Origin of the sequence: Corynebacterium sp. LaCa78 (assembly GCF_046717505.1) — a bacterium.
Classification (GTDB): Bacteria; Actinomycetota; Actinomycetes; order Mycobacteriales; family Mycobacteriaceae; genus Corynebacterium.
Genome location: NZ_CP177112.1, coordinates 113,818 through 169,565, shown reverse-complemented (window position 1 = coordinate 169,565; position 55,748 = coordinate 113,818). Strand labels below are relative to the sequence as shown.

Sequence of the window (55,748 nt, the reverse complement as noted above, 5' to 3'; positions counted from 1 at the left end):
GTCAGCCGCCCGATGAGCCAGCCAATGGCAAGCGCGACGACGGAAGAATAGAGGAAGCTCAGCACGCCGCTGCCAAAGGAAATATCGCCGCCCTGGGTCACGGCGGCGAGCGCGAGGTGGAAGGCGACGATGGAGGCGGCATCGTTAAACAGCCCCTCTGTTTGCAGGGTGGTGATGATGCGGCGCGGGATGCCGGCGGGCTCGGCCACCGCATCCACGGCCACGGGGTCTGGCGGGGCGATGGCCGCGCCGATGAGGATGGCGGCGGCGATGCTAATTCCCGGCAGGAATGCGTAAGCGGTCGCGCCCACGGCGAGGGTGGTGGCGACGACGAGGAGCACGGACAGGCTCAGGATGGTCACCCACTGCCCGCGAATCACGCCCCAGGACGTGCGCCGCGCCAGCGCCCACAGCAGCGGCGGCAAGAAGATGGGAAGGATGAGCTCGGTGGGGATGTCGAATTGCGGCAGCCCCGGCACGAAAACGGCGCAGGCGGTAATAATCGTCAGCAGCGCGGGCCACGGCAGCCCGACCCTATCGCCGATCGCAACGACGAAGACGGTCAGCAGCATGAGCCCGATGAGAACCAGTAAAACTTCCATGGGCTCGATAGTATTACGCGCGCCAAATATACGGCTCGCGGCTCAATTCCTCTGGCCGGAATTGCGCCAAGAGCTCGGCGGCGGTTTCCGCCTCATAGCCCAAAGACTGCGCCAGCTGCTTGACGATGCCCCTCTGCTCCCCCATATCCCGCATCGTCACCGCGCCATCGCGCTTGGCCAGTCGCTTGCCCGCGGAATTCAGGACCAGCGGCACGTGCACGTAGGTCGGCGGTGTGGTCCCCAAAAGGGAAGCCAGGTAGGCCTGGCGCGGGGCGGAGGATAAGAGATCGTCGCCGCGGACGACTTGGTCGATGCCCTGGTAGGCATCATCCACAACCACCGCCAGGTTATAGGCCCAGCCACCATCCTGCCCGCCGCGGCGGAGGATGAAATCATCGACGTCGCCGGTGTAGTCGCCGTGCAGGGCGTCGTGGATGGTGAAGGTGGAGACATCGGCGCGCAGGCGCAGCGCCGGCTGGCGGTTATCGGCGGCGAGCTGGGCGCGTTTGGTGGCACGTTGGGCATCGGATAGCGCACGGCAGGTGCCCGGATACTGGCCGGGGATGGCGTGCGGGGCGCGGGAGGCTTCGCGGATATCCTTGCGCGAGCAGTAACACTCGTAGACCGGCAGCTTCTCGAGCGCCGCGGCGTAGGCGGCCTCGCGATCCTGCTGGTAGATGACCTCGCCGTCCCACTCCAGCCCCAGGGCTGCAAGGTCCGCGAGCTGTCGCTCGGCCGCCGCGCGGGAGGAGCGCTGCTTATCGATGTCCTCCACCCGCACCACAAACCTGCGCCCCGTCGAGCGCGCGTAGAGCCACGCGAGAAGCGCCGTGCGGAGGTTGCCAAAGTGCAGATCGCCGGAAGGGCTCGGGGCGTAGCGGCCCGCCCCGGTGGTCGCGGAATTCATATTCCCAGCATACGGTTTGGCACAATGGTGGGCATGGAAAAATCCCCCTCCTCTCAAGTGCGCTTTATCCCCGTTCATTCCACTCTGTATCCTTGGCTCGTCACGATCTTCGTCGTGACGTTTTTGATTTCTAATATCAACGCCACCAAGGGCGTCCAGCTTGGGCCGCTCGTGACCGACGGCGCCTTCTTCCTCTTCCCGCTGGCCTATATCGTCGGCGACGTTTTATCCGAGTGCTACGGCTTCAAGTCCACCCGGCGCGCCATCTACATCGGCTTTGCGATGGCCCTGCTCGCCGTCGTGTGTTTCTATATCGCCATCTGGCTGCCTGCGGCGGATTTCTATGAGGGCCAAGAGGCCTTCGCCGCCACGCTGGGCCTGGTGCCCCGCATCGTTTTGGCTTCCCTGGCCGGTTACTTGGTGGGCCAGCTGCTCAACGCGTGGACGCTGACTGCGATGAAGAAGCGCAGCGGCGAAAAGGGCCTTTTCTCCCGGCTGATCGCCTCCACCGTGGTGGGCGAGTTTGGCGATACCTTGCTGTTTTGCGCCATCGCCGCGCCCGTCATCGGCATCGACACCACGAGCGGATTCATCAACTACGTGGTGGTGGGCTTTGTGTGGAAGACACTGATTGAGGTCGTCCTCTTGCCCATTACCTCCGCGGTTATCAAGCTGGTGAAAAAGCGCGAGGATTACCGCGCCTTCGACGCCGCGTAGTAACGGCCCAGGAACTCATCGCGGTAGTCCTCGTAGTAGCCGCCATTGATGGCGGCGCGGATATTGTCCACTAACCGCACCATGAATTCCACGTTGTGGATGGTGCACAGCGTGCCGGCCAAAAATTCCTTCGCCTTGAGCAGGTGGTGCAGGTAGGCGCGCGAGTAATTCTCCGTGACGTAGCCGCCGAACTCCTCGTCTACACCCTTAAAGTCCCGCTTGAACCGCGCATTGGTGAGGTTCAGGCGGCCATCGAGCGTGTAGACGCCGCCGCGGCGGGCTAGGCGGGTTGGCGCGACGCAGTCGAAGGTATCGGCGCCGGCCTCGACCGCGGTAAAGATGTCATCTGGCTCGGAGATGCCGAGCAGGTGGCGCGGTTTATCGTCCGGCAGTTCATCGCAGACCCAGCCCACGATGGTGCCGAGGTTCTGCTTTTCCAGCGCACCGCCGATGCCGAAGCCGCCGAAACCGCGCTGGCCCTTCTCCCGCGCGGCGCGGTCCAGGTCCAAGAGGCCGCGGGTGGCCTGGCGGCGCAAGTCCTCGTATTGCGCGCCCTGCACCACGCCCCACAGCGATTGCTTCGGGCGGTGGTAGCGCTCGCGGGTAAGCCGGTCGTGTTCTTCCAGGCAGCGCTGCGCCCACCGGTGCGTGCGGGCGACGGATTCTTCCTGGTAAGTGCGCGAATCAATGAGCGTGGTCAGCTCGTCGAAGGCGAACATGATATCCGCGCCCAGCCCGTGCTGAATCTGCATGGACTTTTCGGGCGTAAAGCGGTGCTTGGAGCCATCGATAATCGAGCGGAAGTCCACGCCTTCCTCATCCACCTTGGCCATGCGCTCCCTTTTCGCGGCGCGAATATCCTTTTCGGTGAGATCCGCCAAGTCCATGGCGATGACCTTTTTAAAGCCCACGCCCAAAGACATCACCTGGAATCCGCCGGAATCGGTGTAGGTCGGCCCGTGCCAGTTCTCAAATTTCGCCACGCCGCCGGCCTCGTCCACGATGTCGTGGCCCGGCTGCAGGTAGAGGTGATAGGCATTGGACAAAATCGCCTGCGTTCCAGTCGCGCGAATCTGCTCCGGCGTCAGGGTCTTTACCGTGGCCTTGGTCGCCACCGGGATAAACGCCGGCGTGGCGATATCGCCGTGCGGAGTGTGGATAACACCACTGCGGCCATGCTTGCCGGGGCCTTCGGGCAGGCGCTTATCGATGTCGAAACTTAAGTCCTTCATTCCTTATCTTCCTCTTCCCTGGTCTTCTGGCCATCATCCGCGTGTTGTGCTTCCCATTCTTCCTCAAGCGCGGTGCCTTCGATGTCTACGGTAGGCAGGATCTTATCCAGCCACTTGGGCATCCACCACGTAGCGCGGCCCATGAGGAACATGGAGGCGGGGACGAGGGTCATGCGGACAAAGAAGGCATCGAAAAGCACGCCCGCCGCCAAGGCAAAGCCGAAGATCTGGATGAACGGCAGCGGCTGGTTGATAAAGGCCACGAAGACCGAAATCATGATGATCGCCGCGGCCGTCACCACGCGCGCGCCCTGGGTAAAGCCAGTGATGGTGGCCTCGTCGACGGCATTATAGGGCCCCGACGTGCCCTTCGGATGCCGCGCGATGTGCTCGCGCATGCGGGTGACCAGGAAGACCTGGTAGTCCATGGCCAGGCCGAAAGTCACGCCGATGAGGAAGATCGGCATGAACGACAGCAGCGGGCCGGGGCCCGGGACGAGGCCCCACAGGCCGTCTTGCCATACCAGCACCGTCAGGCCGAAGGCGCCGCCAACCGAAAGCAGGAAGCCCAGGCCCGCCACCAGTGGCACCAGGAGGGAGCGGAAGACAACGAGCAGTAGCACGATCGCCAGCCCCACAACGATGCTGAGGTACGGTGCCATGGCATCGCGGAGGCGCTCGGTGATGTCCAGCTGCACGGCGGTCAGGCCCGTCAGGCCGATCTCGGTGCCGGTGGTGCCTTCGATCTGCTTTGTGGCAGAGCGCAGGGCGTGCGCGACATTAATGGTTGCGGCTTCCGTTGGCGAGGTTTCCGGGGTCACCATAATTTGTGCCGCGCGCTGGTCTTCGCTGACCGAAACAATTTGCGCGTGCTTTACTCCGCCAAGCGTCTTCAGTTGATCCGCGGTGTAGAGGAAGGACGCCAGTGCCGCCTTGTCCTCGGCGCTGGTCGGCGCAGCGGCCTCTTCCTTGTCCTCGACCTCTGCGACGGGGGCGATATCCGGCTCAGCAGGTTGCTCGCTGGGCTGGTCAGCAGGGTGTTCTGCCAGTTGTTCGCCGGGCTGGTCCGCTGGCTGCTCACCTGGCTGGTCGGGGGCTTCGTTGGGCGCGGGCTCAGGCGCAGGGCCAGTTGCGTCGCCGGGCGAGTCAGCGGGCGAATCGGCGGGTGCTTCGCCGGAGCCTTCTTCGGCGTCGTCGTTTCCGTCCTGGGCCGCCACCAATGGGGCGAGAGCGGCGGAATTGGCGTTGATGGTGTGGGCATCGACAACCGCGAGGAATGGCCCGTTGACGCCGGGGCCGAAGCCCTCGGCCATCAGGTCGGCGGCCTTGCGCTGAGTGGTATCGGGATTCGAGGTGGTATCGGCAGGCAGCGCCAAATCCATGTGGAGCACGGGGGCGGTCATGGCGCCGAGGGAGAGGACGACGAGGGCCATCGCCAAGCCGGGCACCTTTTGTACCAGCCGTACCCAGCGATTGCCCATGGTCGGGCCGCGGCGCACCTTGCCCTTGCGGGAGGGGTTGCCGGCCACGCCGGGGATGCGGCCGGCAAATGCCTTGTCCCCCAGAAGCCCCAGCATCGCGGGGATGAGCGTGAGGGAGACGAGGACGGCGATGGCCACGGTTGCGGCGGCGGAAAGCCCCATGGCGGTGAGGAATTCGATGCGCGCAATGAGCAGGGCAAACAGCGCGGTAAAGACGGTGGTGCCGGCAAAGACCACGGACGAGCCCGCCGTTCCTGCCGCCATGCCGGCGGCTTCTGGGGCGGACATGCGGGCGCGCTCGGCTCGGTAGCGGGACAGGATAAACAGCGCATAGTCGATGCCCACCGCCAGGCCAATCATGATGGCCAGCACCGGCGTCATGTTGTTGAGCTCTATCCAGTGCGTGGTAATCAGCATGCCGCAAGCGCCCAGGCCAACCCCGATGACGGCCGAAATCAGCGGCATTCCAGAAGCGACCAGGGAGCCGAAGGTAAAGATGAGCACGAGGAAGGCCACGCCAAGGCCGATAACCTCGGAGGTGGAATTGACCCGAATCTCATCGCCAAACCCGGCGCCGCCGGCCTCAACGGTAAGCCCCTGCTGCCTGCCGATGTCCATCGCTTCCGTCACGATGTCCTTATCGTCCTGGTCCACGCTATAGGGCGATTCGGCGTCGAAGTCGAAGGTGGTATAGGCAATGGTCTCATCCTCATTGACCATCGCGAGGTTATCGGCATCGGCACGCGCGGACGATTCCGGCAGCCCCATCTCCGTGAACTGGTGGATAACCTCATCTTGTAGCCGCGGCGAGACCTCAAGCGGATTGCCAAAGCGCATGGTATCGCCCATCTCCAGGTTGTCCTCGAGGTGGGAAATGACCGCGTTGATGGCCTTTTCATTGGCGGGATCCGAGAGCTTTTGGCCTTCCGGGGCCTGGAAGACCAGGTTCACTGACGGCGAGTTGGCGGGATTGCCGCCTTCCGGGAAGAGGTCCATCGTCTTGTAGGTGGCATCGATGGATGGGGTGCCTTTGATAGCGAACTCGCTCGTCATCGGTTTCATCAACAAGGCGGTAGCGCCGCCGGCGGCAGCAAGCAGGACCACCCAGGTAACGATGACTTTCCATTTATTAAGGAAAGACCAACGTCCGAGCCGGTAGAGGAGTTTAGCCACGGGAAATGTACCTTCGCATTCGCGTAGTCGGACGGATTTAACTTCGCCCTAGTGTAGTTGCCGTGCCCCTTATTCCCTATTACTTAGCCACCGTGCGGCCCTTATTCACAGACGATGCCAAGGCGGCGGGCCAAAAAGAACCGTGGCCGCCCAATGCAGTCAAAGACTAGATCGGGTGGCCACGGCGGAGCGGCTTAGACGATGCAGCCGCGAGAGAGCGCGCGCTATTTAAACGAACTTCGACAAGCTCAGGCCGGGAAGAACGAGGTCAGAGAAGAAGGCGCTGATTTTCTTTACCCGCGCGATAATAGCAGCGATGGTCTCGCCTAGGTTGCCTGAGGAAGAACCGTGGAAAGAAGAGCCGTCGTCTGCAGCGTCGTCGCCCGAAGGCTTCTTTTCTGGGGTTACCTGGTCAGATGGTTTAGGGTTTTCGGAGGCGCCGTCGAATGCCACGGTGAGATCCGTGTTGGCATCGTCAAGCGGTTGCCCCACCGGGTACTTGCCCAAAAAGATGTCGGAGCCCGTCTGGGTCAGCGAGGTGGGGGCATCAGTTGTGGCGTGAGTCTTGCCGGTTTCCGGTACCAAGGGCTCAGTGAGCGTGAAGGTAGAGATTGCGGCGTCATCACCGGACATTTCAACCGGCTCGTTCTTCAGCGGGCCCGAGGCGCCCGTAAGCTTATAGTCCGCAGTGATAGTGGCGTTGTGGCCTTCTACCTCCACCTTGATATCTGAGAACGTGAGGTCGACGCCGTAGGAACCATTAGGCCCAAAGCCTGGATAGCCTTGAATCTGCACGGATCCCTGAGTGCCTATAGTGCCGTTTCCCTCTGCATCCACCGTGGTGTGGGCCGCATCGACGGGGAAGGTGAAGTCCTTTCCTACCTTCTCCGCACCTCCGGTGGTATTGACTACGCCTTTGGCGAGAGGGCTGGTGTCCACGTGGTGAATGAAGGATTCCTTGATGGGCCAGTTCAATTGGCCGGATTCCACGGCGGGGACAGTGGCTGGAGCCTCATCGGCAGAGGCTACTGGGGCGGTGACGGCGCCGAGCGCAACCGCGCCAATAGCGATGACGGATGTTGTTTTCATGAATTTCTCCTCTTGAGAGCAGTGGTAAAGCTTCGCCTTAGTGAATTAGGCGAGCCTTACCTTAATTAATAAATTGGAAAAAGTAAATCAGTGGCGTTTATCAAGCTCGGCGAATATCCCCGAGTTGAAGGCGAATGCGCGCTGCGCCTCCGAGAGCAAAGACTCGCGCTGTTCCTCGGTTAGCATGAGGCTGTCAAGGCGTTCGCGGTAGCCCTTGCGGTACGGCGGAATCTTGCCAATGGCGCTGAAGTCATAAAAGTTCAGCGCATCCGGTTCGATGTCATAGAGGGTGCCGAGGCGCGCGGCAATCACCTGGCCGCCGGAGACGTCACCGAGATACCGGACATAGTGATGGGCCACCACTTCTACCGCACTGCCGGATACTTCTTCTAGGCGGGCAACGTAGGATGCTGTGGCCGGCAGGATCCGGATCTTTTCGCGCCAGTCGCCGCCGACGAGCGCCGCCAAATCCGCCTCTAGAGCGAAGCGCCGCTCCAAGCGTGGATCGGCCACCGCACCGGCGATTGAAGTTTGCGCCACGCCGCGGACGGCGCGCTCCAAAGACTCATAGACAAACCACAATTGGCCACTCAGATCGGCAGCGGCCTCAGCGCTCAGCCGACCTGACATAAGTCGCTGCATAAACGCCGAGCCCTCCGCGTTCTCATGGGCGTGAGCGGTCTCCTCGCGCAATGCGACGGATAATGGTTTCTTGAGTGTCACAGTCACTGACTTCCTCCAAAGTAACGCTTACCTAACTTCTAAATATAAATTTAAGGTTAGGCAACCCTTATTTACAAGACTTGTGGGGAGAAATCAACCAAAAGGACTAACTCCCTACCCCACCGCCTGCGGTACGCACGGCGCGGCACCGTCCTTAAAAGGGTTTTGCGCGCGGCGTTGAGATGGCTGCCGGCACAGCGTGCTTAGCTGACCCCCTATTCCTGGATCAGCGGTGCTTTTATCGGTGGAGAAGGGCACGCACGCTATCAAGGGCGCCCGACTTTATAAACGCCTGCCCAAGGATGGCAAACATGCTGCCAATGGTTACCACGCCCAAGATGTAGTTCCACACCTTGGCAAAGCTAGAACCTGAGGGAGCGTCCTCCTCTGGTTGCTGGGTTCCCGGCTTCTTAGACTCCGAAGTCTCGGGGCTCTTTGGGGTCTCCGGCTTCTTCGGCGGTGCCGGGATCTGCGAGGTCGCTGGTGACTGCGGAGCTGGATTGCCCTTCGGTGGCTGACTCTGTGGCTTCTCTTCCTTTTCCGGCGCAGCTACCGGCGGCTGCGGAGCAGGTTCGTTCTGCGGAGTTTCTTCCTTCTTCTGGCCACAGCCCGGGGAAACCCTGAGGGTTAAGTGGGCATCATCAAGCTCAGGCTTGCTCTCTGAGCTATACATGCCCATGAAAAGTTGGTCTACGCCCTCGATTTTTCCATCTTTTGTTCCCTGCTGCTCCTTGTACCGCACATCGCTGGCGGAAAGGGTGAGTGTATCGCCCTCCTTGGTCCATTGCGCCGTGCCGTGGCCAAAGATCCCGTCCCCGGTGCGCTTATTGGCGTCGATGCGGTCGTCCTCGGTGTATTGAAACATATTCTTACCCTCTACGTGATAGACCTCGTAGCCGGAACCGAGCTGGGCTTCATTTCCGGAGGTCTTGATGAAAGGTGCCACTACCGTGGAATGTAGAGCGCCGTGGTGACCGGTGAACGTGATCGAAGAGTCTTTGCTCTCGATGTTGGACGACACCACATTGCCGTCCTCATCTACCGTTACCGTAGAGGTTGCAGGATCGACGTCGAAGCCGAAAGAGAAATCCTTCCCCTTAGGATCACCGGTTTGCGTCACTGGACCACTAGTGGACCAATCACCAGCAGCGAAACCGGATTTGAGGTAGGAACGCCACGAGTGCTTAATGCCCCAATTCAAGGAACCGGATTCGATGGTGCAGGTTTCTTCCGCAGAAGCGTGTGGCACGGTAAGGGCGGTCGCCGCGAGAGCGGTGACCAGTGCTTTTTTAAACATGGAAATCCTCCAATTTATGTGAAAAGAGTGGGTTGATGGTGGGCGTGGCACGCTGTGGATGTACCCGCAGTCCATCGACGGATATTGGCCAGCCATACACTTGAGACAATGTGGGACTGGTAAAGACCTCATCTACGCGCCCTTGGGCTGCTAATCCCCCGCACGACAGGCATACGACGCGATCGCAATATGCAGCTGCAGCGTTGAGGTCATGGAGCACCACGAGGACGGCAACACCGGCCTCGCGGGCGAGGGCTTTGACTGAACCCAGCAGTTGTTCTTGGTGCCGAATATCGAGCGCGGCCGTTGGCTCATCGAGCAAGATAACCGGGGTATTTTGGGCAAGCACGCGTGCGAAGGCCGCGCGGGCGCGCTCACCGCCAGACAACGTGCTGATGTCTCGGCCAGCTAGGTGCGCAACGCCGGCGGCATCGAGGGCGGCGTGAATAAAGTCATCGTCAAGGTCTGCATAGGCAGTTCCTTCCCACGGGCGGCGCCCCATCGCAACGACATCGCGGACGAGGAATTCAAACGACACCGAGACATCCTGGAGCATCACCGCACGCGTGCGGGCGAGCTCTCGCGCTGGTGCCTTGGGCGAAAGCCCACCCACGGTGATCTCACCGGAATAATCAATGTCTCCGGCCACGGCGGCAAGTACCGTGGATTTACCGGCACCGTTCGGACCGATAAGCCCGGTAACTTCGCCCGCTTGGGCAGCAAAGGACACTTGATCCACAAGGGTATGTTCCCCCACCCGGACGGTTAAGTCTTTGACGTTTATCATCAGTGCACTCCTTTGCGCATCATGCGGCGCAGCAAGATGAAAAACGTTGGACCGCCCACCAGAGCGGTAAAAATTCCGATGGGAAGATCCGCAAAAGGAATCATCGTGCGCGCTGCCACGTCGGCGAAACCAATAAGCACAGCGCCGCCCAGGGCGGAGGCGGGCAGTAGGATGCGGTTTTCTGGCCCGACGATGCTGCGCAGCAGGTGGGGAACGATGAGCCCCACAAAGCCAATGAGGCCGGCGAAGGAGACGGCCGCTGCAGTCAGCACTGCCGATGCCACGATCGCCACGATGCGCAGACGCGGCACGTTCACGCCGGTATGCGCGGCGGCGCGCTCGCCGAGCGCGAGGACGTCTAGCTGCTTGCCTAAGCGCAGGGCCACTGCGAGGCCTACCACCACGATGGGAAGTACCGCCCACACGTGTTTCCACTGCGAGCCGTTGAGGGAGCCCATCTGCCAGAAGACGATCGCTTCGCGGTTGGCGGTCGGCGCCAGGTACACCATGAAGGAGATGATGGCGTTGCATACCGCATTGATGGCGATGCCGGTGAGAATCAGGTGCACTACGGCCACGCGCCCGTTGTACCGCGCCAGCTGATAAATAATGAAAGTAACCAGTAACGCGGTCAGGAAGGCTGCCGCGGGAACAGTAAAGGTACCGAAGAACTCGATATTGAAGACAATGACCACGGCCGCACCAACGCCCGCACCAGAGGTAACGCCGATGATGGAAGGTTCTGCAAGGGGGTTGGCAAATACCGCCTGCATCAGCGTGCCGGCCACCCCCAAGGCCGCGCCCACCACGAGCCCTAAGACCAAGCGTGGCAGGCGGATGTCCCACACCACGCTTGCGGTCAAGGAATCCTGCGCGTGCCCGGCTGCCAAAATGGGGAAGAGATCAGACAGGGGTACGTAGTATTGCCCCAGCACGACGGAAATGAGCGCCGCGAGAACGGTGAGGATCCCCAGCAGTACGAATACCCAGGCGCGCTGAGTGCGGCGGCGCGCGAAGGTATCCGTCTCCTTACTCATTGTCTGGGTCATACACAGCCTTTGCTAGCTTCACCAGCGTCTGACCGGTCATGGGACCGAATGCCAGCGATTGACCGTCCGGAATGGTCACGATGCGCTTCTTCTGGCCGGCGGTGGTCTGAGCAACACCAGGCCTCTCCAGCAAGCCATCAATTCCGCCGGTGGATTCCAGGCCATTGGTCATCATGATGATCACCTCCGGGTTGATGCGCGCCAATGCCTCCGCGTTAGCGGGTTCTGCATGAGAAAGGTTGTTTTCTGCCGCCAGATCCACGCCGCCGATGCCTTCAATCAGGTCTTGTGCACCGGTGCCGTCACCCATGATGAAGAAGACGCCGCCGTTTCCGCGCGCATAGAGGAACGCCATCCGCATCGGATCATCGGGAACGAGTTCCTTGATGGCTTCCTTTGCCTCGTCGATTTCTTTGGTGGAACGATCCGCCAGCTCGCGTGCTTCGTCGGGCAAGCCGAGGGCATCGCCAAGCGCGGTGATGTCCTCGCCCACGGAATCAATGGTGCGCTCAGGTTCCATCACCACGGTGGTGACGCCCGCCGCGCGGATTTGATCGATGGCATCGCGCGGGCCAATGGAATGATCCACAATGACGAGCGTCGGCTGGAGCTCCAGCACCGCCTCCACGTTGATGTTGTGGCCGCCTTCGGTCACTACTGGGAGATCCGCCAAGTTGGGCTCGGTAGAAGAAATCGTGCGGCCGACGATATTATCCGCAAGCCCCAAGCCGCTCAGGGTCTTGGTATAGGTGCCATAGATATCCAACGCGAGGATGCGGGAAGTATCGGTGACGGTGACGTCATTACCATCGGCATCGGTAAGTTCCACCGGAAGCGCCGGCTCTGCTTTTTCAGTAACCGGCTCGATATCGTCAAAATCTTTGACGTCACTGACACCTTCAAAGGACCTGGGATCGGAGACATCTGCAGGATCCGGTAGCTGATCGGTATAGCTTCCCTGCACACCGCACGCGGTAAGGCTGAAGATGCACAGGAGTGGTACGAGGAAACGAAGAACGAGTTTCACGGCGATCCTTCTAAGAGTTGTTCATGACAAGGCGGCTGGTGGAACCGCCGGCAATGATCAATCCGACGATGAATAGCAGGAGATAGGTAGTCGGGTTATCCATGTTTCCGCTGGGAGAAGTCGCGGACTTGACCTTGAACTTGTTCGAGCCGTCCTCGTATCCCTGCGAGGAATCACCAGCATGCGCTGGGTCCCCGGCTGCGGCATGAGCTCCGCCCTTGGAAGCAGAGCCGCCCTTTCCGTTTCCGCCCGCGCCGGCGCCACCAGATCCAGAACCGGAGCTTGCTCCGCCGCCACCGGATACGGCGCCGCAATCAGCGCTTCCGCCCAAGGTGGCGTGGAAGCTCAATGGATCCAGCTGGGTGCCCGGTTCATAGAACTCAGCGAGGGCTTGGGAGCCGGTTTCAGAAAGCGATACCTCAGCTTCACCGGACACGGCGTCCGTGCCGACGTCGAGAGAAGTAAAGCTCAAGGTGCCAATAACAGCGTGCCCAAAGTCTTTCTTCTTTCCTTCCATATTGGAAGATCGCACGTCAGCGATAAGCTCGCCGGAATTGCCGTTGAAGGTGATTTCCAGGTTGGAGATGTTGAGGTCCAACTTGCCGTGGTGCCCGGTGAACTGCATGCTCCCGCCATACTGCACGGAGCCCGCGCCATCTTTTACGGCACCAGAGTTACCAGTGAATTGGAAACGGCCATTGTCATAGCCAACACCAGAGAGATCCCACCGGCCTTGGGCAATGGATCCGGTGATATAGGATTGGAAGGATTTCTTTAAGCCCCACTGAGCGGTGGCTTGCGTAACCCCAGTAGCCTCACAGACGGCATCGCCCCCGCCAGGTGCTCCCGCGCCCGAATTACCTGAGCCCGGGGCGCCGGAGTTCGCAGATTCGGAGTGCGCAGGACCAGTTCCCGCTGCTTTGCCAGCTCCTGAGGCGCCGCCGCCTCCGCCCGAACCAGAGTTGCTCGGTGATGAATTTCCCGCTGCAGAGTTAGTAGAAGCCGAGTTTCCTCCAGCGGAGTTCGACGTACCCGAAGCAGAACCATCCGAATTCGAGTTTGATCCACCCCGGTTGTTGAAAGACTCCAACTCATCCAGAAACGCCTGGGTATTGCCCATGAACGTAGTAATCCCGTTCATCGTGTCATTGGTTTCAGACAGGATGTCCATGGCTTCCTTGTTAAAGCCCGTGAAGGAACCTGTAATGGACGTCAATGGACGCTTCTCACCCGAACCGGAACCGGAGCCAGATCCGGATCCAGAGCATGATCCGTCGAGAGCAATGCTGCCGGAGGACGGATCTAAGGCTTCACCTGGCTGGTAGAAGCCGGTGAAAAGCTTGGCCCCGCCGGAAGTCAGAGTGGTAGATCCAGACAAATCAACCTTCCCGGCACCATCGTTGACGGGGTTGGCCAGATTAATGGTGGCGATTACCTCATCATTGCCTTGGATCTTTTTACCGCGGCTGAGGTCTTGGCGGTTCATCTCATAGGAGACGTAGTCCACGGAAATCTGCGCCTGCTTACCAGAGGCCTTGACCTTGAAGTCAGACATAGTCATATCCAAGATCCCATCGTGGCCAGTAAAATTCAGCGTTCCATTGAACGGAATCGTGATGTTTCCACCGGATGCATCGGGCTTTCCTGCAGTAAAGACAAACGCGCCTTCGCCCCGTTCATCGCCCGTGAAGCCAATGCCGTTGGCCCCCCAACCACCGTGGGCGATATTGCCTTTGACGTAGCTGCGGAATGACTGCTTGATGCCCCATTTCCATGTGCAGGATTCATCTGCGTGGGCAACCGGGGCAGAAGACAAAAGTGGGGCGAATGCTGCGACGAGGAAAGCCGCGACGATGATGCCGAACGCCGACTTCCACAGTTTTCCAATCATATTGAGAACCTTGTTTTCGTGCCTAAAAATGATATAGGCTAAGCTTGCCTTAGTGAAGTAAGTGTATCCTGACCTAACTTCTTTTGATTGTCAATAAACCACCCCCTATAAGAAACAAAAATGCACAACGATCCCCGCAAAGACATCTTCAACAGCATCTATCCAGATGTCGATCCCACACAGAACTTCCCACTCACGATCGGTGAACGCTTATCCTTAGCGCTTTCCGTCGGCGTATTCATGTTCGGCGGCGTAAGCGGCAGCCTGCTCATCGCCGGCATTGGCCTGACCTTTGTGGTCGCCTGTTCCTTCGCCCTATCTCAAAAGACCCCGCGCCGCATCCGTGCGGAGGCGCGCAGCCGGTTCCCCCGGGAACCGTGGGCCGAACGGCCCAGTCTCCTCGTCCCCGCAGTATGGGCAGTCATCGCAGTAATCGCGGCCCTGGCGTGGTGGTTCACCCCCGTGAAATACCTCGCGTGGAGCGCGGGCACCATAGCCGTCATCGCCGCCGTTGCGACGTGGTTCCTCCCCACCGTGCAGCGCCGCCGCGCCCGGGCTGAACGCACAAAGCAGGACGCTTAAGTCACCCCAACACTCCTTGCCAGAGAAAACAAAAATAGGCCCCGACCTGCATTAACAGTTCGGGGCCTTGCGCGGTGGCGGCGGGATTTGAACCCGCGGTTGGGGGTTACCCAACAATCGCTTTCGAGGCGATCACCTTCGGCCGCTCGGACACGCCACCGCTTTCCAGACTACGGGAGGACCCCCGATGCAACAAAATCGCTGCGCCGGCACTAAGCCAGCGCAGCGATTTCGCTATGAAGGGACTCTAAAATTAGTCCTTCTTCAGGCCACCGATGATGTCGTTGGCCTTGTCCTTGATGCTGTCAGCAGCGTCGGACAGCTTGTCCTTAGCCTCGGAAGCGACCTGGTCGGCCTTGCCCTCGTTGGCTACGTCTTCGTTACCGGTTGCCTCACCAACAGCTTCCTTTGCCTTGCCTGCGAGGTCGTCCTTCTTGTTTTCCAAATCGCCCATTTTCTCTCTCCTTAAATGAGTCGCTTACAGTGTGACAGCTACTATACCCACTTTTCGCGCAGTGTGGTGAAGAATTTTTCTAGCAACGCCACACAGTCCTCTTCAAGCACGCCGCCGCGGACCTGTGGGGTAAAGGGGGCGGTGGGGGCACGCAGGACATCGATAAGCGAGCCGCACGCACCCGTCTTTGGCTCAAACGCGCCAAATACCAGCGAACTTATCCGCGCGGCTTGCAGGGCGCCGGCGCACATGGCGCAGGGCTCCAAGGTGACCACGAGCTCGCAGCCGGTCAGGCGCCAGCCATCGCCGTGGACGCGCACCGCCTGGCGGATGGCCTCGACCTCGGCGTGGGCGGTGGGATCGCGCAATTGCTCGCGACGGTTGACGCCGGTAGCGAGCTCGCGGCCGGTGGCATCATAAAGCACCGCCCCAACCGGCACGTCGCCGGCGGGGGTCTGGCGCGCCACCGCGAGGGCGCGCTGCATGCGTTCCTGCGCGCGCTGCAGGGGCCTAGGCGTTATCAATGACGTCTTCTAGCTCATCCCCAAAGCCCAGGTCGCCGGCAATGCGCAGGAGCATATCGGAGGGCCAATCGTCCTCATCATCGATGATGTAGCCCACCTGATCCTCGGATAGGCCCAGGTCAGCGAAGATATCGAAGTCGCCCTCGCCGTAGGGCTCGGCCTCTTCCGGGTCCACGTCTGGAATCTCATAGTCATTGAGCTCCATGAAGTCCGCGGCAAAGTCATCGTCAACGCCGTAGGTGGCATCCGAAATTAGCAATTTCACCCCGCCGGGCACGGGCCGCACGGCAATGAAGTAGGCGTCCTCGACGCAGAGAAGGGCGAAAGCTGCGCCTTCAGCGCGCAGGGCGCGCACCGCGGTGATGGAGGTTTGCGGGTCCTCAAAGTCATCATCGAAGCTGCGCACGACCCATTGTCCCTCGTTGCGGGCGACGGTAACCGCGAAAGAGTAATTTTCGTTGCTCATACCTCGTGAGATTAGTCGTGTTGTGCCACAATTGTCACCGTGAGTTCTCAAGATGTTCAACGCCCCATCTGCATTATCGGCCTCGGCCTCATCGGTGGTTCCTTGCTACGCGATCTCGCGGGCTATAACCACGACGTATTTGGATACAACCACTCGACGTCCGCCGCCCGCACCGCAGTCAAACAGGGTTTTGACGTCAATGATGATTTGCCGGCGGTGCTTAACCGCGCCGAGGTTGAAGAGGCGCTCATTGTGATCGCCGTTCCCATGACCGCGGTGGGCAGCGTCTTGGATGCCATTCAGGAACACGCCCCTAGCTGCGGCATTACGGACGTGGTCTCTGTGAAGACCCCCGTGCGTCAGCAGGTCTGTGACCGCGGCATGGAGGATCGCTACGTGGGCGGGCACCCCATGGCGGGTACCTCGAAATCGGGGTGGGATCACTCCCAGGCGGGGCTTTTCCGCCGCGCCGCGTGGGGCATTACCTACGATTACGCCGCCGAGTATGAGGCGCGCGGGGAAAAGGTTCCTAAGAAATGGATTGAGACTTTTACGGACGTCGTGCGCATGACCCAGATGGTGCATGCAGAGGCCGTGCCCATCCGCGTGGCCAACCACGATGCGGCGGTCGCCCGCATTTCCCACCTGCCGCATATCTTTGCGGAGACCCTGGCCACGGTGGGCGATAATGGCGGCATTTTGGCGCAGTCCTTGGCCGCCGGTTCCTTCAAGGATGCGACCCGGGTGGCAAGCACCCGCCCGGATCTCGTGCGGCAGATGTGCGAGACCAATGCCCCGGCCTTGGTGGAGGCCTTGGATGAGGCGCTGGAGCTGCTTCACGATGCCCGGGAGAAGCTCGCCGCCCCCAAGCCTTCCATCGCTGAGCTTGCCGATGCCGGCTACCGCGCCCGCACCCGCATCGAAGCTAGGTCGGGCGCGCGCAAGGAATCGGTCTCCCCGGTCAAGATTTCCTCCCGCCCGGTGCTGCGCCTGCACCCCGGCGGCCCGAAGTGGGTGGCGCAGCTGCGCCAGACCGAATCCTTGGGCGGGCGCATCGAGATTTTTTAGCGGCGCGACGTGCGGGCGACACCGTTGCCAGCACCGCTAGCGAAGGTGCGCGCGGCCGCCGCGGCACCGATAAGGCCAATGGCCGCTACCGTGAAGTAGATCCACGGGCGGTCGCCGCTGGTCTGTGGCGTTGCCTGCGGAGTAGGCGTGGTCTCCGCGGTCAAGATGGCGTCCTTATCCTTGCCGCTGATTACGCCGTCTACCCAGTCCTTGGCGCCTGCGAGCGTGGTGATTGCCGCGCTTGGGGAGGGCAGATCCGGGTCCGCATTGGAGGTACCCGCGGTAGCAAGGCCCGCAAGCTTTCCGCCCACGAAGAACGGTCCGCCAGAATCGCCACCCTGCATGCCGGCATTACCGGTGGAGTGGACATCGAGGATTGGGCTGCTGATCATCGGGGCCATGCCGCCTTGGCTAGGCTGCATTACTTCCCCACCGTTGCCGTCAGGCTTGACAATCTGCGGCTGCTCGGCGCCCGGCTTGGTGGCACCTGGCGAGACCACCTTGGGCTTATCCGATCCCGAACCAGATCCTGGCATCTTGACGCCCGGCATGGCTTCCTCAGCGGGCACGGACTCGTAGCCTTCTGGGGCTTCCTTGTCGGCGCCTGGCTTCTGTGCGGAGTCATCGCTTGGCCCGCCGCCCAGGATTTCGGAGACCTTCATCTCTGCCATCGGCAGCTGGCCCTTGCGCGCCATGGAGGAGCTGCTGCTCCAGCCATACAGGGTGCCAAGGTCGCCGGTCTCTGGAATATCGGTGGAGATCTTGGCTGGTTTGATATCGGTGACGGGCTCGGTGAGGTGGAGGAGTCCGGCATCGGAAAGCGGGGATAGCGCCCACGAATCCGCGTCATAGACCTTGCCTCCCAGGCGGGCCTGGGTGCCTTCGTTATTGACAGACTGCAGGCAGTGGCGGGCGGTAAGCACCCACTGCTTATCCACCAGCGTGCCGGTGCAGTCGCCGAAGTTGCCTATGCGGCCCATCTTGAGCGCAGCGACGGTCTGGGACTCGGCGTTATCGGGGGCGGGTTCGCCGTGCTCAAGGGCGCTGGCGGGGGCCGCCAGCATCCCGATGATGCCAGCGGTGGTCAAGGCGGTAGCAAATTTACGCGACATGTTAGTCCTTCTTTCCAGCAGGAACGGCGAGTTTAACGGCGATGGAGACGGCCTTTTCAAGCGGGCCTTGGCCCAGGAATTTCCGCCAGATGGTGGCAAGCACGAGGAATAGGCCAATAAATGCCCACGCCCACGCGGTGTTGTGCAGTGAGATGTGGCTTTGCCAGTAATAAGCGGAAAGCACGTGCAAGACATAGACGGTCAGGGACATCGTGCCCATTGCGGCCAAGGGGTAGACGAGCTTGGGTACTGCGCTGCCGATGAGCAGACACAGGTGCAGCACCACGGCTGCCACTGCAACGGAGAGCAGGATTTCGCCCGCGACACCGGTGTGGCCGGTAAAGCGCAGCCAGCTGGGAATATCCGGCTCGAAGCGGAAGTAGGTGCCAACCGCGGCAATCACCGCGCTGACCGCGGTAACAATCCACTGCAGCACCGTCCGGAAGCTACCTGGGCGGATGTAGACCTCAAAGAGCAGCATGCCGGCGATGAAATACGCGATCCATGCCAGCAGCGGATAGACCTGCGGCAGGGTAAACGGCGCGTAGTGCACGGTTGAGGCGATGGCGGCGACGAAGAAGAGGGCCAGCTTCCACCACACGTTCAGCGGTGGCACCCAGGAGACCACCATCATGGTGATACCCATGGCAACGAGCACGACCTGAATCTGCCCGCCAACCGGCAGCAGCGCCAGTCCGATAAGCTTAATGATGGCGCCACGGGCAATCAGGCGCAGCAGCGTCTGTACGGAATAGTTCTTGCCGATGAGCATCATCGTCACGCCGGCGACAATGGCAAATAGGGCGGCCGGAAGGCCCGACAATATGACCTTGGTGCTCCATACCAACGAGGCCATGTGCAAAATAATCATGCCAATAATGGCAAGTGAACGAGCCAAATCCAGCCCAACGATGCGCGATGATGTACTCACCTAGCACTCTCCTTCACGATGTGATGGGACGCAGCGGTCTTCACTACGGCCCATGTTTTTAACGACTCTCTTTTTCTACAACGCGAGTCTGGTAGGTTGCTGTATCAACACTTTACATGCCCTGTACCTTATAAATGCCGTTATTGGCCTGGTCAATCCTGCAATCCCACTTTCCCGCAACCGCACACGATCGCACCCAATTTCGCGGCGGCAACACACTCCGGAGAGCCCACCGCAGCGCGCATCATTGCCAACTGCGCGCATTTAATTCACCCCAGAAACCCGCACCTACCTGCCATTTTGCTATAGATAGCCTATTGCCCTCTCCATACCTAAACCCTGATAATTTCTTTCCTGCCAGAACGCTTCCTGGCACCTATGAAAAGCGCTCAAACTGCCTGGCAAATGGTCACGAAGTTGGGTCACTCTTCGTTTCTCCTCCCTAAATCAGCCGAGGTTGCGTCCACTAGTGTGGTGTATCTGTAACCCGTGGTAGGGCCTGACCCCAGAAAGTGGAGACACCACGCTTTCGGACGCAACCTACAGGGAGAGGAGCTTGAGGTTTGGAAAATTAAGACCTCAAAAATCAGGCCCCCAATAAACAACCGAGCCAAAAACAACTAACCGGATTACTCTCGCTTACGGAAGTTATGGGCCCTGCGCCAGACTGCGTAAGTTCCCGCAAGAAAAATAACCGCAAAAACTCCGGCAACCTTAAAATAAAATAAGCCGTTTTCTAGCCTGCGGAAGATGTCTGACGATGAGGTAGAATCCGTCTCGGCCAAGGTCTTAGCAACATATATCGCATTCAACCCGCCGATAACATAACCGAGACAGAGCAACAGTGATACACAAATCGCAATCTTTAACAGAACCCCTAAGGATGAATTGCGTGACACTGTTCTCCTTTATATTCTCCCATTACAAATAGACGTGCACATTCGGCATTGCCCTTAACTTCAAAATTTGAAATCCTCCATCGTGCGCATGACCGAAGGAGCAATCGTTGTGAGTTTTACCTTTGCGCGTCACATGGATCCCGTTTTCGTCCCTGTTTTGGCAGTTTCCACCAAAGACGGTTTTGAGCCCTTCTTGTCCCCCTATACTGTTTCCGCTTGAGCCATTCCGGACGAGGCAGGAAGTAGCAGCCGAGAAGACAAAAGAGAAGCGGCAGTTTTTAATGTTTTGTTTATAACTTTCCTTTCCGTACGCGACGACTTACTTAAAGTAACATAAATTGACACTCTTGGTAACGATTGTCATCATCCCGATCCTGGCACCCATTACTGGTGTTAGCAGTTCGGGCCCGACCCCAGATGATGGACACTGCGAGACTCGGGCCTTTTGCCGTTTAACCCGCCTCTTGAGTTCAGAGGGTCGTTGCAACACTTTCCCTTAGGAGGGTGTTGTTGTGCCTGGAGTTGTTGGCCCGTTTCATTCGTTGTCTGAGTCGGATCGTCGTAGCTTGGTGGCCATGGTTGGCAGTGGACGTAGCGTTCGCTCGGCTGCTGGTGAGCTTGGTGTTAGCGGACATGAAAAACTGACCGGAGGCGGACATGAAAAAGTCCGCCTATGGCCATGAGAAACTGACCAGTGGCGGACACGACGGGGGTGGGGCGTGTTCGAAGGGTTGTCTTAGCCGGACGGGGTGTGTATGCGAACTATGCCCTATGGGTTAGCGCTTTGTTGTGGCGTCGATGTAGCGCTGGGATTCTCCTTCGGTTTGGATGACGATGGCGTGGTGCATTAGCCGGTCGATGGCGGCGTTGATCTGTGTGGGGCGTACCTGCGGCATGAGGTCGGCGAACCGTGACGGATGCGAGTTCGAGGTAATCGCCAGCGAGGTGTGCTGGTAGGTCGCTTCAATAAGCGCGAGGAATCCGTTGGCTTCAGCGACGGTAACGTCGAAGTATCCCACGTCGTCAAGGATGACTAAGTCCAGTTTGGCGAGTTTCGAAAAGCCTTTATGCGGGTCCAAGTCCGCAGCGTGCCGGTTAATGAGCTGGCCGAGGTTCTTCATTGTGAGCCACTTGACCTTCTTGCCGCGTTTAATCAGCTCGACTGCAAGTGCTTCGGTGAGCATGGATTTGCCAGTGCCTTGTGGCCCGCACAAAACGAGGTTGTCGTGGCGGTCCACCCAGTCTAGGGCTTTGAGGTGTTCTTGGCGTTCTACTGGGATGGTAGACCTGGCTGGGTCCCACGCGGCGAAACTTACCCCGGTAGGAAGTCCAGCATTTTTACGCCTGGTGACTAGCGCTGACTTGGCCCTGCTGAGTGCTTCTGCTTCGACAATGGTGCCTAGAAATTCTTCCAGGCGCCGGCGGTGAGCGTCATTGTCACATGATTGAAGGTAGTCAATGGCGGCACTTTTAAGCCCGGGTACTCGAAGCCTGGTTAGTTGTGCGGCAAGCCCTGCGGGAAGCTGGTAGTTGGGTGCGCTCATTTAGAACCATGCCTCCTCGTGCTCGTCGGCCTCGTGGTGTGAGGTCTCAGGTGGTGTGGGTGTGTAGAACCCGTCCCAGGAGTTCGAGGCATGTTCGATGGTTTCAGGTTCTGGGCCCTCGATATTAAAGGCCGTGCCGATTTTGGCAGCTAGGGCGTTGACTGGGTAGTTATCTGCCATGGCTTCGATATCGGTGCTGGTGATAAGGCCCGCGTCGATCGCGGCGCGAGCGATGTCATCAGCGAACCACTTCCCGCGCGTAGCGGCCAGCGTGACGAACAAACTCATGGTGTGTTTGATTTGCGGTGCGTGGTGGGCAACCCCGAAGCGCAGCCACGCTTCGGCACCGGGTCCGATGGCAAGGAAGTCTTTTTCTAGTTTCGAGCGAGGATTGACCTTGTAGTGGCCAGGCTCAGGCCGCTGGAAGGAGAAATGGTTCGGGTCAATCCGGCTGTCGCCGCGGACTCCTTTGACATGGCGTGCGACTTCTTCCACCCCGTCGATGTCGTGGAAGTAGATTACGACCTCATTGACGTCTGGGCTGGATTGTTCTGTGATGTAGACTTGCCGGCCCATGAGTTCTTCAGGCACTGAGTACACCGCGTGCTGGTAGGTGATCATGGGCGTATTCGCCGGCACTTTCCGCAGTTCACCGAAGACACTAGGATGCGTGTCCACAGGCAGTGGGCCGAGGTGTTTAGCTTCGACTTCACGCAGTACTTCTGCAGGAACAAGCCCGGTTGTACGGTGTGGTCGGGCGTTGATCTTGTCCATAAATGCCTGGCATGCTGCTTCGAGCTGGCCGAAGGTCTCGTAGGCGTCCACGAGATTCGTATCGCGGGGAAGGATGTCGTCTTTGGCTAGGCGTACGGCGTATTCGACTCCGCCTTTCGTGGCAGGGTCTGCCGGTGCACAGAATTGGATACTAACGCGGTAGTGCGACATGAACGATTCCATTGTCGGATTGAACTCCGGCAGGCTTGCGTGACGGCCTACAACTACGGTTTTCTCATTATCCGTGAGCACAAAGTCGGGTACTCCGCCGATAGCCCGAAAGCACCGGTCTAAGGCAGCGAGTACGGTAGTCATCTTTCGGTTACGCAGGGCAAAGACGACGCGGAATCGCGAGTAGGCAACCCAGGCAACAAACAGCACGGTCTTCTTGCCATCGACTACTGGGCCGTCGCCGAAGTCGTACTGGAGCCATTTGCCTGGTGCGGTTACCCAAGGCTGGTGTGCGCGCCGCGATGACGAGAGGCGGTATTCCTGTTTGAGTGTCGCGACGATGCGACGCGTGGTGCGCTGGCTTCCTTCAAAACCACGGTCCAGCAAAGCCTCGTGGACCACGTCGGCGCGGATCTTTCCGCCCGAGTTGGTGATCAGTTCCTTGATGAATCCACGGTGCGCATCCGTAATCGACGGACGTGGCCCACGCGCTGGCGGTGCGTCAGCGTGAGCGCGCACCACGCGTAGAACCGTGTTGTGCGAGACGTTGAGCTCGTCGGCGACAGCACGCGCATTTTTTAAAATGGCGTAGCGAGCCAGAATTTTCTGGCTTCTTCTGGAAGACTGCATAAAGGGTCTTCATCCTTTCGATAGATATGTCCGGCTAGACACTTCTATCGAACACTGGATGAAGACCCCCTTTGTTTTCTACCCCCGGATAAAAACTCCCCAAACCCCTAAATCCCGTGTCCGCCACTGGTCAACTTTTCATGTCCGCCAACACTTGGCTGTCATTACGTGCATGCTTTGAATTTTTGCCATGCTCACGGAGTGCCAGTCATATATAAAGCCAAACGAGTTGATCGCCGCGGTAGCCAGGCTTTACAGCTTGTAGAACTAGTTCAAGGCGGACTTTCGGTACACCAAGCCGCCAAAACGTGTGGAATGCATCCCACCGCTGCGTATGCTGTTGCTATAGAAGCCGGGTGCATATCCGGCAGTGTGGCGGAGTTTGAGCGTTCGATTATTCGTGAGCGTCAGGCCGAAGGTATTGCCAAGGCGAAAGCCCGCGGTGTCTATAAGGGGTGTGCGAAAGTCCTCGACGAGGAACAAGTAGCGCTGGCGCGCACGTGGGTGAGGGAGGGGATTCCGAAAGCAGAGGTTGCCCGCCGCCTCGACATTGGGCGCACCACACTGTATAAGTACCTCAACCAGTAAGGCCTGACGCACCCCGCAATACCGGTTGCTATAGGTATTGCTATGCCGGTTGCTATTTGTAGGGAACGGCCTACGACGTCAGGGAGGTGACCGATGGGTAGACACTCATTGGATACGTCCGGTCGCAAAAGAAAAGACCTTGACGTCACGAAGCTTAAGCGGCTCGATGTGGCAATCAAGGTCATAGCACTTGTGACCGTAACGGTGAAGCTAGTTAACGCCTTGCTTCACTTGGGTCTTTAGGTCCGATAACCTCAACCAACTTGGACCTTGGTTGGGGTTATTTTATTGTCCCAGACCGACCGTGTACGCGACAATCAGGCTGACTATACCTATCCTAGATATTCTTGAGCATTAGCAGGAAACAACTCCATCAAACCTTGCTCTGTGGTTCAACCAGCTGCCGAAGTGATGATCGTGCGTTGCGTGAGGTTCGAGATATACGCATTCAGAATCTTTGCCGAAAGCGATTAAGACTTTTGAGGTTACCCTCGTTTAGTGGACACCCGATTAGTGCGGATCTTGTGTCCGTAAGAGAGGATGTTCATTGTGAGTCAACAACGCCAGAAATACACACCTGAGTATCGACGCGAAGCCGCGAACCTGGTAATCGAATCGCAGCGCCCAATTGCTCATGTAGCGAAAGAAATTGGTGTCGCACCTGGTCTTTTAGGCCGATGGGTAAAAAATGAGCGTCAACGCCTAAGGATCTTCCGATGGATTAAGCGAGGCTGATCTTCGTGCGGAGAATGCTCGTCTGCGTCGTGAGCTGGCAGAAGCCAAGATGGATAATGAGTTTTTGTCAAAAGCGACAGCCTTCTTCGCTTTAAGGCAACGCGAAGAGAAAAGTTCGAATTAATGCAGCAGGAGAAGGCTAACTACAGCATCAAGCGCATGGCACGCTTGTTGAAGGTATCTCGGTCTGGATACTACAAATGGACCCATATACAGCAGCAACGCTTAACCGGTAAGGATGATCGTGCATCATTTTACGATGATGTTGATCGCAAGATTCATCAGATTTGGAAAGACTCCGATGAGGTCTATGGTGCTCCGCGGATCACCGCAGAGCTAGGTGAGCGCTACCAGATCAGTGTGAATCGCAAGACTGTGGCCAAGCGGATGCGTCTGATGGGCATTGAAGGGATTTCACCGCGTGCTTTTGTGCCGGTGACAACGATTCAATCTAAGCGTAAATCTGCTCTTCCTGACCTGGTAAAGCGCATGTTTGATACCGGCGAGCTCAATCGAGTATGGATGTCGGACATTACCTACCTGCGCACCGGCGAGGGCTGGTTGTACTTATGCGCAGTTCGCGACGGTCATTCCCGCAGGGTACTGGGCTGGGCTATGGATAGCGTGCAAGATACATACCTGGTCGAACGAGCGCTGCGGATGGCACATACACTGCGTAGTGATGTTCCTGAGGGGCTGGTGTTTCACGCTGACCGGGGAACACAATTTACCAGCGAGCAGCTCTGGGACGTGTGCCGCAACCTAGGGGTTGCTCAGTCGGTAGGGCGCACTGGGGTGTGTTTCGATAACGCGATGGCCGAGTCGTTCTGGTCGACGCTTAAGACCGAGTTCTACGACCGGAAACGCTGGGCAACCCGCGATACTGCGCGTCAGGCTGTGGCTTACTGGATTGAAGTAGTCTACAACCGTCGGCGCCGGCACTCCGCCCTTGGGATGGTCAGCCCTGTCGATTTCGAAAATCACATCACCCAAACCAGAAACGAAGAAAAAATCGCTGCCTAACCGCTAGGTAGCTCTACTACGTGTCCACGATTTGCGGGCAACCCCACTTTGATTCCCTGTTTCCCTGGGCAGTTATTTGTTACTTTTACGTTGTCAGCACTTGGCTGGACGTTAACGCAGGTAGCAACCGGGGACGAAGCGGAAAAGAAACTAATTCCGCCCTTAGTTGCGTCGGGGAGAAAACCGTCTGGGTCGACAGAGAGTGGCACGGTGTCCCCAGGTTGATACTGATTATTTTCAGATGCGTGGGCGGTGACAGGGAACACTGCAGTTAGTAAAGTGCAGCCCATTAAAATGAGACCCTTTTCCATGTCATTGACAATCATCCTTTCTGGATATATTCCATAGAATTGAATTTATCCTTTTCGGGAGTTGAGGTAAGGAACATCTCTACGAAACCAGAGCCCTGAAGTATTTCATCCCACTCGATAGATTCTTCATTTCTACTTAAATCAGGGAATCTTCCCCAAAGGCGAACGACTTTTCCTTCGTGAAGTCTAGGGTTAAAGAGGTCGAAGTGGTACCAGAGCTGATTTTCGGGGGAGCCGCTGTTTCTTCCCGCTTGGATGCCGACTCCGGCTAAAATTGTTTCCTCTGGAAGTATGGTGTCTTGAAACATTTGGGTGGATATATTTTTCAAAAACTTGATTTCATCAGTCGTGATAGAAACAAATTGATTGATGACTATTCTCCTAGCGGTAGAAAGCAGTGATTATTCCGACAGGTCGGCCGTCTCCGCTTGCGGGATCTACTCGTTCTGTGGCAACAACCGTCATAACTCTTCCATTGATTGGGTAAGAGCATTTTTTCTTGCCATTTCCTGCATTTAAGCCGCCTTTGCAGTCGGGGGCGTTATGTAAAACTGTGTCAATCTCTGTAGTGGCTGGAACGAAACCGTCGTGACTGTCTTTGATGTGAGAAAGCCCAAAACCAACACTGCCGGGTTCATCTCCTTGTCCTACGCGGAGTGGAAGATCTCGCCTTTCGGGCCAATGATTGTTTGGCTGATGGTCCAGTCAATTGGCTGAGCGGCCACTGCAGTGGGGGAAACAAGTAATCCGATAAATGCCGCCAAAGTGGCGGATAAAAATTTCTTTACTTTCACGGCAACGCCATTCAAATGTGTTTGGAAGATTTGCGACGGGAGAGAATGAAACCTTTGGTGCTGATGTTGGTGTCAAGTGAGGCATGAACCAAAAAGGAAACCCTGTCTCATTAATTATGATGGTCTAACTCTCCGTTTCCCGCAAGACCTTTTTGTGAATGCATAAATTAATTTATGCATTGCTTCAATCGGGCTGCTACTCGAACGCGTCAGCCGATTTGTTGTCCTTGGCCACCTGCCAGGCAGGCACACCAGCAAAGAAGTATTCACAGCCCTGCACAAGGCTGTCGCTGGAATCGATAAAGCACTCTGGTCATCAATTACCTGGGACCAAGGAAGCGAAATGGCAGGCCATAAAGCCTTTACCATGGCCACTGACATTCCCATCTACTTCTGCCATCCAGGATCACCGTGGGAACGCGGCAGCAACGAAAACACCAACGGCAGGCTCAGGAGAAACCTTCCCAAAAACAGCGACCTGTCCATCTACAGCGCCGAGGACCTGGAGATGATCGCCAACATACACAACCACAAACCACGCAAAGCGCTCAACTGGCGCACCCCAGCCGAAGTCATGACCAACGCCCTGACACAAACCGGTAGTATCACACCAAAGTAACCATCATCGTTGCAACGACCCCTAGAATCCAAGCCTCCGACACTCCTCGCCCACTCCGAGAATAAGCCCGGAAATAAAAAATCTCGAGACACCGTCTTGGAGATGATGTCTCGAGATTCGAAATTTTGTGCGCCCGGAGGGATTCGAACCCCCAACCTTCTGATCCGTAGTCAGATGCTCTATCCGTTGAGCTACGGGCGCAGTCCGTTGTGAAGCAGCGCGTATGCTCTGCTGTGCAACGAGAATTTACTATACCCACGGACCTGAAAACTAACAAATCGCCTGTACAGAGCCGTGTTCGGCGGGATAGCCAGCGGTGTATTGTTCACCCGCCGTTCACGCTTGAGCTCGGTGTGGAGGGCGAGGGGAGGCTATACAAGGGCGGAGGCTTCGGCATCGGAAAGCAGGGCGTCTTGAAAGGCCTGCAGGGTGGATTCATGATCGAAGTCGACGCCGATGAGCACGAGCTCCGTGCCGGGGGTTACACCATTGGCGGCCCATAAAGAAGCGGGCATAATCTGCAGGTTTGGCCCGGCCTGCTGCCACGCGTGGGCCACGCGCAGATCGGTATCGATCCAGCAATACCCCTTGGACCGCACGAGGCCCGTGCTTGCCCGGAGGGCGGCGATGAGGCGCTCGCGGTTAAAGGGGCGGTCGGCGCGAAAGACGACTGAGGAGATGCCGTATTCCTCGGTTTCTGGAGTGTGTGGGTTCGCAAGCTCTTCGGCATAGCCGTGATAGGCGGCAGCGGTGGCGGTATTGAACAAATGCGCATCGAGAACTAGCCCCGGTTCGATGACCCCGTGGGTCACCGGCACCACGCGAGCCCGTGGATTCATGGCGCGGACTGCGGCGATGACGCGCTCGGTTTCGGCGGCATCGACAAGATCGGTCTTGGTAATGAGGATAAGGTCGGCGAATTCGACTTGGTCCACTAAGAGATCAGAAATGGTGCGGTCATCTTGGGGCGTAGCCTCGATGCTTTCGGAGACGAGGCTGCGGCCGCGGCGCAATTGGTTTAAGAAGGTGGAGGCATCGACGAGGGAGACCATGGTGTCGATGGGGGCGGCATCGGCAAGCGTGGTGCCATCGGCAAATTCCCACTCAAAGGTGGCAGCCACGGGCATGGGCTCAGAAATGCCGGTGGATTCGATGACGATCTGATCAAAGCGGCCGGAGCGCGCCAGCTTGCCCACGGACTCGATGAGGTCTTCACGCAGGGTGCAGCAGATGCAGCCATTCGACAGCTCCACGAAGCGATCCTCGCCGCGTTCGAGGTGGCCTTCGCCGGCGACGAGGGCGGCATCGATATTGACCTCAGAAAAATCGTTGACGATGACCGCCAGCTTGCGCCCCTCCCGGTTCGCGAGCAGGTGGTTAAGTAGCGTGGTCTTTCCGCTGCCTAAAAATCCGGACAGCACGGTAACAGGTGTAGCCATCCTTTAATGGTAACGTTTTTCATTAAAGGATGGCTACTGAGGTGCTTAATGTCTAGACCGTCAGCCCGAAGATCGGTACCGCCAGCAGGAAGACGGTAAGGGTGATGAGGAAGATACCGATGACGTTGAGTCCAACGCCGCCCTTGATCATCTCGCCAATCTTGACGTAGCCGGAACCATAAGCAATGGCGTTCGGCGGGGTTGCCACCGGCAGCATGAAGGCACAGGTTGCGGCCAAGGCGACCGGGATGGTGAGCAGCAGGACGTTGATATCGCCTTCGGTGGTCAGGCCCACGCCCACGGCGACGCCGCCCATGATGGGAATGAAGGTGGCCGCGGTGGCGGTATTGGAGGTGATCTCCGTCAGGAAGAGGACCAGGGCGGCCACGGCTGCGACGATGAGCACGATGGGCAGGGAGCTGAGCCCCTTGGCCATCTCACCGATCCACAGGGACAAACCGGAGGAGTTGAAGGCCGAGGACAAGGAGAGGCCACCGCCGAAGAGGAGGAGGACGTCCCATGGCATTTCATTGGCCGTCTTCCAATCCAGCAGGCGGATGCGGCGCTCCGAATCGGCCGGCAGGATGAACAGGAGGATACCTGCGGCGATGCCGACGATGGCATCGTCATAATTATCAAAATCGCCAAGGACGATGGGCAGGGTTACCCAGGCCAGGGCGGCTAGGACGAAGATGATGCCGGTCATGATCTGCGGGCGGGTCCATGAGCCCAGCGCCTTGATTTCCTCGTTGATGAGCTCGCGGCCGCCGGGGATTTCGGTCATTTCCGGCTTGAAGATGGTAATCAACAGCGCCCATGCGATGAGTAGGAAGACAAGCGCCAGCGGCACGCCGACGGCCATCCAACGACCAAAGCCGAGGGTGACGTCCCAGGTATCGGCCATGTACGCATTCAAGAAGGCATTCGGCGGTGTACCAATCAGGGTACCCAGCGAGCCGATGGAGGCGGAGTACGCGATGCCCAGCATGAGGGCGGTGGCGAATTTCTTCTGCTTATCCCAACCGCCAACGGTCTCTGCGGTAAGCGCCAGCACGGACGTACCAATCGGCAGCATGACGACGGCCGTTGCGGTATTCGATACCCACATGGACAAAAAGCCGGTGGCCAGCATGAAGCCCAAAATGAGGCGGCGCGGCGAGGTGCCGATGAGCTTTACCACATAAAGCGCAAGGCGGCGATGCAGGTTCCAGCGCTGCAGCGAAAGCGCGATAAGGAAGCCACCCATGAACAAGAAAATGGTGGCAGAGGCATACGGCGCGCCGACTTCCTTAATGGTGCCCACGCTTGCGAGCGGGAAGATGACCAGCGGAATCAGCGCGGTGGCAGCCAGCGGGATGGCCTCAGTCATCCACCACACACCCATGAGGATGGTGACCGCCGCAACGGTGCGGATGGCGCTTAGCGTGTAATCGGCTTCCTCGTCCACGCCGGTGGACTGCTGGACCGTATCGATGGCATTTGAAGGGAAGATGAAAAATACGAGGATGGCCAGGGCGAGGCCGATGAAAAGGCCAATGAACTGGCGGCGCCATTCATTGCGTGGGGCACCCGGATCCTCAGCGCCCTCTGATTGGGCGGTAGATTCGTGAGTATGCGGGGTGGTCATGCCGCGAACTCCTTTGCTAGAGAGACTTTTAGCAGGGCGGGGGTGTGATAGCTCTGTCAATTACCAGCAATCGAGCCGGATCCTTGGTGCATCCCGAACATCATTCAGTCCGTGCAGAGCATACTAAGACCCTACAAAACATTTGCACCAGAAACCACAAACTTTACTGAATTCACCCCCACCGCATTTAAAATTCACACACCGCAGCTACTCACAATGTGAAATTTTCCCCACCGGTTCGCTACCCCCGCCCGGCGCGCCAGGCCCCGTGTGCCAGGGGGCCTTTATAGCCCGAGCACGGACTTGGCGATGAGGAAATAAATAATCAGACCCGTGGCATCGCAGAACGTGGAGATAAACGGATTGGAAAATACGGCAGGGTCCGCGCCAATGGTCTTTGCAACGATGGGCATCAGCCCGCCCACCGTGGCGGATATGGAGCAGATTAAAAACAGCGTCGAGCCAATGACTAGGCCAATATCTACGCCATAGACCACCGTTGCCAGGCCGAACCCTGCCAAGCCCAATACTGCACCAAGCAGCATGCCTACCCGGAGCTCGCGCCAGAGAACGGCAAGGAGGTCGCGCCCGCGGACATCGCCAAGCGCCAGCGCACGGGTGACCGTCGTTGCTGCCTGGTTTCCCGTATTGCCGCCGGTACCGGTCAGCAGCGGGATAAACAGGGAAAGCACCACGGCCTGCGCCAAGGTGTCCTCGAAGGCGTCCAGGACCCGCACGGTCAACAGCGCGGACACCGCCAGAACCAGCAGCCACACGATGCGGGACTTCACCAATTTTAATAGCGGCGTGGACAGGTACGGCTGCTGCAGGGCCTCGGTACCGCCGGCGCGCGCTGAGTCCTCGCTATCTTCTGCTTCGACGATGTCAATGGCATCATCCCAGGTCAAAAGGCCTACCAGGCGGTCCGAATCATCCACGATGGGCAATGCCAAAATATCGAGCGGCAGGAACCACCTAGCTGTGGCTTCCGCATCATCATTGGCGTTGGCATAGATGGGGCTTTGCATGATCTCCCCAATCGTGGTGCCCTCCTCCGCGGTAAAAATCTCCCGCAGCGTCACCACGCCCACTAGGCGGCGGTCCGCGCGGGTGATGGGCACCGCATAGATGGTTTCCAGCTCATCGGCCTTCGCACGCAGGGTCCGCAGCGCTTCCTCCACGCTCATTTCGGGATGGATGCCGGGGACCTCGGGCGACATGCGGCGGCCCACCGAGCCCTTGGTATAGCCCAGGACAACCCCGGTGACATCCCGCTTTGATTTGGTAAGCGAGCGCAGCAGCCGATCCGCGATTTCCGCCGGCAGCTCATCCAAAAGGGCCACGCGGTCTTCTGGCTCGAGTTCATCGAAGAACTCATAAACATCAGCATTTCCCAGCTCATCGATGATATCTGCCTGGTGCTTGGCATCCAGGGCATCAAATACCACGATGGATTTACGCCGCGGCAACAAGCGCAGGGCCAGCGCGGCGCGGATGGCATTTTGCCGCTCGACGATGGCGATGAGCTCTTGCAGTGGCACCTCATCAAGCAACGCCTGCAAGCGGGGCGCTTTTTGCGGGTCAATGGCAGAATCCTGCTTCAACCATGCCTCGACCGTATCGCTGGCCTGCTCAGTAGTATCCGCCATCGCCGTCACCTTGCCCTTCTCGCCCCTCATACCGCGGCACCGGTGGCCGCCGTAATTGATATAGCCCCACATAGATTACGCGTATCTCCCATCAGCACACAGCGCTGCGGGGAAAAATCTGCCTTTAGGCAAAAACACCCCACAAGGCAAAGGCCGCAAGCAGGGAGACCAGCCCCGCGCTACTGGCCAAGACGGCGGCGCTGGGGAGGTGGCGGTGGGTGCGCAGGGAGGCATCGACAAGCGATGCCCGCTTCCTCACCGCCAAGATCAGCACCAGCACGCCCGCCGCGAGCGCCAGCAACGGGAGAAACACACTAACGCTGACCACCCGCATGACCCCTAGGAGTATCACCGCCAGCGCGAGGATGGTGCGCTGCCACGATAGGCGGGTGCGCTCGGGCTGCAAGCCGGGGTCAAAGAGCTCCCCATGCGGCTGCGGGCTAGGCAAGTAACTCTCCTACCAGCAGCACGGCCGCGATAACGACGATGGTGCCCACCAGCACCGGGATGGCGATGCTAAAGGGCAGCGGGCGCTGTTGCCGCAAGGCACGCTCAGCCCGCTTCCATTGCACCCACGCGACTATCGGCAGCACAATCGCCACCACCAGCATGAATGCGGAAACCACCGCGCGCAGGGTCGCCGGTAGCGGCACATCGAAAGCCTCCAAGGCCACTCCCCCGGCAATCAGCGCGAGCGAGGTGCGAATCCATGCGAGGAAGGTGCGCTCATTCGCCAGCGTAAAACGCGGATCAGGGTCACTTCCTACCCCAAATACCGAGCGGGGAAACCTCGAATCGCTCATGCCTTCCTACCTTATATTCAATGCACGTCCTTAGCGCGATAAGGCCGCGAGCCTGTTCGCCGGTCACCTCGTTATGATCGGGGCCATGATTGAAGTCGCAGCCATCGTTTTCCGCAATTCCTTTGGCCACGTGCTTGGCGTACGCAAGGCCTCATCCACAAAGTTTCAGCTGCCGGGCGGCAAGCTAGAAGAAGGCGAAAGCCCTGTCCAGGCCGCTGCGCGCGAGGCGGAAGAAGAAATCGGCGTGCAGGTACGCCTACCTGAACTCACTGAGCTCGGCACCTTCACTGCCCCGGCCGCCAATGAACCGGGCCAGACCGTCCGCGGGCATATCTTTACCTACCCGCGCCCCGTCATCGCCCACGCCGCGGCCGAAATCGCCGAAACCGCCTGGATCGATCCCGCCGACCCGCAGTGCGAGCTTGCCGATCTCCTGCGTAGCAAGGTTTTTCCGGCGCTGTAAAGTGGTCAAGCTCGCGTATCAACAGAGAGCCACGCCTACACCCCGTCACCTGCGGCGGGAAGAATCGTGGACCAGCGATGACGTAACAGCCGCTCTGGGGTCAACAAGGTGTGGTTTACTACTTATTTAGACTGACGCCCTGCATTCTCCGCCCACACGCGCACTCCGACAGAAGCAGCAGTCAGAACAACAATGAAGATGGTCACTAAGCCGATGCCTATTACATCGGTCAGCCACAAAACAAATATCACCAAAGAGGCGACTGCTAAAGCGAGCAAAACTCCGTTTTTGTCTTCTGCGCTTTATCCATGTCTCCATTATTCACGATAAAAACTCACCACGCGACGAGTTCATCCTTCTGAAAAATCTCCTTGAGCACCAAAAGCGCCCTCGGAGAACTACATTTCCATTTCATGCCCGTAGCGGGGGAATACTCGTATTACGCTTGCAGAATAGGGGGCCTGGCTCCTGATTGGTGGCCACCGCATTTTGTCATTTAACCCCGTTTAGGCCTGTCGTTTAAGCTGGCAAAACAACAAAATCCCAAGCGCATTCGCCCGGGATTTGTGTGGCGGAGATGAGAGGATTCGAACCTCCGGACCCCAGAAGGGTCAACTCCTTAGCAGGGAGCCCCATTCGGCCGCTCTGGCACATCTCCAAGTTCAGAAAGAACCGTAAAAGACAATACCTGCCGCATGCGCCACGGCCAAACTAACCCCCTGGTTTTGTCCCCGGTTTTCTTCCACGCGCGCAGGAGAGACGACCTAGAGTGGTAGCCATGATTCGCTCCGACTTACGCGCCATTCCGGGCTATGTGCCCGGCGCGCGCCACGATGATGCCCTCAAGCTCTCTTCTAATGAGGCCACGCAGCCACCGCTGCCTGAGGCCGCAGAGGCTATGGCCCGCGCCACCGCCGAGGCCAATCGCTATCCGGATATCGCGGCCACCGAGTTGCGTGAGGATCTGGCCGAGCACTTAGGCGTGAGCTTCGACCAGGTTGCGGTAGGCACGGGTTCTTCCGCGCTGTGCCAGCAATTGGTACAGATCACCACCACGCCCGGTGAGGAAGTGATTTTTCCGTGGCGTTCCTTCGAGGCTTATCCCATCTTTGCCCAGGTTGTGGGCGCACGCCCCATTCCAGTTCCACTCGATGCGGACCAGCGCGTGGATTTGGCCGCGATGGCGGAGAAGATTACCGCGGATACGCGCCTAATTTTCGTCTGCAATCCGAATAATCCTTCCGGCACCACCGTGACTAAGGCGGAGTTCGCCGAATTTATGGACGCGGTGCCAAGCGATGTCCTCGTTGCCCTCGATGAGGCCTATATCGAATACAACCGGAATTCCGATACCCCGCTGGGCACCGAGCTTTTTGGCACTTATCCCAACGTGGTTTTCCTGCGGACCTTCTCCAAGGCCTATGGTTTGGCCGGCGTGCGCGTGGGCTATGCCTATGGCCCAGAAGATGTCATCGCGGCGCTGAATAAAGTAGCGATTCCGTTTTCCATCAACGCCGTGGCCCAGGCCGGTGCCCGCGCCGCGCTAGCAGCGCAGGATTCGCTGCGCGAGCGCACCGAAGAGACCTGTGACCAGCGCCAACGGGTGGAAAAGGAACTGGCAGAATGGGGCGTTCCCCACTCGGAAGCCAACCACGTATGGCTGCCGGCGGCGAATATTGAAAGGCTAGGAACGCCGCAGGAATTAGCCGCACGCCTAGCCACACGCGGCGTGCTCGTTCGCGCCTTTAGCGAAGGCATACGCATTACTATTACAACCGAGGAAGAAACTAACGCCCTGCTGCAGGCGTGGAACGATACCGTAGGAGGCTAAATGCGTTCGTTGACCAATTTTGCCCTCAATGTAGTCGCCATCGCGATTGCGCTCTGGGTCGTAGTGGGCATTATCCCCGGGATTTATATCACCCCGGATAAGCTGGGCAATTTCATTGCTGTGGCCATTGTTTTCATCATCATTAATGCGGTGGTCATGCCCGTGCTGCGTTTTATCGGCGCCCCGCTGACCTGCCTTACCCTAGGGCTATTCGCGCTCGTCATCAACGGCGCCGCCCTGCTGATCGTGGAGTGGACGCTCAATACCTTTGACTTAGGAATTGGCCACCTTGTGGTCAATTCCTGGGGCTCTGCAATCTTCGGCGCCATCGTCTTGTCCTTAGTCAGCAGCTTGGTCAATTTCTTTACCAGCCCGCTGCGCGAGCCGGTCTAAAGGAACGGGTTATCCCCCGGCGAAGGGCGGCAGCACGTCAACGCGGGTCACGCCCATGAGCGGCGAGTCCGCCTGAGTGTTGCCGGCGCCATCGATAAGAAAGTTGCAGCGCCCCAGCACCTCTTTCATGCTCATACCGGCCTCCGTAGTGCCGGTGTGGTCCTTGCCCAGCTGCTCTATGAGCTGGCCTAAGGTGGTGGGCGCTTTTACCTGCTCCGAAGCTACGCCAGCCGCGGCACGAGCGGCGGCGAAATAGTGAACGGTCAACATGCTTCCTACTATGCCCGCAGGCTTCGAACGTGTCGAACTCGCGGGTAAACTTGACGCCATGCGCACTCCCGAAACCCACGCGCACGAGGTCGCGGCTGCCCTCGGCCCGCGCGAAGTCATATCCCGGTCCTTGGGCCAGGCACAGGAGATGGTCCTTGCCTCCGATGTCTATACCACCTTCCCCTCGCCGCGCTTTAGCAATTCCCAAATGGATGGCTACGCGCTGCCTGCTACCGAAGCCGGTGCGTATGAGGTGGGCCCCACCATCGCCGCAGGCGCGGATCCCGCCGAGCTGCTGGATGGCCCTTTGCGCGCCGCCAGCCCCATCATGACCGGAGCCAAGGTTCCGGAGGGCACGGCAGCCATCGTGCCGATTGAAAAGTGCCAGCCGCAGGAGTTCCTCCAGCCGGGCGAGACCATTACAGTTCCGGCCACTGAAAAGGGCCAATTCATCCGCGGGACGGGCACGGACCTCGAGCAGGGCGCTCTCCTGGCCGCCAAGGGCGATAAGCTCACCCCGGTGCGCTTGGCCGCGCTGGCCTCCCAGGGCATCGAGGAGGTCACCGTTTACCGCCCCGCCCGCATCCTCGTGTGCACCGGCGGCGCGGAAATTGGTACGGGTATAGCTGCTATTCCCGATGCCAATGCACCGCTCATCTCTGCTATGGCCCACCGCGCCGGCATTGAGGTCGCCGGTTATGTCACCACCGATGATGATCCGGAGGTGCTCACCCGCGCGCTGGAGGAGGCCACTAAGCTCCACCGCCCCGATGCCATCGTCACCTCCGGCGGTATTTCTGCGGGCAAATACGAGGTCATCCGGCAGGTGCTCACCGGCTGGTTTGGCCACGTGGATCAGCAGCCCGGCGGGCCGCAGGGCATCGCCAGTTTCCATGGCACCCCGGTCATCTGCTTGCCCGGCAATCCGATTTCCACCATGGTGAGCTTCCGCCTCTTTGTCGCCCCCACCCTGGGCTGGGCACCCGCGGCATATCGCGTACCAATCGCGCACGCCATCGAGGGGCTGCCCCACAAGGATCAATTCCGCCGCGGGTACGCCGATGCGCAAGCCCACGTTACTGGCGGTGCTAGCTCTCACCTGCTGGCCCAAGCCGCCAATGCCACCCACCTCATCCGCATTCCTGCCGGTAAGAGCCTCAGCGCAGGAGAAAAAGTAAAGGTCTATCCCCTATGAGTTCTGCTCGCACCGCCATTGTTTTGGTCGCCTCCACCCGCGCCGCCGCCGGGGTCTACGAGGATCGCTCGGGCCCCATCGCAGTAGATTTCCTGCGCCGCAAGGGTTTCGACTGCCCTGATGCCCGCGTGGTGCCCGATGCCGATATCGCCGCAGCGGTGGACCAGGCCTTCGCCGAAAAGCCCGCGGTTATCCTTACCTCCGGCGGAACGGGCCTGACCCCGGACGATCTCACCGTCGATGCCGTACAGCCCCATCTCACGCGGGAGCTTCCCGGCATCGCCATGGCCTTTTGGAATAAAGGCTTGGAGACTATCCCCACCGCAGTGGCCTCGCGCGCGGTCGCAGGCGTCAATGACACCACCTTTGCCATGACCCTGCCCGGTTCTACCGGCGGAGTCAAAGATAGTTGCGCCGTGCTAGAGGATTTAATCGTCCACATCGTCGATATGTTAGAAGGAAAACATGAGCACTGATCCTTCTTATGTCGCCGCGCAGACTGGGCTCACTGTCGGCGCCATACTGACCGAGCAGCCCCTCGAGCCCCTCCTTGCCGCCGCCAAAGCAGAGGTCACCACCTCAGCCATGGGCGCGGTGGTCACGTTCGAGGGCATCGTGCGCGATCACGATGGCGGCCGGCCCGATGTCACTCAGCTGTCTTACTCCGCACACCCTAGCGCCCCAGAAAAGCTGCGCGAGATTGTCGATGAAGTAGCAGGCCAGCACCCCGTGCGCTTGTGGTCGGCCCACCGCACCGGCGATCTACAGGTGGGCGATTTGGCCTTTACCGTCGTCGCCGCCTCTGCCCACCGCGGCGATGCCTTCCGCGCCGCGGAGTCCTGTGCCGATCGAGTCAAGGCCGAGGTGCCCATTTGGAAGGAACAAAGCCACGGCGATGGCTCCATCAACTGGGTGGGCCTCGAATGAGCACACGCTATGCCCGCCAGGAGGCCCTGTGGGGTGATAAGGGCCAGCAGAAATTGGCTGACTCCCACGTCGCGGTCATCGGCGCGGGCGGGCTTGGCTCACCGGCGCTGCTCTACCTGGCAGGAGCCGGGGTGGGCCGCATCTCGCTTTTCGATGACGACCTCGTCTCCCCCTCCAACCTCCACCGGCAGGTCATTCACACCACCGCCTCCATTGGCACCGTAAAGACCGAATCGGCCGCAACGGCGGTGCGGGCCCTCAACCCTGAGGTGGAGCTCATCTGCCACGGCCGCCTAGAATCCGCCACCGCCCTCGAGCAGCTGCGCGGCTGCGACGTGATCCTCGATGGGACGGATAATTTCGACGCCCGCTACCTGTGCTCATGGGCCGCCCACAGCCTGGGCATTCCCCACATTTGGGCTTCTATCCTGGGCTTTGATGCGCAGATGAGCGTCTTTTGGTCCGGCAAGGGCCCTGTGTACGAGGATGTTTTCCCCACCGCTCCTGCCCCGGGCGAGGTTCCGTCGTGTTCCCAAGCCGGCGTCCTGGGCCCCATCGTTGGCACGGTGGGTTCTGCGATGGCCTTGGAGGCTTTGAAGATCATTACCGGCGTCGGTGCCCCACTTATTGGCACGCTCGGTTACTTTGAGGCGCTATCTGGGACCTGGGAGTATATCCCCATCCGCCCCACCGGCGCGCAGCCTACCCAGCCAGCCGATGCCCCCGAGGTTCGCGAGATCCCCGCGCACGCCCCGCTTATCGATGTCCGCACCGACGCCGAGCGCGCCCGCTCTGCCATTCCTCATTCAACGCATCTGCCCCTCGACCGCATCCTCGCCGGCGAAAACCCGGACATCGGCCAGGGCGATGCCGCTGTTATCTACTGCGCTAGCGGCATCCGCTCCGCGCAAGCCGTCCACGCATTGCGCGGCCGCGGCTACGAGCACGTTGTTTCACTGCGCGGCGGCATTAACGCGTGGTTGGAACAGCACGATTTGTCCTAGCCTCGCCAAACAGTGTGGGGTGCCTATGGCCTTCCGTATTTGTCTTCCTTGCCGCGAACAAAGACGAACCAGATCAGCGGCCCCAAGAAAGGAAGGGCGAAGGTAGCGGCGATAAAGAGTATCTTGGCCGCAATCGTGTACCCAGAAGCGATAATAGAAATAACCGCCGCAATCCAGAACGCGACGAGCAAAATAATGGGAAGGAACCCAAGGAACCACCACGTGTCATTAGAGTTAGTAGATTCCGCTGCTGCTACATAAAGTTCCGAGGTATTCATGACGTCCTTTCGTCGAGCATTTTTATCTCTGGGACAAAGCCAGCACCGCATCGATACCTGACTTGCCCTGTACATTTCCAAGATTAAGTCTGCGCCGCACTAGGCGCGTCATCCCCCGGTATGAAATGCCACAGCAGAATCCCACTGATCTAAGAGGTCTTCCGGTGCCCTGTCATCTCTAGGTTCGCTTTGTCGCCATCTAAGGTGAGGTTTCCCGTCAGTTCCTGCGTGGCCACAGCACCCGATTCGCCTTCCCCATAGGCACGCCACGTTACTGTCACGGTATCGTCGGTCCACTCCAGCTGATTAATATGCCTGCGTGCTGGCTCCATGCCATTACGGGTCCAGTCTTCTACCTGGGTAATGTAATTCAGGTCATTGTCATAAATGAGCAAGTTATCCGGCCAGGCCACGCCGCCTTGATCGCAGACATAGGTAATAACGGCTTCATCTTTGCCATCACCGTTGATATCGGCGTAAGCACCCTTAGGGGTTCCATCCTTGTTGAGCTTTAGCCCGGCGGCAGCATTGGGATATCCAGTCTTTAAGTGCTCGGGCAAAGTCCCATCCACCAACGTGCCGGCGTCATGCTCACACAACGCTGGTACCCACAAGGAGTACAAGTCTTCCACCGGGATGATCTTATTTTCCCCTGAAGTCGCAGATTTCTGGGCCTTTTCCGTCACTGTCGCAGTGCTCGGCTCCGTCGCGGAATCTGAGGCTCCAGCACCTTCATCATCCGTGTTTGAACTGGAGGATTCTTCGCTGACCTCGGAGGTCGCGCTAGATCCGGTGAAATTCGGCTCGCTATCGGCCTTATTAGGTTCATCGGAATTAGAGCAACCGGAAACAAAAGCGACAGCGGTCACGGCCAGGATCGCGCAAGGAGAGGTGAGAGAATTAGGCATAAGCGCAGCATACAGTGCTAGGGCGGCTGGATTCGCGCCAATGGAGGTAAAAATGAGAATTCGGCAACCTGGCGGGAACCAGAAGCTAGTCAACTATCATCTTGTTGTGGGTCACTTTTGGAAAGGAAGTAGGGGGCTCCGTTCTGATTCCAGACAAATTTCTAATGCATATCAGGTTTACCATCATCGCTAGAAATCAGGATGGGTCAGCGCATGAATAAACCCCGAGACCAAATGGCCTCGGGGATTTATTTTCTCGCTTCTTAAATCTTAGAAGCCGAGGATGGAGCGGTTAAACTCGTTAACAGCGTCCGGAACCAGGTAAGGCACCTGACGGAAGAACAGGCTTGCCTGCTCAAGAGCGTCCCAGCCGGTGGAGACTGCGGAGTGTGCTGCTTCCTGTACGTTGGATACAAGATCAAGAATCATTTCAGAATTCCTTTCGAGGTTGGAAAATTCTTATACGCGTTTCCGCGCGCACTGATCATTGTATGTGGTTAGGTGCGGTGATGTGCAACTTTCGAGTAGGCAGTTTATAGATTTGTTAGAAAACAATCGTCCTGGGGTTTAAACGATCTGCATTACATTTTCTTTCTATCTAAAACTTTCGCGCAATAAATTTTAGTTTCAAAGATGATCAAGGGAAGTAGGGAAAGGTTCCACGTTTTCCCGTCCGAGGAAAGGATGAGCCGTACAGACAAGACAAAACCCCTAGTCAGCTGGGACTAGGGGAAATGCTCTCTGCGGAGACGGCGGGATTTGAACCCGCGGAGGAATAAACCTCGCCGGTTTTCAAGACCGGTGCATTCGGCCGCTCTGCCACGTCTCCATCGTGCCGAAGAGGCAACTCGGTTAGCTTACTAAACGGTCCCGCGCGAATCACATTGCCCCACAAGGAAATGGACGTGGCGCACACCACACCCCCTCCATTACATTGGCCGTATGAGTGCTACACAGATGAAGGCAATCGTCCAAACCGATCCTGATACCCCACGGTCGCTAGAGCTACAGGACGTAGACGTTCCTGAGCTGCGTTCCGGCGAGGTACTGGTGAAGGTGAAGGCCGCGGGTGTCAACCGCGGCGATATTCTGCAGACGATGGGCGCGTACCCGCCGCCGCCAGGGGCATCGGACATCATTGGGCTGGAGGCCGCCGGCGTGATTGAGGATGCCGGCGATACGGACTGGGAAGCCGACACCGAGGTCGGATGCCTACTCGCAGGCGGCGGCTATGCGGAATACGTCGCCGTCCCGCAGGGCCAGCTGCTTCCGCTGCCCAAGGGATTTAGCCTGGAAGAAACCGCGGCCGTGGTTGAGGTCGGCTGCACCGTGTGGTCCAACCTGGGCATCGAAGCGGGCCTGCACGAGGGCCAGCGCGTGCTCATCCACGGCGGTGGCGGCGGCATCGGCACCTTTGCCATCCAGGTAGCCAAGGCGTTGGGCGCCGAGGTAGCTGTCACCGCCGGATCACAGGAAAAGCTAGACCGTTGCCGCGAGCTCGGCGCGGATATTCTCATCAACTACAAGGAGCAGGATTTCGTCGATAAGCTCAAGGGCAGCTGCGATGTCATCCTGGATATCATCGGCGCGAAGTACCTGGAAAAGAACATGAAGTGCCTGGCCAAGGACGGCAAGCTCATCATCATTGGCATGCAGGGCGGCACCAAGGCGGATATCAACCTGGCCCCCATGCTGCCGAAGCGCCTGACCATTCAGGGCACGACGCTGCGCGCGCGTGATTTGGACGATAAGGCGGAGATCGTCGCCGGCACCATCAAGAATGTGTGGCCCATGCTGGAAGATGGCCGCGTGAAGCACGCGCTGCACGGCACGTACCCGCTTGCCGATGCCGCCAAAGCCCACGCCGCCCTCGACAGCGGCGAGGTCACCGGCACGCTGGTGCTTACGGTGTAGTTTCCCAGCGCGCCTTCCTTAGGCGAGCGAGGCAACGACGCGCACGAGGTGCTCGATATCGTGGTGGGTATTAAACGGGCCCAATGCTACGGTGACGGCACCGCCGATTTCTTCCACGCCCATTTCCGTGAGCAGCGGCGTTTGTGGGGCCAGCGTGGTGACGAGCCCATTATCAAAGAGGCGCTTGTACACCGTCTCCGCGGGCACGCCCTGGACCGCAAAGGTAAGGCGCGGCAAGCGATTATCGGATGCGCCCGCTGCCGCCTCGCCGGTAACACCCAGGATGTGTACGGCGGGAAGCGTGCTCAAAAATGAGTACAGATCCGCGCGCAAGTCCTCGAGGTAGGCGCTCAAGGCGGTCATGGACTTATTAAGCCGCACCCGGCGCGATCCCTTATCCCCACCGGCCAGGGCCGCGAGGTGATCTACCAGTGGGCCCACTCCGCCGGCTAAGCCGGAGGAGACGGGGGTTTCTAGCTTGCGGCCGTCTTCCTTGGAATAGATGGGATTTAGGGCATCCAGGCGGCGGAGCATGCGCGTATCGCGGAAGACCAAGGCAGCCATTTGCGGCCCGCCCAGCAGCCCGATGTCGATGCCCACGATATCCGCGCCCAGCTCATCGAAGCGGATGGGGCGGTAGGGCGCGATTGCGGAGACATCGAGAAGCGTCCAGGCACGCGAACGCCCCCGCACCGTGTCAATGATCTCCTCAGCTGGGGATACCGTGCCCAAAAGCTCATGCGCGGCGGAAAAGGAAACGAGCCTTGTAGAGCCATCGACAAGCTCTGCGAACTGGAATCCCGGCAATTCGCCGGTGCCAAGGTCCGGCTGCGCCCAGCGGATATCGGCGCGCACGTCAGAAAAAGCGGAATACAGCGTGGGAGGATCCAGCTTGGACAGCACCACCGAGGAATTGCTGCCCAATAGTGGGCGTGCCGCACGCGACAGGGATTGGTACAGCACGGGCAGGGATGGGCCAAGGACCACACGGTCTGCCTTGGAAGCGGTGAGATCCGCAATGGCCATGCGCGCTGCTGCATAGTTGCCATCGCCTGCCAACCGGCCCGGCTCGGGCGCGGCCGAGTGGGCGCCGCCTGGTCCCTCTTGCGTCGCTACCGCCGTCGCCATCCGGAAAGACCGGGCAACGCCGGAGGTCACGCGCTCCGAAATTTGGGGCACCGCGTGCGCATTGAGGTATGTCCAGCCATCAGATAGTCCGGTGTACAAACCTCGCGCACTAAAGACGTCATAGTGTGCCGAAGCTGCTGGCATTAGGTCCCCTTCTTCATCGCACTGAACAACTGCCACCACGTGGCGGTCGATTCCCTACTGTATACGCGTTTGCTCTCAGTTTCCCAAATCTGAATTTTCCCTGGGCATCACTGTTTTCCCAGGCTAGCGGCGTGTAGTTCCCGTTTGCCCAGCACGCGCGCTAGGGTGTTGGGCGTGCAAGATAACAATCAACTGCGCGCTGATATCGCCCGCATGACCTCCCAGCCAGAAGGCGAGGCTATCCCAGCGTCCCAGTCCATGACCCTCAAAGCTGCTTTCGCAGACCTTATGCGGGGTGCACAGCAGCGTGAGCTGTGGTTCAAGCTGGGCCTGCAAGATATCAAGCAGCGCTACCGCCGCTCCGTCCTCGGCCCATTCTGGATCACCATCGCCACCGGTGTGATGGCGCTTGCCTTGGGCCTCTTGTATTCCATGCTTTTTCAGATTCCCGTCGCGGAATTCCTTCCCCACGTCACCGTGGGCCTTATTATGTGGACCTTTATTTCGGGCTGCATTAAGGAAGGGTCCACGGTCTTTATTGATAATGAGGGACTGATTAAGCAGCTTCCCGCCCCGCTTTCGGTGCACGTGTACCGGCTGGTGTGGCGCCAAACCCTGTTTTTGGGCCATAACCTCATCATCTGGCTCTTGCTAATCATGATCTTCCCGCGCAACTTGGGCTGGGAATTCTTCCTCTTTATCCCCGGGCTACTGCTCCTGCTCATTAACGGCGTGTGGGTCACCATGTTCTTTGGCATCATCGCCACGCGCTTCCGCGATGTCGCCCCGCTGCTTGATGCCCTGACGCAGCTACTGTTCTACGTCACCCCAATCGTCTGGATGACCAATACGCTCAAGGACCAAGGCGGTGCGGTGGCGGACCGCGCCCGCATCGCGGAAATCAACCCGCTGTATCACTACTTGGAAATCGTGCGCGCCCCAATGATTGGTGAGCCCGTTGCCGCCTACCACTGGTGGATCGTCATCGGCTGCACCGCAATCGGCTTGTTCATCGCTGGGCTAGTCATGCGCAAGTGGCGCTTCCGCGTGAGCTACTGGGTATAGCTTCCCTTCCTTTACTCCCACCCCACCATGAGGCTCGTTGAAAGGATAAAAACTGATGGTCTCAATTGATACGTATAACGCGTGCGTGGACTTTCCCATCTTTGATGCCAAATCCCGCTCCCTAAAAAAGGCCATGCTTTCTACCGCGGGTGGTGCCATTGGGAAAAATGACCACAACACCGTGGTGGTTGAGGCGCTGCGAGATATTAACCTGCACCTGCGGGAAGGCGATCGCGTCGGGCTCGTTGGCCACAATGGCGCCGGCAAGTCCACGCTGTTGCGCCTGCTCTCCGGTATCTACGAGCCCACGCGCGGTACCGCCGATGTCCGCGGGCGCGTCGCCCCCGTCTTTGACTTGGGCGTGGGCATGGACCCGGAGGTATCCGGCTACGACAACATCATCATCCGCGGGCTTTTTTTGGGCCAATCCATCAAGCAGATGAAGAAAAAGATGGATGAAATCGCGGAGTTCTCCGAGCTGGGCGATTACTTGTCCATGCCCCTGCGCACCTACTCCACCGGTATGCGCGTGCGCCTAGCACTTGGCGTGGTGACCTCCATTGAGCCGGAAATCCTGCTGCTGGATGAGGGCATCGGCGCCGTCGACGCAGCCTTTATGGCCAAGGCCCGCGTGCGCCTGCAAGAGCTGGTCAAGCGCTCCGGCATCTTGGTCTTTGCCTCCCACTCCAATGACTTTTTGGCGCAGCTGTGCAATACCGCGCTGTGGATCGACCACGGCGAAATCCGCTCCGTGGGCGAGGTATCTGAAGTCGTGGGCCAGTACGAGGGCCCAGAAGTAGGCGAATACGTCCGCGATCTGCGCCAGCGCTTTGAGGGCGAAGAGGCGGCTGGGTAGAAGCTAGCGCAGCATCCCCAGCAGCTGCTGGCTCAGCCCGGAAACCTCCACGTGCAGGTCATCCGGGCGCTTGTAATTGGGGGCCTCCACGCGCGCAGTCACGTGCCGCTGCGGACTATTCTCCGGCCCCGCCTTTTCTTCTCCTTCAGAAACCACCTGGTAGCCCAGCTTCTGGCTCACCCGCGCCGAGGCCTCATTCTGTGCCACCCAGCTCGTGGTCATCGCCTGCGCGCCTAGGTAATCCAGCCCAAAGGCCACTACCGCGTGCCGGATGAGCGTGCCCACACCCTGGCCTTGGAACCGGTGAAAGACCCAGGAGCCCGTCGCAATTTCTCGCGTTGCAGCAAAGTCCTCCGCCCGCGCATCGATGGTGCCCAGGATTTCTCCCGAATCTGCGTCGCGCACGATGAAATCCAAGGACCATTTCTCTGGGCGCAGCTGCGCCCGGTTGCTCCACCGGAACTGGGCCGCCGCTGACGGAGTATTCATCCTGGGATTAAAGAGCCACGGAAAGGCGTAATCCGGAATGTCTGCGCCGTAGATATCCTCTGCCGCCACACCGGCGATTGCCGCAATATCCTCATCGCGCATTACGCGCAACTCCACGCCAGGGTGGGTTGTATTGCCCGCGCGTATCGTCAGCCCGAACGGTGGCCACATGCTTTCCATAGGCAGTCAGCTTAGCCCACGCGGAGTGTTTATCCGCGGCAGATCCATTCCCCGGTGGCAAGATGGAACGCATGACTGCCACCCTTGATTCCACCGGTACCACCGCTGCCGTCATTGTCACCCACCAGCGCGCGGACTTGCTGCGTGCCTCGCTCGAAAAGGTAGTCAACCAAACCCACCCCGTGCAGTGGGTCATCGTAGTGGATAATGGCGCCGAGGATGCGGTCCGTGACGCGGTGGAATCCCTGGCAGGCGATCGCGCGGTCTACGTGCCGTCCAAGACCAACCTAGGTGGTGCGGGCGGATTCGCCCTCGGTTTCCTTACCGCGCTATCACTCGGCGCCGACGCCGTGTGGTGCGCCGATGATGATGGCCGCCCCGCCGATTACGGCGTATTAGAAGAGCTCTACCGCGTGGCAGGGAATAATAACCTGCACGAGGTCTCACCTGCCGTGTGCAATATCGACGATCCCGGCAGCTTGGCCTTCCCGCTGCGCCAAGGGCTGGTGTGGCGCCGCCGCATGGAGGAACTCGAGGGAGACTTCCTGCCCGGCATCGCTTCTTTGTTTAATGGCGCTCTGATTTCCGCCGCGGCGATGCAGACCATTGGCGTTCCGGATTATCGCCTCTTCATCCGCGGCGATGAGGTGGAATACCACCGCCGCCTGGTCAATTCCGGGCTGTCTTTCGGCACCGCCTTGACCACCAGCTACCTGCACCCGGACGGTTCGGATGAGTTCAAGCCCATCCTGGGCGGCAAGATGCATACCCAGTACCCGGAAGGCGAGTTCAAGCGCTTTTTTACCTACCGCAACCGCGGCTACCTGCTGTGGCAGCGCGGCATGCGCAAGCTTTTGCCCCAGGAATTTGCTCGCTTTGGCTGGTTCTTCTTGGTCCAACGCCACGATCCGGCCGGCTTCCTGGAGTGGCTCAGGCTGCACAACCGCGGGCGCCGCGAGGATTTCCGCCGCCCCCGGTAATCGCTCCTAAGGCGTGCCGCTGGCCTATTTTTCCTTAAAGATAAAGACCCGCTGGATGGCAAAGTTGGTCACCGTCGCCACGCCTTGGGCAATGACGAAGGCGATGGTGTCTTTCACCGCGCCCTCAAAGCCTAGGGAAATCAGCGGCTCATTGAGTACCCAGTACAAGAAATTCTGCACGGCAAAGGTGGATACGTATAACACGCCCACCGTTGCGGCCGTGCGTCCGGACACCTTTGTGCCAAAGGTCCAGCGCGCATTGGCCAGATAGGCAGCGATGGTGCCAAAGACCCAACCAATCGCCTTCGCCCCAGAGCGGTGCAGACCTAAGTGGGTCAATAGCAGCGTCAACCCATAGTCAATGACGGCGGCAAAAACACCCACCGCAATAAATCGCACCAGCTGCTGCTTCAAAGAGCTGGAGGGGCGCTTTACTTCTGCAGCATCTTCAAGTGGATTAGTCACAGGCAGTTAGCTTACCCGCGCAGCAGCGCTCGGTACATGTCTAGGCGGTACACCGGCGCGGCGGCGTCCTTGCCGTAGGCACCAATCTGGGATAGCTGGTGCAAGGAGGCATCGCACAGCGCGCGAATCTCCGCACCTTTCAAGGTGTTGCCATCATCGTTGACCCAGCCCAAGGCATCCATGGTGGTTTCCACCACGGAATCGGTCAGCTCGTCACCGCCCATGCAGGATAGCGCCAAGGCCATGGACCAAAAGGCATCTTTTCCCTCATTGGTGACTTCACGCGGCAGGCTAGCCAGCGCCTCAGCCGTGGCCGCCGGCAGATCACTTCCGCGGTTTAAGTCCATGGCCTGTAAGAGCGGAACAAAGTCATAGAGCTTGGTGCGCTCGATGAGCGCCCTTACCTGGGGTTTAACCTGTGCCAGAACTTCATCGGTGATTTTTTCACCGGTCAATTCCCGGTTCACCGCAGTAAGTTCAAAGGGCGCGAAGAGGTTGCCCGAGCCGCCCACGCACAGCGCGCTGGGGGTGCCATTATCGCGGGGATAGATTTCTGCGACCACCAGCTCAAAGTCCCAGAGGCCCCACACAAAATCGATCTGGTCGCCCTCGCGCCAAAGGAATTCGGAGGCTTGACGCTCTGGGTCAAGGCGCGGGCCGCGGGCATCACTGTGCTCGTAAAAGTGCCACGGGGAGTTTTCATCCGGCAGACCAAAGCAGATGTGTAGTACTTTCTGCAGCTCATGTAAGGTAAGCGCATCGCTAAAGCCGATTTGACGGTGGACTTCCCCATCCGCACGGATATTGGAGGCTTGGCAGATGACGGTGAGCGGTTCCCGCTTTAGCGACAGCAGCGGGTCGGCACGGCGAGCCCGCGCCTGTGCAATATCGGTGACCCCTGCATTCATGGGCCCCACCATACGCAAATTTTAAGAAGCCAGTTTTTCTATATCGCGCGCTTCGAGCTCGCTGATGATAAACGTCGCCGCCGCGCCAATTGCTCCCAACAGCGTCCACGGGCGCTTAACGCCGCGCTTGCGCAGGAAAGACACCACCTTGCGGGATACGGCTACATCGGCCCACAAAGCAAGGCCCACCAAGATGAGCACCGCCGCCAAAATAGCCCAAAGTTTCAGGCCCTTATCCGCAAATTCCTGCGGTGAGCGCGGTTCATCGCCGTCCTCTTCGGCCTGGGCGTTGGTATAGGCCACCAATGCGCCAAAACCAATCGTGGACAAAACGTAGGCGGTAATAAGGCCCTTTGTGGATTTAATCCAGTCCGGGTAAGAGGTGACGATGCCCTGTGCGGCCGCTTGGGTGATGCGACCGGCCAAGGTGTCATCGAGGGCGTAATTATCGCGGGATTCTTCTGCTGCTTCGCGGTTGTTTGTCATAGCGACCACTCTAAGCGGCGGTAAGCTATTGCGCATGTACTCGGAAAAGACAGAGCATATGACACCCGCCCAGCAAGCCGCTCAGGATGAGCGGGCCGAGGACGATAAGCGCAACGGGCATTTTGAGGCAACAGAGCACACCAATCTGCCGCTTAGCCCCTTTATGACGCGCCTGATGGCAGAGGAAATGCCGATTTTGGATTCTACTTCGCGCCGCCGCGTGTACGAGATTTTGGACAGCTATGAAGGGCCCACCATTGAGTCCCAAGCGGACCTGCCGGAAGAAATCCGCGAGATCATGGATCTCTAAAGCGCCGCATTCGGGGCAGTCTGTGTGCCCCAAGCTGTTTTAAATATCACGAACGTCACTCCAGCCACCGCACTATGAGCTAGGTAGGCTGGTACATCGATACAATCCGTCGAGCAAAGAGTAAGAGATGGAACTACATACCACCGAAAAGTCCCTGCACGGCTGGGGCCGCACCGCCCCCACGACCGCCCATGTGCTGTCCACGGAAGACGTGGACGTCATCAAGAATGCAGTGGCACAGGTCGCGGACGATAACTCGGACAAGCCCGCCCACCTGCGCCGCGGCGTCATCGCGCGCGGCATGGGACGCTCCTATGGTGACCCCGCCCAAAATGGCGGCGGCCTGGTCATCGACATGCAAAAGCTGAACAAGATCCACTCCATTGACCCGGAGTCCGCGCTTGTTGATGTCGATGGTGGCGTCACCCTTGACCAGCTCATGAAGGCCGCGCTGCCCTATGGCCTGTGGGTTCCGGTCCTGCCGGGCACCCGCCAGGTCACCATCGGCGGCGCCATCGGCCCCGATATCCACGGCAAGAACCACCACTCCGCCGGTTCCTTTGGCAACCACGTGGTCTCCATCGAGCTGCTGGTTGCTGATGGCCGCGTTCTCCACCTCACCCCAGAGGGCAGCGAGGATGACCCGAGCGGTGACCTCTTCTGGGCCACCATCGGCGGCATGGGCCTTACCGGCATCATCCTGCGCGCTACCATCCGCATGACCAAGACGGAGACCGCCTACTTCATCGCGGATACGGATCGCACCGATAACCTGGAAGAAACCATTGCCTTCCACTCGGATGGTTCGGAGCACAACTACACGTATTCCTCCGCCTGGTTCGATGTCATCTCCCCAGAGCCGAAGCTGGGCCGCTCCACCATTTCCCGCGGCTCCCTGGCCACCTTGGCGCAGCTCGAGGAATTGGCCCCCAAGCTGGCGAAGGATCCGCTCAAGTTCAACGCTCCGCAGCTGATGACCGTGCCGGATATCTTCCCGTCTTGGACGCTGAATAAGCTCAGCCTGTCCGCTGTGGGCTTGGCCTACTACACCATGGGCGCGCCGGCGAAGAACCAGGTAAAGAACTTGACGCAGTTCTACCAGCCGCTCGATCTCATTGGCGAGTGGAACCGCGGCTACGGTTCCAAGGGCTTTTTGCAGTACCAGTTCGTCGTTCCCACGGAGGCCGTGGAGCCATTCAAGGAGATCATCCGCGATATCCAGCGCTCCGGCCACTACTCCGCGCTGAACGTATTCAAGCTCTTCGGCGAAGGAAACCGCGCGCCGCTGTCGTACCCGATGCCTGGCTGGAACGTCTGCGTGGACTTCCCCATCCGCCCGGGCTTGGGCGAGCTTCTCGATGACCTGGATCGCCGCGTCATGGAGTTTGGCGGCCGCCTGTACTTGGCAAAGGAATCGCGCACCTCTGCCGAGAACTTCCACCAGATGTACCCGGGCCTAGAAGGCTGGCTCAAGACCCGCAATGACATCGACCCCACCGGGGTCTTTGCCTCCGATATGTCCCGCCGCCTCGAGCTGCACTAATCACTGGACTCATCACCACCCCTCATGAAGGAGATTTTTTAAACCATGCTTAATGCAGTAGGCCAAGCCCAGCACATCCTGCTTTTGGGCGGTACCTCTGAAATCGGCCTCGGCGTCGTCGCCGAATTCCTCGAGCGCGGACCCGCCAAGGTCACCCTGGCCGCCCGCGCCCAGTCCCCGCGCATCGAGAAGGCACAGGCTGACCTGGAGGCCCGCGGCGCGGAAGTCGAGGTCGTGGACTTTGATGCCACCGACTTTGACTCGCACCCGGCGGTCATCGATAAGACTTGGGAGCGCGGCGATGTCGATATCGCCATCGTGGCCTTTGGCACCCTAGGTGACCAGGAAGAGCTGTGGCAAAACCACGACAAGGCCGTGGCTTCTGCCCAGACCAACTACACCGCGCCCGTCTCCGTCGGCGTGCTGTTGGGTGAAAAGTTCAGGCACCAGGGCCACGGCACCATCGTGGCGATGTCCTCGGTGGCCGGCATGCGCGTGCGCCGCTCCAACTTTGTCTACGGTGCTTCCAAGGCCGGCGTGGATGGCTTCTACATCAACTTGGATGAAGCACTGCGCGGCTCTGGCGCCAACGTGCTCGTCGTCCGCCCGGGCCAGGTTCGCACCAAGATGTCCGCTGAGGCCGGCGATGCCCCGCTGACCGTCAATGTCTCTGACGTGGCCAAGGCCACCGTGCAGGCGGTACTGGATGGCAAGCAGTCCATCTACGTCCACCCGCTGTTCAAGTACGTATCGCTGGCATTCAAGTTCATCCCGCAGCCCATCTTCCGCAAGCTGCCGTTCTAACCAGTTCCTGCGCGCAGGGTATGCCGGGCTCCTCAAGGCCCGCGGCCCTGCGCGCTTTGCTAGTTAATAAGCCAGCTCACACCGCGCCTAATCCCAGAAGAGTGATTAAGGTATGCGAAACTAAAGGGCATGACAAGCCCAGCTACGCCTTCCCAAGCAGTTCCCGTGAGCGAGGAGAAACGCACCACCGCCTACCACGCCGATGCCATGTCGCACCGCAGCACCCTGCTGGGCATTATTTTCGCAGCGCTGGGCGGCGGGGCAATTACGCTTTTCGGCTGGTATGCCTTCAAAACCGTCTCCCTGCCCTCCTTTAATACCTCCATGGTCACCCGCGCGCTGTGTACGGTCGGCGTGATCTTGACGTTGGCCTTGGCAGGTGGCTTTAGCGCGTGGTGGCTCTATGACCACTACAAGGAGAATTTCTCTCGCCCGCGCTGGCGCACGTGGGTGACCTACGCCATCACGTATCTCTCCCCCGCCTTATTGACCCTTGCCACCGTGGGCCTGCCGCTGTCTGCCTCGCGCTTATGGCTCGATGGCGTGCAGGTGGACCAGGCATTCCGCACCCAGTTCCTTACCCGGTCAGTAGATCAAATGGGCTATGCGGACATGAACTACCTAGACATGCCCACGTTTTACCCGCTGGGCTGGTTCTGGCTAGGCGGACGGCTCGGCTCCATATTGGGTATTCCCGGCTGGGAGGTTTATCAGCCGTGGGGCCTGATTTCCATCGCGGTTGCAGGCTGTATCCTCGTTCCCATTTGGCAACACCTCACTAAATCCCTGCCGGTGGGAACAGCTATTGCGCTTACCACCACCGCCATTACCTTGACCATCGCGGCGGAAGAGCCTTATTCCGCGGTCATCGCCATGGGCATGCCCGCCATCGCGGTGTTAAGCGCGCGCGCATTCAAAGGATCGTCGTTGTCTACCGCCGCGGTCGCTATCTACCTCGGAATCTCCGCTACCTTCTATACCTTGTTCACCGGCGCGGCAGCGCTGACCGTGGTCAGTCTGATCGCCGTTTTCACCGCGCTGTACGACCGGGCGTGGCGACCCATCGTGCGCCTAGTCATCATCGCGGTGGGATCGCTGGCCATCGCAGCCATCGCTTGGGCCCCATACCTCTGGCAGGTTCTGCATTCGACCGCACCCCTGCAAGCCACCGCGCAGCACTACTTGCCGGAAGAAGGCACGCAAATTCCGGTGCCGTTCCTTTCCTTGAGCATCGTGGGATTCCTCTGTCTTGCCGGTCTAATCTTTATTATCATCCGGTTGCGAGATGCGGAAGTCCGCGCGCTGGGGTTGTCCATCATAGGCATTTATGTATGGACGGTGCTGTCCATGGTGATGACCTTGGTCGGCACCACCCTACTGAGCTTCCGCCTTGAGGTCATCGTGGTGCTGTTGTTCGCGACGGCGGGTATCCTTGCCCTTGCGGAAGTCCGCACAGCCGGTATTCACCGCCTGTACCCCGCTAGTTTCTCCCACACGGCCAATAAGCGGATTACGGCGGTTTTTGGCATTTTCCTCGCCTTGGCTGGAGTCCATTATGCCCAGCAGATTCCCGAGGCAAACGAAGATGCCATCGACCACGCCTACAGTGATACCGATGGTTACGGCGAGCGCGCGGATCGCTTTACCAGCGATTCCGCTCATTATTATCTGGATATCCACAACTTCATCCAGGATCAGGGCTATACGGCCAACGAAACGGTAGTCCTCACGGATGAAAAAACCTTCATGGCTTACTACCCATACTGGGGATTTAACGCCTTTACCAGCCACTATGCAAATCCCCTCGGGGAATTCAAACACCGCAATGACCAGATTGAAGCCTGGGCGGATGAGTCATGGGACTCTACTCCTGCAGAGTTCCAAAAATCCCTCGATTCCGCACCGTGGCGCGGGCCGGATGCCATCATCTTCCGCGGCGACCTCGACAATAAAGATGATGGGTTCAAGGTGCACTTGGCTGAGGATATCTATCCTAACCAGCCAAATATTCGCTACCGCGCAGTCTTCTTCAACCCCGAGGTCTTTGCGGAAGGCTGGGAGCTGGAGCAAACGGGTCCATTCGTAACGGCGGTGCGAACCAAGTAAGTTCACCCACACTTCCCCGGGGTTATCGGGGCGTGCACACGGGAACTTGGGCCAGACTGACGTACACTAATCGCCGTGTCAGATAGCCTTAAAACGAAATCGAAAGAAGCACGCCCCTCCGGGCTAAGTATCGCCACAGCCCCTGCCGGGTTGCGCTGGACCGCGATCATCGCCGGGTTAATTGGTTTCCTGTGTTTTATAGCCACCCCGCTATTGCCAGTGAACCAAACCCAGTCTTCCTTTGATTGGCCGCAGAATGATTCGCTGCAATCTATCAATGCACCACTTATCTCCGTGGCGCCGGAAAACTTGGAGGCCACCATCCCCATGTCCGCGGTGGATGAGCTCCGCGATGGCCAAAACATGGTCTACAGCACCGTCCCACCCGAGTCCAAGAAGGCATCGAACCGCGGCCTATTTGTCCGTTCCGGCGATGACGGCTTGTCTGTGGTCTCGCTCGATGAGGTCCTACTGACCTTAAGCGCTAAAGAAGTAGCGCAGCTTTCCGATGACGCCCAGCTGCACATCTCCGCCACCGGTGACGGCACCACCGTCAGCGTCGGCAAACACAAAAAGACCACCGAAGATGACCTGCGCCCGCAGGTCACCGGTGTGTATACCGAGCTTAAAGATGATGCCAATGTGCAGAACTTGGTCGATGACGGGCTGAATATCCACGTCGATATCAACTCGCGGTTTACTTCTTCTCCCTCGCTGATTAAGTCCATCGCGATGTGGCTCGGCGTCGCTATGGTGATTGTCTCGCTGTTCTGCCTGTGGCGCATTGACCGCCTTGATGGGCAAAAGTTGCGCTTCATGCCAGAAACGTGGAAGAAGATTCGCCCCCTCGATGGCGTCGTCGCCGCCGTCTTGGGCCTCTGGTACATCTTCGGTGCCAATACCTCTGACGATGGCTTCATCTTCTCTATGAGCCGCGTCTTCGATAACGCCACGTACATGGCCAACTACTACCGGTGGTACGGCGTGCCCGAGGCACCATTCGGCTCACCGTACTATGACCTCGTCGCGCTACTATCGCAGATTTCCACGGCGTCGGTCTTCGTCCGCCTGCCCGGACTAATTTCGGGGCTCATTATCTGGTTCATTCTTTCGCGGGAAATGCTGCCGCGCTTTGGGGACATCGTCGATGCCCGCCGCGTCAGCCACTGGACCGCCGCACTAATGTTCCTAGCCTTCTGGCTGCCGTATAACAACGGCACCCGCCCAGAACCGATCGTGGCCCTAGGCGTGATGGTGACGTGGGCATCCTTTGAGCGCGCCATTGCCACCCACCGGTTGCTGCCGGCAGCCGTAGGCACCATCGCTGCCACGATTACGCTCGCCGCCGGCCCCACTGGCCTTTTTGCGGTTGGTGTATTCCTCGTGAGCCTGCCGCACCTTTTCCGTGCGATGGCCGCGCGCGTGCCCGCCATGGGCGGTGGCGCTACCGGTTGGCTTAGCTTGGTTGCCCCATTTTTGGCTTCCGGCACTGCCATCATCGTCGCTGCCTTTGGAGATCAGACCTTGGCCAGCGTCGCTGAATCCACCCGGGTGCGCTCGGAGGTCGGCCCGTCGCTGCCGTGGTATGCCGAATACGCCCGTTATTCCACGCTCTTCCAAGAATCCGTGGATGGTTCGCTGACCCGCCGCTTCGCCGTACTCACCATGCTGTTTTGCTTGGTGCTCATCCTGGCTGCGTTTATCAAGGACCGCCGCGTTATTGGTGCCGCAGTCGGCCCCACCCAGCGTCTGCTCATCATCGTGGCGCTGTCGATGTTCTTCCTCATGTTCACCCCGACCAAGTGGACGCACCACTTTGGTATCTATGCCGGTGTCGCCGGGGTGATCGCTGCGCTGGCTGCCGTAGTGCTATCCAGGTTTGCGTTGCGCTCCCCGCGCGCCCGCACCTTTAGCATCGCCGCGGTGCTCTTCTTGCTCTCCATCTCCTTCGCGGGTTGGAATGCTTGGTGGTACGTATCCTCCTTCGGCATCCCATGGTGGGACCGCACGGTGCAGTTCAAGGGTATTGAGGCCAACTCGATCCTGCTCGCCATCTCCTTGGTCGTCCTCGCGGTCGGCGTGGTGCAATCCTTGCGCCACAGCCATCACAAATTGCAGGCCCAAGAGGAAGGCACGGAAAAAGAATTCAAGCAAGAAGCCGCCGCGAAGGTATCGCGCTCGGCCGGCATCATGTCCGCGCCCATCGCGGTAGCCTGCGCCATTGTGGTGGCTTTTTCGATGGCTTCTTTTGCCAAGGCCACCGTCGCCCAGGCGGATTCCTACTCAGTGGGCAAGGGCAACCTAGCATCCTTGCGCGGTGATACCTGCTCGCTAGCCAATGAAACCTTGGTAGAAACCAATACCAATGACTCCTTCCTCACCC

55 protein-coding genes, 4 tRNA genes and 1 pseudogene (2 of these 60 only partly in view) are annotated in these 55,748 nt (G+C 59.1%); 22 read left to right on the top strand and 38 right to left on the bottom strand.

Going from position 1 to position 55,748, the window contains the following annotated elements; all coding sequences use genetic code 11:
• Both ACLI1O_RS00870 and gluQRS read right to left on the bottom strand, forming a co-directional pair.
• On the bottom strand, positions 1–602 hold the start of the coding sequence (locus ACLI1O_RS00870; RefSeq protein WP_126318035.1) for a cation:proton antiporter. 991 nt of this gene lie to the left of the window's left edge; the window shows 602 of its 1,593 coding nt (coding positions 1–602); the start codon lies at positions 600–602; its stop codon lies off the left edge, out of view.
• A 13-nt stretch (positions 603–615) separates the two neighbouring features.
• Positions 616–1,509, bottom strand: a complete 894-nt coding sequence (gene gluQRS / locus ACLI1O_RS00865) for a tRNA glutamyl-Q(34) synthetase GluQRS (protein WP_239270017.1) — start codon at positions 1,507–1,509, stop codon at positions 616–618.
• A gap of 24 nt (positions 1,510–1,533) precedes the next feature.
• Here gluQRS and ACLI1O_RS00860 point away from each other — a divergent pair, with 24 nt between their 5' ends.
• Positions 1,534–2,226: a queuosine precursor transporter gene (locus ACLI1O_RS00860; RefSeq protein ID WP_239270018.1), complete on the top strand. Its 693-nt coding sequence runs from the start codon at positions 1,534–1,536 to the stop codon at positions 2,224–2,226.
• On the opposite strand, the gene tgt is transcribed toward ACLI1O_RS00860, so the two are convergent.
• The 9 genes from tgt to ACLI1O_RS00815 all read right to left on the bottom strand — a co-directional run bounded on the left by tgt (position 2,202) and on the right by ACLI1O_RS00815 (position 13,975).
• A complete protein-coding gene (tgt, locus tag ACLI1O_RS00855) occupies positions 2,202–3,458 on the bottom strand; it encodes a tRNA guanosine(34) transglycosylase Tgt (protein ID WP_023029970.1) in 1,257 nt (418 codons plus the stop codon). The two genes, ACLI1O_RS00860 and tgt, sit on opposite strands and share 25 nt — an antisense overlap.
• Positions 3,455–6,112, bottom strand: a complete 2,658-nt coding sequence (locus ACLI1O_RS00850) for an MMPL family transporter (protein ID WP_239270019.1) — start codon at positions 6,110–6,112, stop codon at positions 3,455–3,457. The genes tgt and ACLI1O_RS00850 overlap by 4 nt, the downstream gene beginning before the upstream one ends.
• Positions 6,113–6,340: 228 nt before the next feature.
• On the bottom strand, positions 6,341–7,201 hold the full coding sequence (locus tag ACLI1O_RS00845) for an HtaA domain-containing protein (RefSeq protein WP_239275837.1): 861 nt from the start codon (positions 7,199–7,201) through the stop codon (positions 6,341–6,343).
• Positions 7,202–7,288: 87 nt separating this feature from the next.
• A complete protein-coding gene (locus ACLI1O_RS00840) occupies positions 7,289–7,930 on the bottom strand; it encodes a heme oxygenase (biliverdin-producing) (RefSeq protein WP_239270021.1) in 642 nt (213 codons plus the stop codon).
• Positions 7,931–8,162: 232 nt separating this feature from the next.
• Positions 8,163–9,221 carry an HtaA domain-containing protein gene (locus tag ACLI1O_RS00835; RefSeq protein ID WP_239270022.1) on the bottom strand — a complete coding sequence of 353 codons (1,059 nt, stop codon included), beginning with the start codon at positions 9,219–9,221 and terminating at the stop codon, positions 8,163–8,165.
• Positions 9,214–10,008, bottom strand: coding sequence for a heme ABC transporter ATP-binding protein (locus ACLI1O_RS00830; protein ID WP_239270023.1), 795 nt, complete (start codon positions 10,006–10,008; stop codon positions 9,214–9,216). Before ACLI1O_RS00830 ends, ACLI1O_RS00835 begins: the two co-directional genes overlap by 8 nt.
• Positions 10,008–11,057 carry a FecCD family ABC transporter permease gene (locus ACLI1O_RS00825; protein ID WP_239270024.1) on the bottom strand — a complete coding sequence of 350 codons (1,050 nt, stop codon included), beginning with the start codon at positions 11,055–11,057 and terminating at the stop codon, positions 10,008–10,010. Before ACLI1O_RS00825 ends, ACLI1O_RS00830 begins: the two co-directional genes overlap by 1 nt.
• Complete coding sequence (locus ACLI1O_RS00820; protein ID WP_239270025.1) at positions 11,038–12,084, bottom strand: hemin ABC transporter substrate-binding protein; 1,047 nt, start codon at positions 12,082–12,084, stop codon at positions 11,038–11,040. The genes ACLI1O_RS00825 and ACLI1O_RS00820 overlap by 20 nt, the downstream gene beginning before the upstream one ends.
• Before the next feature lie 10 nt (positions 12,085–12,094).
• Entirely contained in the window at positions 12,095–13,975 is a 1,881-nt protein-coding gene (locus tag ACLI1O_RS00815; protein ID WP_239270026.1) for an HtaA domain-containing protein, read from the bottom strand.
• Positions 13,976–14,095: 120 nt separating this feature from the next.
• Here ACLI1O_RS00815 and ACLI1O_RS00810 point away from each other — a divergent pair, with 120 nt between their 5' ends.
• Complete coding sequence (locus ACLI1O_RS00810) at positions 14,096–14,557, top strand: hypothetical protein (RefSeq protein WP_239270027.1); 462 nt, start codon at positions 14,096–14,098, stop codon at positions 14,555–14,557.
• A gap of 72 nt (positions 14,558–14,629) precedes the next feature.
• Here ACLI1O_RS00810 and ACLI1O_RS00805 read toward each other — a convergent pair.
• From ACLI1O_RS00805 to ACLI1O_RS00790, 4 genes are all read right to left on the bottom strand, one after another.
• Positions 14,630–14,717 (bottom strand) — tRNA-Ser (locus ACLI1O_RS00805).
• Between the two features lie 93 nt (positions 14,718–14,810).
• Positions 14,811–15,011, bottom strand: a complete 201-nt coding sequence (locus tag ACLI1O_RS00800) for a CsbD family protein (RefSeq protein WP_239270028.1) — start codon at positions 15,009–15,011, stop codon at positions 14,811–14,813.
• Positions 15,012–15,052: 41 nt separating this feature from the next.
• Complete coding sequence (locus ACLI1O_RS00795; RefSeq protein ID WP_370657800.1) at positions 15,053–15,517, bottom strand: nucleoside deaminase; 465 nt, start codon at positions 15,515–15,517, stop codon at positions 15,053–15,055.
• A gap of 4 nt (positions 15,518–15,521) precedes the next feature.
• Positions 15,522–16,001: a tRNA adenosine deaminase-associated protein gene (locus tag ACLI1O_RS00790; RefSeq protein WP_239270030.1), complete on the bottom strand. Its 480-nt coding sequence runs from the start codon at positions 15,999–16,001 to the stop codon at positions 15,522–15,524.
• A 39-nt stretch (positions 16,002–16,040) separates the two neighbouring features.
• On the opposite strand from ACLI1O_RS00790, the gene ACLI1O_RS00785 reads away from it, so the two are divergent.
• Complete coding sequence (locus ACLI1O_RS00785) at positions 16,041–17,069, top strand: prephenate dehydrogenase (RefSeq protein WP_239270031.1); 1,029 nt, start codon at positions 16,041–16,043, stop codon at positions 17,067–17,069.
• On the opposite strand, the gene ACLI1O_RS00780 is transcribed toward ACLI1O_RS00785, so the two are convergent.
• The 4 genes from ACLI1O_RS00780 to istA all read right to left on the bottom strand — a co-directional run bounded on the left by ACLI1O_RS00780 (position 17,066) and on the right by istA (position 23,130).
• Complete coding sequence (locus tag ACLI1O_RS00780) at positions 17,066–18,181, bottom strand: trypsin-like serine protease (protein WP_239270032.1); 1,116 nt, start codon at positions 18,179–18,181, stop codon at positions 17,066–17,068. The genes ACLI1O_RS00785 and ACLI1O_RS00780 overlap by 4 nt on opposite strands.
• Before the next feature lies 1 nt (position 18,182).
• On the bottom strand, positions 18,183–19,112 hold the full coding sequence (locus ACLI1O_RS00775; protein ID WP_411706895.1) for a DUF418 domain-containing protein: 930 nt from the start codon (positions 19,110–19,112) through the stop codon (positions 18,183–18,185).
• A 1,675-nt stretch (positions 19,113–20,787) separates the two neighbouring features.
• Positions 20,788–21,555 (bottom strand): ATP-binding protein, encoded by a 768-nt coding sequence (locus ACLI1O_RS00770; RefSeq protein ID WP_239270034.1) that lies wholly within the window; start codon positions 21,553–21,555, stop codon positions 20,788–20,790.
• Positions 21,556–23,130: an IS21 family transposase gene (gene istA, locus ACLI1O_RS00765; RefSeq protein WP_239275835.1), complete on the bottom strand. Its 1,575-nt coding sequence runs from the start codon at positions 23,128–23,130 to the stop codon at positions 21,556–21,558.
• Positions 23,131–23,298: 168 nt separating this feature from the next.
• On the opposite strand from istA, the gene ACLI1O_RS00760 reads away from it, so the two are divergent.
• Positions 23,299–23,718, top strand: coding sequence for a helix-turn-helix domain-containing protein (locus tag ACLI1O_RS00760; protein WP_349819922.1), 420 nt, complete (start codon positions 23,299–23,301; stop codon positions 23,716–23,718).
• A 540-nt stretch (positions 23,719–24,258) separates the two neighbouring features.
• A pseudogene (locus ACLI1O_RS00755) lies at positions 24,259–25,476 on the top strand (IS3 family transposase).
• Positions 25,477–25,798: 322 nt separating this feature from the next.
• Here ACLI1O_RS00755 and ACLI1O_RS00750 read toward each other — a convergent pair.
• Complete coding sequence (locus ACLI1O_RS00750; RefSeq protein WP_239269631.1) at positions 25,799–26,095, bottom strand: hypothetical protein; 297 nt, start codon at positions 26,093–26,095, stop codon at positions 25,799–25,801.
• Between the two features lie 339 nt (positions 26,096–26,434).
• On the bottom strand, positions 26,435–26,581 hold the full coding sequence (locus ACLI1O_RS00745) for a hypothetical protein (RefSeq protein ID WP_239269632.1): 147 nt from the start codon (positions 26,579–26,581) through the stop codon (positions 26,435–26,437).
• 166 nt (positions 26,582–26,747) lie between these two features.
• Between ACLI1O_RS00745 and ACLI1O_RS00740 the strand changes: the two genes are divergently transcribed.
• Positions 26,748–27,200, top strand: coding sequence for an IS30 family transposase (locus ACLI1O_RS00740; protein WP_349883435.1), 453 nt, complete (start codon positions 26,748–26,750; stop codon positions 27,198–27,200).
• Positions 27,201–27,328: 128 nt separating this feature from the next.
• Here ACLI1O_RS00740 and ACLI1O_RS00735 read toward each other — a convergent pair.
• The 6 genes from ACLI1O_RS00735 to ACLI1O_RS00710 all read right to left on the bottom strand — a co-directional run bounded on the left by ACLI1O_RS00735 (position 27,329) and on the right by ACLI1O_RS00710 (position 32,718).
• Positions 27,329–27,401 (bottom strand) — tRNA-Arg (locus ACLI1O_RS00735).
• Positions 27,402–27,571: 170 nt separating this feature from the next.
• Complete coding sequence (locus ACLI1O_RS00730) at positions 27,572–28,639, bottom strand: GTP-binding protein (RefSeq protein ID WP_239269633.1); 1,068 nt, start codon at positions 28,637–28,639, stop codon at positions 27,572–27,574.
• 52 nt (positions 28,640–28,691) lie between these two features.
• On the bottom strand, positions 28,692–30,266 hold the full coding sequence (locus ACLI1O_RS00725; protein WP_239269634.1) for an SLC13 family permease: 1,575 nt from the start codon (positions 30,264–30,266) through the stop codon (positions 28,692–28,694).
• A gap of 284 nt (positions 30,267–30,550) precedes the next feature.
• Complete coding sequence (gene mgtE, locus ACLI1O_RS00720) at positions 30,551–31,915, bottom strand: magnesium transporter (RefSeq protein ID WP_239269635.1); 1,365 nt, start codon at positions 31,913–31,915, stop codon at positions 30,551–30,553.
• 124 nt (positions 31,916–32,039) lie between these two features.
• The gene (locus ACLI1O_RS00715) at positions 32,040–32,363 is read right to left on the bottom strand and encodes a DUF202 domain-containing protein (protein WP_239269636.1); all 324 of its coding nucleotides are present in this window, start codon (positions 32,361–32,363) and stop codon (positions 32,040–32,042) included.
• A complete protein-coding gene (locus ACLI1O_RS00710) occupies positions 32,356–32,718 on the bottom strand; it encodes a YidH family protein (RefSeq protein ID WP_239269637.1) in 363 nt (120 codons plus the stop codon). Before ACLI1O_RS00710 ends, ACLI1O_RS00715 begins: the two co-directional genes overlap by 8 nt.
• An 85-nt stretch (positions 32,719–32,803) precedes the next feature.
• Between ACLI1O_RS00710 and ACLI1O_RS00705 the strand changes: the two genes are divergently transcribed.
• Positions 32,804–33,181, top strand: coding sequence for an NUDIX hydrolase (locus tag ACLI1O_RS00705; protein WP_239269638.1), 378 nt, complete (start codon positions 32,804–32,806; stop codon positions 33,179–33,181).
• Between the two features lie 569 nt (positions 33,182–33,750).
• Here the strand turns inward: ACLI1O_RS00705 and ACLI1O_RS00700 are convergent.
• Positions 33,751–33,839, bottom strand: a tRNA-Ser gene (locus ACLI1O_RS00700).
• Positions 33,840–33,959: 120 nt separating this feature from the next.
• Here ACLI1O_RS00700 and hisC point away from each other — a divergent pair.
• Both hisC and ACLI1O_RS00690 read left to right on the top strand, forming a co-directional pair.
• Entirely contained in the window at positions 33,960–35,012 is a 1,053-nt protein-coding gene (gene hisC / locus ACLI1O_RS00695) for a histidinol-phosphate transaminase (protein WP_239269639.1), read from the top strand.
• Positions 35,013–35,405, top strand: a complete 393-nt coding sequence (locus ACLI1O_RS00690) for a phage holin family protein (protein ID WP_239269640.1) — start codon at positions 35,013–35,015, stop codon at positions 35,403–35,405.
• Positions 35,406–35,414: 9 nt separating this feature from the next.
• On the opposite strand, the gene ACLI1O_RS00685 is transcribed toward ACLI1O_RS00690, so the two are convergent.
• Positions 35,415–35,675, bottom strand: coding sequence for a MoaD/ThiS family protein (locus ACLI1O_RS00685; protein WP_023016533.1), 261 nt, complete (start codon positions 35,673–35,675; stop codon positions 35,415–35,417).
• 58 nt (positions 35,676–35,733) lie between these two features.
• Here ACLI1O_RS00685 and ACLI1O_RS00680 point away from each other — a divergent pair, with 58 nt between their 5' ends.
• Genes ACLI1O_RS00680 through ACLI1O_RS00665 form a run of 4 tightly spaced genes read left to right on the top strand, consistent with a single transcriptional unit; the run spans position 35,734 to position 38,801 of the window.
• The gene (locus ACLI1O_RS00680; RefSeq protein WP_239269641.1) at positions 35,734–36,870 is read left to right on the top strand and encodes a molybdopterin molybdotransferase MoeA; all 1,137 of its coding nucleotides are present in this window, start codon (positions 35,734–35,736) and stop codon (positions 36,868–36,870) included.
• Entirely contained in the window at positions 36,867–37,346 is a 480-nt protein-coding gene (locus tag ACLI1O_RS00675; RefSeq protein WP_239269642.1) for a MogA/MoaB family molybdenum cofactor biosynthesis protein, read from the top strand. The genes ACLI1O_RS00680 and ACLI1O_RS00675 overlap by 4 nt, the downstream gene beginning before the upstream one ends.
• Positions 37,336–37,797 carry a molybdenum cofactor biosynthesis protein MoaE gene (locus ACLI1O_RS00670; protein WP_023024915.1) on the top strand — a complete coding sequence of 154 codons (462 nt, stop codon included), beginning with the start codon at positions 37,336–37,338 and terminating at the stop codon, positions 37,795–37,797. The genes ACLI1O_RS00675 and ACLI1O_RS00670 overlap by 11 nt, the downstream gene beginning before the upstream one ends.
• Positions 37,794–38,801, top strand: coding sequence for a ThiF family adenylyltransferase (locus tag ACLI1O_RS00665; protein WP_239269643.1), 1,008 nt, complete (start codon positions 37,794–37,796; stop codon positions 38,799–38,801). The genes ACLI1O_RS00670 and ACLI1O_RS00665 overlap by 4 nt, the downstream gene beginning before the upstream one ends.
• A gap of 23 nt (positions 38,802–38,824) precedes the next feature.
• Here the strand turns inward: ACLI1O_RS00665 and ACLI1O_RS00660 are convergent, their stop codons facing one another.
• The 4 genes from ACLI1O_RS00660 to ACLI1O_RS00645 all read right to left on the bottom strand — a co-directional run bounded on the left by ACLI1O_RS00660 (position 38,825) and on the right by ACLI1O_RS00645 (position 40,816).
• Complete coding sequence (locus tag ACLI1O_RS00660) at positions 38,825–39,079, bottom strand: hypothetical protein (protein ID WP_023024910.1); 255 nt, start codon at positions 39,077–39,079, stop codon at positions 38,825–38,827.
• A 149-nt stretch (positions 39,080–39,228) separates the two neighbouring features.
• Positions 39,229–39,987, bottom strand: coding sequence for a hypothetical protein (locus tag ACLI1O_RS00655; protein ID WP_239269644.1), 759 nt, complete (start codon positions 39,985–39,987; stop codon positions 39,229–39,231).
• A gap of 270 nt (positions 39,988–40,257) precedes the next feature.
• The gene (locus ACLI1O_RS00650) at positions 40,258–40,416 is read right to left on the bottom strand and encodes a hypothetical protein (protein ID WP_023024906.1); all 159 of its coding nucleotides are present in this window, start codon (positions 40,414–40,416) and stop codon (positions 40,258–40,260) included.
• Between the two features lie 315 nt (positions 40,417–40,731).
• Positions 40,732–40,816: transfer RNA gene (locus ACLI1O_RS00645), tRNA-Ser, on the bottom strand.
• Positions 40,817–40,944: 128 nt separating this feature from the next.
• On the opposite strand from ACLI1O_RS00645, the gene ACLI1O_RS00640 reads away from it, so the two are divergent.
• A complete protein-coding gene (locus tag ACLI1O_RS00640) occupies positions 40,945–41,901 on the top strand; it encodes an NAD(P)H-quinone oxidoreductase (RefSeq protein WP_284772160.1) in 957 nt (318 codons plus the stop codon).
• 18 nt (positions 41,902–41,919) lie between these two features.
• On the opposite strand, the gene ACLI1O_RS00635 is transcribed toward ACLI1O_RS00640, so the two are convergent.
• Positions 41,920–43,173, bottom strand: coding sequence for an aminotransferase class V-fold PLP-dependent enzyme (locus ACLI1O_RS00635; RefSeq protein WP_284772158.1), 1,254 nt, complete (start codon positions 43,171–43,173; stop codon positions 41,920–41,922).
• 213 nt (positions 43,174–43,386) lie between these two features.
• Between ACLI1O_RS00635 and ACLI1O_RS00630 the strand changes: the two genes are divergently transcribed.
• Positions 43,387–44,238, top strand: a complete 852-nt coding sequence (locus ACLI1O_RS00630) for an ABC transporter permease (protein WP_051138399.1) — start codon at positions 43,387–43,389, stop codon at positions 44,236–44,238.
• 55 nt (positions 44,239–44,293) lie between these two features.
• Positions 44,294–45,094 carry an ABC transporter ATP-binding protein gene (locus ACLI1O_RS00625; protein ID WP_237792304.1) on the top strand — a complete coding sequence of 267 codons (801 nt, stop codon included), beginning with the start codon at positions 44,294–44,296 and terminating at the stop codon, positions 45,092–45,094.
• Between the two features lie 3 nt (positions 45,095–45,097).
• Here the strand turns inward: ACLI1O_RS00625 and ACLI1O_RS00620 are convergent, their stop codons facing one another.
• Positions 45,098–45,700 (bottom strand): GNAT family N-acetyltransferase, encoded by a 603-nt coding sequence (locus ACLI1O_RS00620; protein ID WP_284849672.1) that lies wholly within the window; start codon positions 45,698–45,700, stop codon positions 45,098–45,100.
• Between the two features lie 125 nt (positions 45,701–45,825).
• Here ACLI1O_RS00620 and ACLI1O_RS00615 point away from each other — a divergent pair, with 125 nt between their 5' ends.
• Positions 45,826–46,743: a glycosyltransferase gene (locus tag ACLI1O_RS00615; RefSeq protein WP_284772156.1), complete on the top strand. Its 918-nt coding sequence runs from the start codon at positions 45,826–45,828 to the stop codon at positions 46,741–46,743.
• A gap of 24 nt (positions 46,744–46,767) precedes the next feature.
• Here the strand turns inward: ACLI1O_RS00615 and ACLI1O_RS00610 are convergent, their stop codons facing one another.
• The 3 genes from ACLI1O_RS00610 to ACLI1O_RS00600 are packed head-to-tail and all read right to left on the bottom strand — an operon-like array spanning position 46,768 to position 48,602.
• Entirely contained in the window at positions 46,768–47,208 is a 441-nt protein-coding gene (locus ACLI1O_RS00610; RefSeq protein ID WP_005280656.1) for a GtrA family protein, read from the bottom strand.
• A gap of 11 nt (positions 47,209–47,219) precedes the next feature.
• Entirely contained in the window at positions 47,220–48,128 is a 909-nt protein-coding gene (locus tag ACLI1O_RS00605; RefSeq protein WP_284772155.1) for a hypothetical protein, read from the bottom strand.
• A gap of 9 nt (positions 48,129–48,137) precedes the next feature.
• Entirely contained in the window at positions 48,138–48,602 is a 465-nt protein-coding gene (locus ACLI1O_RS00600; protein WP_284772154.1) for a hypothetical protein, read from the bottom strand.
• Positions 48,603–48,636: 34 nt separating this feature from the next.
• Here ACLI1O_RS00600 and ACLI1O_RS00595 point away from each other — a divergent pair, with 34 nt between their 5' ends.
• From ACLI1O_RS00595 to ACLI1O_RS00575, 5 genes are all read left to right on the top strand, one after another.
• On the top strand, positions 48,637–48,912 hold the full coding sequence (locus tag ACLI1O_RS00595) for a hypothetical protein (protein WP_284772153.1): 276 nt from the start codon (positions 48,637–48,639) through the stop codon (positions 48,910–48,912).
• Positions 48,913–49,039: 127 nt separating this feature from the next.
• Positions 49,040–50,455 carry an FAD-binding oxidoreductase gene (locus ACLI1O_RS00590; RefSeq protein WP_239269651.1) on the top strand — a complete coding sequence of 472 codons (1,416 nt, stop codon included), beginning with the start codon at positions 49,040–49,042 and terminating at the stop codon, positions 50,453–50,455.
• A 45-nt stretch (positions 50,456–50,500) separates the two neighbouring features.
• Entirely contained in the window at positions 50,501–51,259 is a 759-nt protein-coding gene (locus ACLI1O_RS00585; protein WP_239269652.1) for a decaprenylphospho-beta-D-erythro-pentofuranosid-2-ulose 2-reductase, read from the top strand.
• 129 nt (positions 51,260–51,388) lie between these two features.
• Complete coding sequence (locus ACLI1O_RS00580; protein WP_239269653.1) at positions 51,389–53,365, top strand: galactan 5-O-arabinofuranosyltransferase; 1,977 nt, start codon at positions 51,389–51,391, stop codon at positions 53,363–53,365.
• 75 nt (positions 53,366–53,440) lie between these two features.
• Positions 53,441–55,748, top strand: partial view of an arabinosyltransferase domain-containing protein gene (locus ACLI1O_RS00575; protein WP_239269654.1) — the 5' portion only. The gene runs 1,139 nt beyond the window's last position; only the first 2,308 of its 3,447 coding nucleotides appear in the window; the start codon lies at positions 53,441–53,443; the stop codon falls past the right edge of the window.

Excerpts from the sequence above, each read along its gene's own strand:
- ACLI1O_RS00725 (WP_239269634.1), bottom strand. The coding sequence starts at position 30,266 with ATGACCACCCCGCATACTCACGAATCTACCGCCCAATCAGAGGGCGCT.
- ACLI1O_RS00665 (WP_239269643.1), top strand. The coding sequence starts at position 37,794 with ATGAGCACACGCTATGCCCGCCAGGAGGCCCTGTGGGGTGATAAGGGC.
- ACLI1O_RS00590 (WP_239269651.1), top strand. The coding sequence starts at position 49,040 with ATGGAACTACATACCACCGAAAAGTCCCTGCACGGCTGGGGCCGCACC.
- ACLI1O_RS00660 (WP_023024910.1), bottom strand. The coding sequence starts at position 39,079 with ATGAATACCTCGGAACTTTATGTAGCAGCAGCGGAATCTACTAACTCT.
- ACLI1O_RS00730 (WP_239269633.1), bottom strand. The coding sequence starts at position 28,639 with ATGGCTACACCTGTTACCGTGCTGTCCGGATTTTTAGGCAGCGGAAAG.
- ACLI1O_RS00675 (WP_239269642.1), top strand. The coding sequence starts at position 36,867 with ATGAGTTCTGCTCGCACCGCCATTGTTTTGGTCGCCTCCACCCGCGCC.
- ACLI1O_RS00640 (WP_284772160.1), top strand. The coding sequence starts at position 40,945 with ATGAAGGCAATCGTCCAAACCGATCCTGATACCCCACGGTCGCTAGAG.
- ACLI1O_RS00625 (WP_237792304.1), top strand. The coding sequence starts at position 44,294 with ATGGTCTCAATTGATACGTATAACGCGTGCGTGGACTTTCCCATCTTT.
- ACLI1O_RS00705 (WP_239269638.1), top strand. The coding sequence starts at position 32,804 with ATGATTGAAGTCGCAGCCATCGTTTTCCGCAATTCCTTTGGCCACGTG.
- ACLI1O_RS00835 (WP_239270022.1), bottom strand. The coding sequence starts at position 9,221 with ATGTTTAAAAAAGCACTGGTCACCGCTCTCGCGGCGACCGCCCTTACC.
- ACLI1O_RS00615 (WP_284772156.1), top strand. The coding sequence starts at position 45,826 with ATGGAACGCATGACTGCCACCCTTGATTCCACCGGTACCACCGCTGCC.
- ACLI1O_RS00800 (WP_239270028.1), bottom strand. The coding sequence starts at position 15,011 with ATGGGCGATTTGGAAAACAAGAAGGACGACCTCGCAGGCAAGGCAAAG.
- ACLI1O_RS00815 (WP_239270026.1), bottom strand. The coding sequence starts at position 13,975 with ATGATTGGAAAACTGTGGAAGTCGGCGTTCGGCATCATCGTCGCGGCT.
- tgt (WP_023029970.1), bottom strand. The coding sequence starts at position 3,458 with ATGAAGGACTTAAGTTTCGACATCGATAAGCGCCTGCCCGAAGGCCCC.
- ACLI1O_RS00810 (WP_239270027.1), top strand. The coding sequence starts at position 14,096 with ATGCACAACGATCCCCGCAAAGACATCTTCAACAGCATCTATCCAGAT.
- ACLI1O_RS00680 (WP_239269641.1), top strand. The coding sequence starts at position 35,734 with ATGCGCACTCCCGAAACCCACGCGCACGAGGTCGCGGCTGCCCTCGGC.
- ACLI1O_RS00750 (WP_239269631.1), bottom strand. The coding sequence starts at position 26,095 with ATGTTTCAAGACACCATACTTCCAGAGGAAACAATTTTAGCCGGAGTC.
- ACLI1O_RS00670 (WP_023024915.1), top strand. The coding sequence starts at position 37,336 with ATGAGCACTGATCCTTCTTATGTCGCCGCGCAGACTGGGCTCACTGTC.
- ACLI1O_RS00770 (WP_239270034.1), bottom strand. The coding sequence starts at position 21,555 with ATGAGCGCACCCAACTACCAGCTTCCCGCAGGGCTTGCCGCACAACTA.
- hisC (WP_239269639.1), top strand. The coding sequence starts at position 33,960 with ATGATTCGCTCCGACTTACGCGCCATTCCGGGCTATGTGCCCGGCGCG.
- ACLI1O_RS00585 (WP_239269652.1), top strand. The coding sequence starts at position 50,501 with ATGCTTAATGCAGTAGGCCAAGCCCAGCACATCCTGCTTTTGGGCGGT.
- istA (WP_239275835.1), bottom strand. The coding sequence starts at position 23,130 with ATGCAGTCTTCCAGAAGAAGCCAGAAAATTCTGGCTCGCTACGCCATT.
- ACLI1O_RS00845 (WP_239275837.1), bottom strand. The coding sequence starts at position 7,201 with ATGAAAACAACATCCGTCATCGCTATTGGCGCGGTTGCGCTCGGCGCC.
- mgtE (WP_239269635.1), bottom strand. The coding sequence starts at position 31,915 with ATGGCGGATACTACTGAGCAGGCCAGCGATACGGTCGAGGCATGGTTG.
- ACLI1O_RS00605 (WP_284772155.1), bottom strand. The coding sequence starts at position 48,128 with ATGGTGGGGCCCATGAATGCAGGGGTCACCGATATTGCACAGGCGCGG.
- ACLI1O_RS00595 (WP_284772153.1), top strand. The coding sequence starts at position 48,637 with ATGTACTCGGAAAAGACAGAGCATATGACACCCGCCCAGCAAGCCGCT.
- ACLI1O_RS00780 (WP_239270032.1), bottom strand. The coding sequence starts at position 18,181 with ATGTCGCGTAAATTTGCTACCGCCTTGACCACCGCTGGCATCATCGGG.
- ACLI1O_RS00710 (WP_239269637.1), bottom strand. The coding sequence starts at position 32,718 with ATGAGCGATTCGAGGTTTCCCCGCTCGGTATTTGGGGTAGGAAGTGAC.
- ACLI1O_RS00655 (WP_239269644.1), bottom strand. The coding sequence starts at position 39,987 with ATGCCTAATTCTCTCACCTCTCCTTGCGCGATCCTGGCCGTGACCGCT.
- ACLI1O_RS00860 (WP_239270018.1), top strand. The coding sequence starts at position 1,534 with ATGGTGGGCATGGAAAAATCCCCCTCCTCTCAAGTGCGCTTTATCCCC.
- ACLI1O_RS00580 (WP_239269653.1), top strand. The coding sequence starts at position 51,389 with ATGACAAGCCCAGCTACGCCTTCCCAAGCAGTTCCCGTGAGCGAGGAG.
- ACLI1O_RS00650 (WP_023024906.1), bottom strand. The coding sequence starts at position 40,416 with ATGATTCTTGATCTTGTATCCAACGTACAGGAAGCAGCACACTCCGCA.
- ACLI1O_RS00600 (WP_284772154.1), bottom strand. The coding sequence starts at position 48,602 with ATGACAAACAACCGCGAAGCAGCAGAAGAATCCCGCGATAATTACGCC.
- gluQRS (WP_239270017.1), bottom strand. The coding sequence starts at position 1,509 with ATGAATTCCGCGACCACCGGGGCGGGCCGCTACGCCCCGAGCCCTTCC.
- ACLI1O_RS00690 (WP_239269640.1), top strand. The coding sequence starts at position 35,013 with ATGCGTTCGTTGACCAATTTTGCCCTCAATGTAGTCGCCATCGCGATT.
- ACLI1O_RS00630 (WP_051138399.1), top strand. The coding sequence starts at position 43,387 with ATGACCTCCCAGCCAGAAGGCGAGGCTATCCCAGCGTCCCAGTCCATG.
- ACLI1O_RS00825 (WP_239270024.1), bottom strand. The coding sequence starts at position 11,057 with ATGACCCAGACAATGAGTAAGGAGACGGATACCTTCGCGCGCCGCCGC.
- ACLI1O_RS00685 (WP_023016533.1), bottom strand. The coding sequence starts at position 35,675 with ATGTTGACCGTTCACTATTTCGCCGCCGCTCGTGCCGCGGCTGGCGTA.
- ACLI1O_RS00790 (WP_239270030.1), bottom strand. The coding sequence starts at position 16,001 with ATGAGCAACGAAAATTACTCTTTCGCGGTTACCGTCGCCCGCAACGAG.
- ACLI1O_RS00830 (WP_239270023.1), bottom strand. The coding sequence starts at position 10,008 with ATGATAAACGTCAAAGACTTAACCGTCCGGGTGGGGGAACATACCCTT.
- ACLI1O_RS00635 (WP_284772158.1), bottom strand. The coding sequence starts at position 43,173 with ATGCCAGCAGCTTCGGCACACTATGACGTCTTTAGTGCGCGAGGTTTG.